Annotated in this window: 54 protein-coding genes, 1 pseudogene and 1 CRISPR repeat array (1 of these 56 running past the window's edge); of the genes and pseudogenes, 24 read left to right on the forward strand and 31 right to left on the reverse strand. The window is 25.2% G+C overall.

Annotated features, from left to right (window positions below; genetic code table 11):
• The coding region (locus Q1K13_RS02370) for a pirin family protein (RefSeq protein WP_300347486.1) at window positions 1–298 on the reverse strand (298 nt) is incomplete at its 3' end.
• A 40-nt stretch (window positions 299–338) separates the two neighbouring features.
• Window positions 339–782 (reverse strand): MarR family winged helix-turn-helix transcriptional regulator, encoded by a 444-nt coding sequence (locus Q1K13_RS02375; protein WP_300347488.1) that lies wholly within the window; start codon window positions 780–782, stop codon window positions 339–341.
• Window positions 783–1,080: 298 nt separating this feature from the next.
• Between Q1K13_RS02375 and Q1K13_RS02380 the strand changes: the two genes are divergently transcribed.
• Window positions 1,081–1,599, forward strand: coding sequence for a hypothetical protein (locus tag Q1K13_RS02380; protein WP_300347489.1), 519 nt, complete (start codon window positions 1,081–1,083; stop codon window positions 1,597–1,599).
• 217 nt (window positions 1,600–1,816) lie between these two features.
• Here the strand turns inward: Q1K13_RS02380 and mprF are convergent, their stop codons facing one another.
• Together mprF and Q1K13_RS02390 are read right to left on the reverse strand one after the other, a co-directional pair.
• Window positions 1,817–4,372, reverse strand: a complete 2,556-nt coding sequence (gene mprF / locus Q1K13_RS02385) for a bifunctional lysylphosphatidylglycerol flippase/synthetase MprF (RefSeq protein WP_300347491.1) — start codon at window positions 4,370–4,372, stop codon at window positions 1,817–1,819.
• A gap of 341 nt (window positions 4,373–4,713) precedes the next feature.
• Window positions 4,714–5,088, reverse strand: coding sequence for a YxeA family protein (locus Q1K13_RS02390; protein ID WP_300347492.1), 375 nt, complete (start codon window positions 5,086–5,088; stop codon window positions 4,714–4,716).
• 388 nt (window positions 5,089–5,476) lie between these two features.
• Between Q1K13_RS02390 and Q1K13_RS02395 the strand changes: the two genes are divergently transcribed.
• Window positions 5,477–6,544 carry a hypothetical protein gene (locus Q1K13_RS02395; protein ID WP_300347493.1) on the forward strand — a complete coding sequence of 356 codons (1,068 nt, stop codon included), beginning with the start codon at window positions 5,477–5,479 and terminating at the stop codon, window positions 6,542–6,544.
• Window positions 6,545–6,827: 283 nt separating this feature from the next.
• Here the strand turns inward: Q1K13_RS02395 and Q1K13_RS02400 are convergent, their stop codons facing one another.
• On the reverse strand, window positions 6,828–7,535 hold the full coding sequence (locus tag Q1K13_RS02400) for a Crp/Fnr family transcriptional regulator (RefSeq protein ID WP_300347494.1): 708 nt from the start codon (window positions 7,533–7,535) through the stop codon (window positions 6,828–6,830).
• Between the two features lie 165 nt (window positions 7,536–7,700).
• Window positions 7,701–8,447 (reverse strand): tRNA pseudouridine(38-40) synthase TruA, encoded by a 747-nt coding sequence (gene truA / locus Q1K13_RS02405; protein WP_300347495.1) that lies wholly within the window; start codon window positions 8,445–8,447, stop codon window positions 7,701–7,703.
• A gap of 624 nt (window positions 8,448–9,071) precedes the next feature.
• Between truA and Q1K13_RS02410 the strand changes: the two genes are divergently transcribed.
• On the forward strand, window positions 9,072–9,797 hold the full coding sequence (locus tag Q1K13_RS02410; RefSeq protein ID WP_366522607.1) for a tRNA 2-thiocytidine biosynthesis TtcA family protein: 726 nt from the start codon (window positions 9,072–9,074) through the stop codon (window positions 9,795–9,797).
• Window positions 9,798–10,157: 360 nt separating this feature from the next.
• Here Q1K13_RS02410 and Q1K13_RS02415 read toward each other — a convergent pair whose 3' ends face one another.
• Entirely contained in the window at window positions 10,158–10,697 is a 540-nt protein-coding gene (locus tag Q1K13_RS02415; protein WP_366522608.1) for a sensor histidine kinase, read from the reverse strand.
• Window positions 10,691–11,812 (reverse strand): histidine kinase dimerization/phospho-acceptor domain-containing protein, encoded by a 1,122-nt coding sequence (locus tag Q1K13_RS02420; protein ID WP_300347497.1) that lies wholly within the window; start codon window positions 11,810–11,812, stop codon window positions 10,691–10,693. The genes Q1K13_RS02415 and Q1K13_RS02420 overlap by 7 nt, the downstream gene beginning before the upstream one ends.
• Window positions 11,813–12,159: 347 nt before the next feature.
• Here Q1K13_RS02420 and Q1K13_RS02425 point away from each other — a divergent pair, with 347 nt between their 5' ends.
• The gene (locus Q1K13_RS02425; RefSeq protein WP_300347498.1) at window positions 12,160–13,668 is read left to right on the forward strand and encodes a YfcC family protein; all 1,509 of its coding nucleotides are present in this window, start codon (window positions 12,160–12,162) and stop codon (window positions 13,666–13,668) included.
• Between the two features lie 90 nt (window positions 13,669–13,758).
• On the opposite strand, the gene Q1K13_RS02430 is transcribed toward Q1K13_RS02425, so the two are convergent.
• Both Q1K13_RS02430 and Q1K13_RS02435 read right to left on the reverse strand, forming a co-directional pair.
• On the reverse strand, window positions 13,759–14,226 hold the full coding sequence (locus Q1K13_RS02430) for a DUF8426 domain-containing protein (RefSeq protein ID WP_300347499.1): 468 nt from the start codon (window positions 14,224–14,226) through the stop codon (window positions 13,759–13,761).
• A 239-nt stretch (window positions 14,227–14,465) separates the two neighbouring features.
• Entirely contained in the window at window positions 14,466–16,301 is a 1,836-nt protein-coding gene (locus Q1K13_RS02435; RefSeq protein ID WP_300347500.1) for a beta-N-acetylhexosaminidase, read from the reverse strand.
• Between the two features lie 156 nt (window positions 16,302–16,457).
• On the opposite strand from Q1K13_RS02435, the gene Q1K13_RS02440 reads away from it, so the two are divergent.
• From Q1K13_RS02440 to Q1K13_RS02450, 3 genes are all read left to right on the forward strand, one after another.
• Window positions 16,458–17,273 carry an AraC family transcriptional regulator gene (locus tag Q1K13_RS02440; RefSeq protein WP_300347501.1) on the forward strand — a complete coding sequence of 272 codons (816 nt, stop codon included), beginning with the start codon at window positions 16,458–16,460 and terminating at the stop codon, window positions 17,271–17,273.
• A gap of 169 nt (window positions 17,274–17,442) precedes the next feature.
• Window positions 17,443–17,955, forward strand: coding sequence for a ferritin (locus Q1K13_RS02445; RefSeq protein ID WP_300347502.1), 513 nt, complete (start codon window positions 17,443–17,445; stop codon window positions 17,953–17,955).
• Window positions 17,956–18,259: 304 nt separating this feature from the next.
• Window positions 18,260–20,257 (forward strand): KUP/HAK/KT family potassium transporter, encoded by a 1,998-nt coding sequence (locus Q1K13_RS02450; RefSeq protein WP_300347503.1) that lies wholly within the window; start codon window positions 18,260–18,262, stop codon window positions 20,255–20,257.
• Between the two features lie 37 nt (window positions 20,258–20,294).
• On the opposite strand, the gene Q1K13_RS02455 is transcribed toward Q1K13_RS02450, so the two are convergent.
• Together Q1K13_RS02455 and Q1K13_RS02460 are read right to left on the reverse strand one after the other, a co-directional pair.
• The gene (locus Q1K13_RS02455; RefSeq protein ID WP_300347505.1) at window positions 20,295–20,651 is read right to left on the reverse strand and encodes a hypothetical protein; all 357 of its coding nucleotides are present in this window, start codon (window positions 20,649–20,651) and stop codon (window positions 20,295–20,297) included.
• 126 nt (window positions 20,652–20,777) lie between these two features.
• A complete protein-coding gene (locus tag Q1K13_RS02460; protein WP_300347506.1) occupies window positions 20,778–22,727 on the reverse strand; it encodes a GTP-binding protein in 1,950 nt (649 codons plus the stop codon).
• Window positions 22,728–22,909: 182 nt separating this feature from the next.
• Here Q1K13_RS02460 and Q1K13_RS02465 point away from each other — a divergent pair, with 182 nt between their 5' ends.
• Window positions 22,910–23,932, forward strand: a complete 1,023-nt coding sequence (locus Q1K13_RS02465) for a lactonase family protein (RefSeq protein WP_300347507.1) — start codon at window positions 22,910–22,912, stop codon at window positions 23,930–23,932.
• A 293-nt stretch (window positions 23,933–24,225) separates the two neighbouring features.
• On the opposite strand, the gene Q1K13_RS02470 is transcribed toward Q1K13_RS02465, so the two are convergent.
• Entirely contained in the window at window positions 24,226–25,017 is a 792-nt protein-coding gene (locus tag Q1K13_RS02470; protein WP_300347509.1) for a histidinol-phosphatase, read from the reverse strand.
• 238 nt (window positions 25,018–25,255) lie between these two features.
• Between Q1K13_RS02470 and Q1K13_RS02475 the strand changes: the two genes are divergently transcribed.
• On the forward strand, window positions 25,256–25,876 hold the full coding sequence (locus Q1K13_RS02475; RefSeq protein WP_300347510.1) for a methyltransferase: 621 nt from the start codon (window positions 25,256–25,258) through the stop codon (window positions 25,874–25,876).
• Between the two features lie 28 nt (window positions 25,877–25,904).
• A complete protein-coding gene (locus Q1K13_RS02480; protein WP_300347511.1) occupies window positions 25,905–27,359 on the forward strand; it encodes a cation:proton antiporter in 1,455 nt (484 codons plus the stop codon).
• Between the two features lie 42 nt (window positions 27,360–27,401).
• Here Q1K13_RS02480 and Q1K13_RS02485 read toward each other — a convergent pair whose 3' ends face one another.
• On the reverse strand, window positions 27,402–29,315 hold the full coding sequence (locus Q1K13_RS02485) for an FUSC family protein (protein ID WP_300347513.1): 1,914 nt from the start codon (window positions 29,313–29,315) through the stop codon (window positions 27,402–27,404).
• A gap of 74 nt (window positions 29,316–29,389) precedes the next feature.
• On the reverse strand, window positions 29,390–30,202 hold the full coding sequence (locus Q1K13_RS02490; protein ID WP_300347514.1) for a MerR family transcriptional regulator: 813 nt from the start codon (window positions 30,200–30,202) through the stop codon (window positions 29,390–29,392).
• Window positions 30,203–30,347: 145 nt separating this feature from the next.
• Here Q1K13_RS02490 and Q1K13_RS02495 point away from each other — a divergent pair, with 145 nt between their 5' ends.
• Window positions 30,348–30,854: a flavin reductase gene (locus Q1K13_RS02495; RefSeq protein WP_300347515.1), complete on the forward strand. Its 507-nt coding sequence runs from the start codon at window positions 30,348–30,350 to the stop codon at window positions 30,852–30,854.
• A gap of 201 nt (window positions 30,855–31,055) precedes the next feature.
• On the opposite strand, the gene Q1K13_RS02500 is transcribed toward Q1K13_RS02495, so the two are convergent.
• Window positions 31,056–32,084 carry a hypothetical protein gene (locus Q1K13_RS02500; protein WP_300347517.1) on the reverse strand — a complete coding sequence of 343 codons (1,029 nt, stop codon included), beginning with the start codon at window positions 32,082–32,084 and terminating at the stop codon, window positions 31,056–31,058.
• 250 nt (window positions 32,085–32,334) lie between these two features.
• On the opposite strand from Q1K13_RS02500, the gene Q1K13_RS02505 reads away from it, so the two are divergent.
• From Q1K13_RS02505 to yjeM, 3 genes are all read left to right on the forward strand, one after another.
• Complete coding sequence (locus tag Q1K13_RS02505) at window positions 32,335–33,213, forward strand: vanadium-dependent haloperoxidase (RefSeq protein WP_300347518.1); 879 nt, start codon at window positions 32,335–32,337, stop codon at window positions 33,211–33,213.
• Window positions 33,214–33,477: 264 nt separating this feature from the next.
• Window positions 33,478–35,133: a diguanylate cyclase gene (locus Q1K13_RS02510; RefSeq protein WP_300347519.1), complete on the forward strand. Its 1,656-nt coding sequence runs from the start codon at window positions 33,478–33,480 to the stop codon at window positions 35,131–35,133.
• Window positions 35,134–35,440: 307 nt separating this feature from the next.
• Window positions 35,441–37,066, forward strand: coding sequence for a glutamate/gamma-aminobutyrate family transporter YjeM (gene yjeM / locus Q1K13_RS02515; protein WP_300347521.1), 1,626 nt, complete (start codon window positions 35,441–35,443; stop codon window positions 37,064–37,066).
• A gap of 50 nt (window positions 37,067–37,116) precedes the next feature.
• Here yjeM and Q1K13_RS02520 read toward each other — a convergent pair whose 3' ends face one another.
• From Q1K13_RS02520 to Q1K13_RS02545, 6 genes are all read right to left on the reverse strand, one after another.
• Window positions 37,117–38,097 carry a hypothetical protein gene (locus Q1K13_RS02520; protein WP_300347522.1) on the reverse strand — a complete coding sequence of 327 codons (981 nt, stop codon included), beginning with the start codon at window positions 38,095–38,097 and terminating at the stop codon, window positions 37,117–37,119.
• Between the two features lie 110 nt (window positions 38,098–38,207).
• Window positions 38,208–38,639, reverse strand: coding sequence for a MarR family winged helix-turn-helix transcriptional regulator (locus tag Q1K13_RS02525; RefSeq protein ID WP_300347524.1), 432 nt, complete (start codon window positions 38,637–38,639; stop codon window positions 38,208–38,210).
• A 696-nt stretch (window positions 38,640–39,335) separates the two neighbouring features.
• The gene (locus Q1K13_RS02530; RefSeq protein WP_300347525.1) at window positions 39,336–40,115 is read right to left on the reverse strand and encodes a YdcF family protein; all 780 of its coding nucleotides are present in this window, start codon (window positions 40,113–40,115) and stop codon (window positions 39,336–39,338) included.
• Window positions 40,116–40,238: 123 nt separating this feature from the next.
• The gene (locus tag Q1K13_RS02535; protein WP_300347526.1) at window positions 40,239–40,361 is read right to left on the reverse strand and encodes a hypothetical protein; all 123 of its coding nucleotides are present in this window, start codon (window positions 40,359–40,361) and stop codon (window positions 40,239–40,241) included.
• A gap of 35 nt (window positions 40,362–40,396) precedes the next feature.
• Entirely contained in the window at window positions 40,397–40,696 is a 300-nt protein-coding gene (locus tag Q1K13_RS02540) for a hypothetical protein (RefSeq protein ID WP_300347528.1), read from the reverse strand.
• A gap of 293 nt (window positions 40,697–40,989) precedes the next feature.
• A complete protein-coding gene (locus tag Q1K13_RS02545; RefSeq protein ID WP_300347529.1) occupies window positions 40,990–41,199 on the reverse strand; it encodes a hypothetical protein in 210 nt (69 codons plus the stop codon).
• Window positions 41,200–41,628: 429 nt separating this feature from the next.
• Between Q1K13_RS02545 and Q1K13_RS02550 the strand changes: the two genes are divergently transcribed.
• Entirely contained in the window at window positions 41,629–42,225 is a 597-nt protein-coding gene (locus Q1K13_RS02550; RefSeq protein ID WP_300347531.1) for a metal-dependent hydrolase, read from the forward strand.
• Between the two features lie 139 nt (window positions 42,226–42,364).
• A complete protein-coding gene (locus Q1K13_RS02555) occupies window positions 42,365–43,264 on the forward strand; it encodes a collagen-like domain-containing protein (RefSeq protein ID WP_300347532.1) in 900 nt (299 codons plus the stop codon).
• 85 nt (window positions 43,265–43,349) lie between these two features.
• On the opposite strand, the gene Q1K13_RS02560 is transcribed toward Q1K13_RS02555, so the two are convergent.
• Both Q1K13_RS02560 and Q1K13_RS02565 read right to left on the reverse strand, forming a co-directional pair.
• Window positions 43,350–43,886, reverse strand: coding sequence for a glutathione peroxidase (locus Q1K13_RS02560; RefSeq protein WP_300347534.1), 537 nt, complete (start codon window positions 43,884–43,886; stop codon window positions 43,350–43,352).
• A 342-nt stretch (window positions 43,887–44,228) separates the two neighbouring features.
• Window positions 44,229–45,440, reverse strand: a complete 1,212-nt coding sequence (locus Q1K13_RS02565; protein WP_300347535.1) for a BaiN/RdsA family NAD(P)/FAD-dependent oxidoreductase — start codon at window positions 45,438–45,440, stop codon at window positions 44,229–44,231.
• Window positions 45,441–45,623: 183 nt separating this feature from the next.
• On the opposite strand from Q1K13_RS02565, the gene Q1K13_RS02570 reads away from it, so the two are divergent.
• Window positions 45,624–45,851 (forward strand): single-stranded DNA-binding protein, encoded by a 228-nt coding sequence (locus Q1K13_RS02570; protein ID WP_300347537.1) that lies wholly within the window; start codon window positions 45,624–45,626, stop codon window positions 45,849–45,851.
• A gap of 245 nt (window positions 45,852–46,096) precedes the next feature.
• On the opposite strand, the gene Q1K13_RS02575 is transcribed toward Q1K13_RS02570, so the two are convergent.
• Window positions 46,097–46,825: a YwaF family protein gene (locus Q1K13_RS02575; RefSeq protein ID WP_300347538.1), complete on the reverse strand. Its 729-nt coding sequence runs from the start codon at window positions 46,823–46,825 to the stop codon at window positions 46,097–46,099.
• Between the two features lie 227 nt (window positions 46,826–47,052).
• The gene (locus Q1K13_RS02580; protein WP_300347539.1) at window positions 47,053–47,208 is read right to left on the reverse strand and encodes a zinc-ribbon domain-containing protein; all 156 of its coding nucleotides are present in this window, start codon (window positions 47,206–47,208) and stop codon (window positions 47,053–47,055) included.
• A 599-nt stretch (window positions 47,209–47,807) separates the two neighbouring features.
• Here Q1K13_RS02580 and Q1K13_RS02585 point away from each other — a divergent pair.
• The gene (locus Q1K13_RS02585) at window positions 47,808–48,464 is read left to right on the forward strand and encodes a pentapeptide repeat-containing protein (protein WP_300347541.1); all 657 of its coding nucleotides are present in this window, start codon (window positions 47,808–47,810) and stop codon (window positions 48,462–48,464) included.
• A 267-nt stretch (window positions 48,465–48,731) separates the two neighbouring features.
• On the opposite strand, the gene Q1K13_RS02590 is transcribed toward Q1K13_RS02585, so the two are convergent.
• Both Q1K13_RS02590 and Q1K13_RS02595 read right to left on the reverse strand, forming a co-directional pair.
• Window positions 48,732–49,049, reverse strand: a complete 318-nt coding sequence (locus tag Q1K13_RS02590) for a hypothetical protein (protein ID WP_300347542.1) — start codon at window positions 49,047–49,049, stop codon at window positions 48,732–48,734.
• A gap of 123 nt (window positions 49,050–49,172) precedes the next feature.
• Entirely contained in the window at window positions 49,173–49,841 is a 669-nt protein-coding gene (locus tag Q1K13_RS02595; RefSeq protein ID WP_300347543.1) for a hypothetical protein, read from the reverse strand.
• 350 nt (window positions 49,842–50,191) lie between these two features.
• On the opposite strand from Q1K13_RS02595, the pseudogene Q1K13_RS02600 reads away from it, so the two are divergent.
• The 6 genes and pseudogenes from Q1K13_RS02600 (at window position 50,192) to Q1K13_RS02625 (ending at window position 53,048) form a co-directional block, all read left to right on the forward strand.
• Window positions 50,192–50,622: pseudogene (locus Q1K13_RS02600) on the forward strand (CPBP family intramembrane glutamic endopeptidase).
• A gap of 26 nt (window positions 50,623–50,648) precedes the next feature.
• Window positions 50,649–50,996 carry a DUF1622 domain-containing protein gene (locus Q1K13_RS02605; RefSeq protein ID WP_300347544.1) on the forward strand — a complete coding sequence of 116 codons (348 nt, stop codon included), beginning with the start codon at window positions 50,649–50,651 and terminating at the stop codon, window positions 50,994–50,996.
• A 27-nt stretch (window positions 50,997–51,023) separates the two neighbouring features.
• The gene (locus Q1K13_RS02610; RefSeq protein WP_300347546.1) at window positions 51,024–51,362 is read left to right on the forward strand and encodes a DUF1622 domain-containing protein; all 339 of its coding nucleotides are present in this window, start codon (window positions 51,024–51,026) and stop codon (window positions 51,360–51,362) included.
• 675 nt (window positions 51,363–52,037) lie between these two features.
• Window positions 52,038–52,364, forward strand: a complete 327-nt coding sequence (locus tag Q1K13_RS02615; RefSeq protein WP_300347547.1) for a hypothetical protein — start codon at window positions 52,038–52,040, stop codon at window positions 52,362–52,364.
• Window positions 52,365–52,473: 109 nt separating this feature from the next.
• Window positions 52,474–52,635 (forward strand): hypothetical protein, encoded by a 162-nt coding sequence (locus Q1K13_RS02620; RefSeq protein ID WP_300347548.1) that lies wholly within the window; start codon window positions 52,474–52,476, stop codon window positions 52,633–52,635.
• Window positions 52,635–53,048 (forward strand): helix-turn-helix domain-containing protein, encoded by a 414-nt coding sequence (locus Q1K13_RS02625; RefSeq protein ID WP_300347549.1) that lies wholly within the window; start codon window positions 52,635–52,637, stop codon window positions 53,046–53,048. Before Q1K13_RS02620 ends, Q1K13_RS02625 begins: the two co-directional genes overlap by 1 nt.
• 119 nt (window positions 53,049–53,167) lie before the next feature.
• A CRISPR array of direct repeats spans window positions 53,168–54,575; the repeat unit is 29 nt; unit sequence ATTCACATCATATATAGTTAATCTTTAAC.
• A gap of 318 nt (window positions 54,576–54,893) precedes the next feature.
• On the opposite strand, the gene Q1K13_RS02630 is transcribed toward Q1K13_RS02625, so the two are convergent.
• The 3 genes from Q1K13_RS02630 to Q1K13_RS02640 form a co-directional block, all read right to left on the reverse strand.
• Window positions 54,894–56,150: an RNA-guided endonuclease InsQ/TnpB family protein gene (locus tag Q1K13_RS02630; RefSeq protein ID WP_300347551.1), complete on the reverse strand. Its 1,257-nt coding sequence runs from the start codon at window positions 56,148–56,150 to the stop codon at window positions 54,894–54,896.
• 134 nt (window positions 56,151–56,284) lie between these two features.
• Complete coding sequence (locus tag Q1K13_RS02635; protein WP_300347553.1) at window positions 56,285–57,367, reverse strand: GH25 family lysozyme; 1,083 nt, start codon at window positions 57,365–57,367, stop codon at window positions 56,285–56,287.
• Between the two features lie 82 nt (window positions 57,368–57,449).
• A protein-coding gene (locus Q1K13_RS02640; RefSeq protein WP_300347554.1) for a cobalt ABC transporter permease crosses the window boundary here: on the reverse strand, window positions 57,450–57,671 show its 3' portion. It continues 279 nt past the right edge of the window; the window shows 222 of its 501 coding nt (coding positions 280–501); the start codon falls outside the window, past its right edge — the gene reads right to left on this strand; the stop codon is at window positions 57,450–57,452.

Here is a 57,671-nt window from a genome sequence, read left to right on the forward strand (position 1 = left end):
AAACCCCTGTTCCTGCACTCATATATTGAACATTTCCTCTTGTAAGACTTCTTTTATTCCCCATACTATCTCCATGAGTTATTTCTCCTGAGACAACATAAGAAATTATTTCCATATTTTGATGTGGGTGTGTGTCAAAGCCAGTGCCTGGTTTTATTAAATCATCATTTAACACTCTAAGTTTTCCAAATGAAATATTATGTGGATTATAGTATTCTGCAAAGGAAAAATGGAATGAACTCTGAAGCCATCCTAAATCACTTTTCCCCATATTAGCATTACTTATTTTTTTTAACATAAAATTCACTCCTTTAAATTTTATTAATTTATATAAACACTTATTTTTTATTTGTTAGTTTTTTTGCAATTTTTATTAACATCTTTTTTTCTTCATCTGATAAAACTGAAAATATTTCATTGATGTTCTCAACATGTTCTGGAAACATATCTTCAATAATATTCTTTCCCTTTTCTGTTATACTTATATAAACAGCCCTTTTATCTTCTGGATCAATACATTTTTTTATAAGTTCATCTTTTTGTAAATTTTTTATTACAACAGTAATATTCCCAGATGTTCCAAGAACTTTTTCTATAATATCGCAAATTTTAAGATCGCCTTTATGATAAAGAACTTCTAAAACAGCAAATTGTGATACAGTTAATCCACTCTCCTTTATTGTCTTATATTCTCTTTTATGAACTTGTTGTCCAGCTCTACTTAAAGCTATTAATGCTTTCAAATTTAAATTATCTTTTATACTCTCAAATTTATTTTCCATGTCTTAATATTATCACTAACTAGTGATAATTTCAAGTTATTTTTATAAAAAAATAAAAGCTTTTTCATTTTAATCAAAGTTTTCCTTATGGTAAAAAACTAAATAAATTTCCTTATTTAACTTTTAAAAAGTGGCATTAGCTTCTTCAAATTCCTAATATAAATGAAAACTACAAAATGTCTATTTTTTAATAAATACTAAAATAAATTTTGTAAAAAGTGGATTTTAAATCTAATTTATTTTAAAATAAATTATAAAGAATAAGATTAAATATTTTAATATAGAAAGGATATTACAAATGAAAATAAAAAAAATAAACATTATAATTTTATCTATATTAGCTATAAGTAATGTTATAGGATGTATTGCTTATAAAATGCATATGGAAAGTTCAAAACAACAAAATTTAGAAATTCAACATATAAAAGAAAATGCACATAAATCACAACAAACTAAACTTCAACAAGTAAATAAAGGAAATACTGAGCGTAACCGTAGTGATAATATGGCTAAAAAAATAGAAAGTATAGAGGAAAATAAAACAAATCAGGTAAAAAAAGAAAAGGAAAATACTAAGATAAACAACTTAAAAAAGAAAACTATAAAAGAAAGATCAGAGTATTATTATAAAAAAATTAAAGATGCTAAGAATAAGCAAACTGAATATGTTAATTCATTTAATAATCCTGAGGAAAAACAATCTTTGCAAACACCTCAGTCAGCAGCAATTGGAGAGGCAACTTTATTAGAAATGAACCATACAGAAGATACTAATATTATTGAGGAAAGCTTAAAAAAAGTACTTGATGGAAAGTAATAATAACTAATATTCATTAAGATTTATCTTAATGAATATTAGTTATTATTATGAAGTAAAAAAACTGTATTTTTATGAGGTGCACCCCGTTAAGTAAATTTTAAAAAGTCTTATATAGTGTCTACTTAACTTTGTACACCTCAAAAATCATGTGTTTTATTTTTAGCTATATATAAATAGAACTCTTAGGATAAAATCTATGTTAAAATATAACTTTTTATTTAATTAAGCTTTTTAAGTTTCTTAAAACTATACTTTCATCTATATTTCTGTTTCTTGAACAAACTACAGCAGCTTGTATTACTGTTATTAATATGGATGTATTTCTTCTGTAAGCAATATATTTATATTCCCAATTATGACTAAACTTCTCTTTAAATCTTCTTAATCCCTTAAATGAGTAAAGTGCTTGTCCATTTTCATAGAATTGAAGGGCTAATTTTTCATTCCAGAAAGCATATTTCGATAATCCAACATTAGCTAAAGGAGCCATTCCCATGTTGAATATTTCATATCCCTTTTCTTTTCCATACTCAATTAAATTTATGAACATAAAATCCATAACTCCCCTTGGAGTATTTTTGCTAAATCTCATTAAATCAACTGAGAAGCTCTCATCATCATACATATACATTATATTAGTAAAGGCTTTTATTTCTCCATCTCTATCCTTTAAAATAGCTATAGGCGCTTTGTTTAAATAATTTTCATCAAAGAATCCAACTGAAAATCCTTTTTCTTTTCTTCCATCTAACCACTCATCTGATATTTCTCTTAATGAATCTAAAAATTCCTTTGAAAAAGGTGGTTCAACCATGTGGAAAGTATAACCTTCCTTAGTAACCTTGCTTCTTGAAGTTTTTAAACTCTTCATTTTATTTCCTACAACTTTAAATTCTTTTACATAAACCTTAGCTTCTTCTCCAATTTTCATAAAATCATATCCATTAGAGTGAAGGTAATTTATCATTTCATCATTAACCTGATAAAAAACTGGTGTATAACCATAATTATCAGCATACTCACAAAACTTTTCTATTTCTCTAAATAAATTCTCATTATTTCCTACAGGGTTTCCTAAAACAAAAAGTTTATCTCCATAAACTTCATATTGAATAAAAAGATCTTTATCTTCATTTAAATAAATATACTTGTCCTTTAAAAATACTAAATGTGTTAAGGAATCACCCTTGTATTCTTCTATTATATTTTCTACATATTCTTTACATTCATCAAAGGTCTTAACTGGAATTTTTCTTCTTATATTTAAAAAGTAAATAGCTACATAGATTACAGTTACTACAGCAAAGGCCATAAACCCAAATTTTATACCCTCTTGGTAAGGATGTTTATGAATTATTCCTACATATTTAAGATGTGTTCCAAAGGTAATTAAAATAAAGAAATAAATTGAAAAAGATGCAATTAATATACCTGAATCTATTAATGTATTTTTACAACTTACAACAAAGCTATCTCTGTAGAACATTCTCTTACTTAAATATAAAAGGTAAGCTACAATAACTAAAAATACTAATTCATAAGGATTAACCCCCTTTGTTAAGGATAATATTATTCCTAATATAAATAAAACCATACTTGCTTTGTAAATACTTTTAGCCCTATATTTTAGCATAAGAGCCGTAAGCATTATTAAAAATCCTAATACTATGCTCATTCCAATTGATAAACCTAATATCTGTTTTCCTAAAATTTCTTTTAATAATTTTATTTTTAATAAATATTGAGGTGCTATATTTGATAAAACTATAATAGCTCCTGATATAAATACTAAAGTCACTAATATCTTATAAGCAACTTTAGATATTATTTCATAAGGCAATCCATTAAACTTTTTATTTATTTTCCCACCGAAATCATGAACAAAAAGTAATACACCTATAAGAGCTGGCACTATGTAATAGCTTATTCTGTAAAGTATTATAACTAATAAGCTTTGTTCTATAGGAATTCTTAAGGCCTCTAATCCTGTCATAAAAGTTAAATCAAAGGTACCAATTCCACCTGGAATCATACTAATCATTCCAACAACTGCTGCTTCAATATATATTGGTAAAAAAGTTAAAACACTTATTGATGCCCCTGTTATTCTTAAAGTAGCATAAATTAAAACTATTGTTGTAAGCCATTCTAAAAATGATATGAATATAATACCTAAAGTGCTGAAAAACTCTAACTTATCTCTTGTTTTTTTATATTTATAAGCAGAGTAAATTATAAATCCTGGTGCATATAAAGATATTATTCCTATGGCATATTTTATTATATACAAGTTGTTCCATGAATTTATTTGAATCCCCATATATGTGCAACAAACTATTGATAATCCTGTTAAATTTAAGGCTACTATTTTACCAATTTCTTTTAATAATTTCTTCTTATCTTCTACATAGTCGCCATAAAAATACTGTTTAAAAGCTAATGATGTAGCTCCTCCAAATCCAAGTAAACTTGCAATTGAACTTGCTATCCAAGAATACTTGTATAATTTCCTATTTTTTAATCTTATTCCAACTTTTCTTTTTAAAATAAAATCATAAAAAGATAAAGGAATATAAGAAATTATACCTAAAGCTGCAATTATTAACAGGTTTAAAAAATCCAGTTTATTTTTATACATAAAGAAATATTCTGAATTGAAATTTTTAAATACTGAAGTAAACTCCCTAACTATAAATAATATTACTACAGAAACGAATGCTATCTTAAAAAATAATTTTAATTTTTCACTTATCTTTATATTCAACCTCATCTTTTGTCCTCCCAATGTTTAAAATATAAGTTTATTATACACTCTACCTTTCTTAATAATCCTTTAATTAATATTTCATTTACATTACAAAAATGTAATAATTATTTTCTTCATATAATTTTACTTGTTAAATATTAATTTAATGTTTCACTTTTCTTATTTTTACCTTAAATATAAATATGAAGTTCATCATTTAAGTAGATACTCTATAGTTTATATTTTTCTTAAAAAGTGGTTTTATTTGGTAAATTATATCTTGCAAATTTATTTAAAAAATAAAAATAACCATACACTAATCATATTAATATGTGTATGGTTATAAATCAATTTGTTTTTACTTGCTACTTTGATTTGTTTTTTTCAAGTTTTTCAAGTGCTTTTTTAGGTATTTCGTCCTTTTTTACTTCCTTATATTTCACTACAGAATTTTTTTCATTATTATATGTAACAACTAAATATGCATCTTTTCTTAAAGGACGCTCTCTAAAACTTGAAAAACTTATTGTTTTTTCATTGCCTTCATCATTATACCCCTTTTCTTTATAGTCACAAGATACTACTCCCTCTTTTCTGTTTTCTTTGCATGATACTGGTTCATTAATTAATTGAACGTAATAATTTTCACCTGTTTTTTCTTTTAAAAATTTATATGCAACTACTGAACTTGCTATTATCACTAATAAAAGAACTATTACCCCAAGTTTTTTAAAATTCATACCATATACCTCCTTTAAATTCAAGAACTATTTTAATAAAGCTTCATAAAGTTATGATGAATGTTTTTTGTTTTATGATGCTTTCTTTAATAAAATTTTATCCTCCTTATATTTATTTCTCTTGATGTTATTTTATAAAATAAAAAAAAATTAACATATTTATTTTTCTTTCATATACATTTCAAATTTGTAAGATTTCTAAACAAATTTATAAAACTAAATTATTATTAGAAACATTTTTTAATTAAGATATTTAAATTTTCTTTTCTATTATTTCTTACAAAAGTGTAAGGGATTTAAAGAAATTTGTATGCTATACTAAATTTGAAAAAAGAAAATTTAAGCTTATAAATCGATTTAAACTTAAAAAAAATTAAAGGAGAAGCATATGAAAGTAAAAAAGAAACATAATTTTTTAAAATCTATTATTTTATTAGTATTTTTATTACTAGCAACATATTTAGGAGCTTTAGCTTTAAACCAATTTAATAGTAATTATGAAGATTTATCATCAGTTGATAAACAAGTTTTAAAAGAATTTGAAGAGTTATCTCAATCTGAAAAAGCAAAAGGTGATCTTTGGAAAAATTATGATTTATGTGATAAACCTTTACTTTTTGTAAATAAGAAATTTAATGGATATTCATATATTGTAAATCCTAAAAAACCTATATCAAAACTTTTTGCAAAAGAAATAAAGATGCCTAAAGAATATTCAACAACAAAAATATATAGAGTAAGTGGATTTATGCCTAGTATAATTAAAATAAAACTAATTCCAGGCAATTTTAACACTATAGGTAGTAAGACTTCTTTCTTAGGTTCTGATGTATACTATTTAAAATATAATAAAGAGAATGTTTTCAAAAAATATTCATCAGATCATTTTTCACCTTTTTTAGCACATGAAGCTTTCCACTATTATATGCAAAATAACTGGGCAAATGGGGACAGATTTGCTAATACATTATCTGAAAATGATATTAATTTGTTAGCAAATGAATATAATGTGTTAACAAAAATATCAGAAGAACTTAAAAAGAGTAAACCAAAAAACTTAAAATTACTAACTAAGGAATATGTATCATCTGTAGAGCAGAGAATCAAAGCTAATCCAGAATATATGAAAAAGGAATTATCCGTAGAAACTGCAGAAGGAACTGCTACTTACGTTGGCATAAAAGCCGCCAAAATAACAAATTATGATTTTGGCATTATGTATTTTGAAAATGCTAAAAATATTCCTTTTAGTGACATAATACCAACTTACAAAAAAGGTAAACTGGATAAATCATTATTTGTTACAAGATTTCCATATGATACAGGAGCTTTATTATGCTTCTTATGTGACAAATTATCAATACCAAATTGGCAAGAAAGACTAAATAAGCAAACTTTAGAAAAACCTTTAAATTTATATGATATATTAAAAGAATGGACTGAAAAAAATAAGTAATTCATTATAATTACCTTATATTATTTAAATAAAAAATAGCTTAACAAAAAAGTTAAGCTATTTTTTTCATCACTATCAAATCTATCTAGATTTATTAGAACCTCAAATTCCAGAAAAAGATGAATATGAGAGATTATTAGATTTAAAGTAAATAACAGCACACCAGTTGAATAGATGTACGGTTTATAAATTAATAACTTTTTAAATAATATGTCTTTAATTTAATCCTGTTAAGTTTAAGCTCATCTTTAATTTTATGTAAATTAAAAATATTATCCTTTTATTAAATTATTTTTAATATTTCTTCCATATCCTTTATTATCAAAGTTTTATTTCCTCTAAGTTCTATTAATCCTTCATGTTCAAATTTAGATAGCTTTCTACTCATAGTTTCTCTAGTTATGCCACAATAATTAGCCATCTCTTCTCTATTCATAGGAAAATCTATGTAAATTTCTCCTGATTCATTTTTCCCATACTTTTCTTTAAAATCTTTAAGCATATGAGCTATTCTAACTTTCACATCATTTGTTGCTAATATATGAGCAAACTCCTCTGTTTCGCTTAATCTTTTGGTTAAGGATTTTAAAACTATTAAAGCAACATTAGGATTTTCATTTAATATTTTATCCACTTGGAATTTGTCTATGGCACAGACAATCACATCGTTTAAAGCAATTGCATTAAATGATAATCCTCTCTCATTAGTAAAGATGCTTGTCTCTCCAAAATAATCACCCTTAGAAAAAATATGTATTATTTGTTCTTTTCCACTTTTAGTAATCTTACATATCTTAACACTACCTTTGCTTATTAAAAATAATTTCGAAATTTTTTCTCCTTCATAGCATATGTATTCTCCCTTTTTAACATGAAAACATGCCATTCCAGTAGCTAATTTATTAAATTCCTCCCTAGTTAAATCCTTAAATATGGTTAACTCTTTGCTACATATACATTGGTTATAGCCCTTGCAATCACATTCTTTCATAAACTTTTCTCCTAACTTTATTCTTTTAGCACAAGCCCACTATTATTTTAATTATAATATATTCTTGATATTTATTCATAAATTTTTAACTGTAATCCAAGCGATACACCATACTTCATAAGTCAAGCAATTATATATAAAGTCAATAAAAAGTATTTTATTTAATTAATAATTAAGTTCTAATAAACATAAACCATGAGCTGGTGCTTTTTCTTTTGCCTTAGCTCTCTCATTAGCCTCTAATATATTTTTAACTTCCTCAGCCTTTATTTCTCCAAGTCCAACTGAAACCAATGTTCCTGTTATTATTCTCACCATATTAAGAAGAAATCCGTTACCATTTATTTTTAATCTTATAATATTATTTTTCTCCTCTATGTCTATAAAGTTAACAGTTCTTAAAGTTGATTTATTTTTAGCTTTTAAACTTGTAAAACTTTTAAAATCATGAGTTCCTATTAAATATTCACTGGCTTTTCTCATTTTTTCTAAATTAAGCTCTTTATCTATATGCCAAGCATATTTTCTTAAGAAAACATCACTAAATCTATTGTTGTCTATTGTATATAGGTATGTTTTTGACTTAACATTATATCTAGCATGAAATCTACAACTCGCATCTTTCATATCTCTAACTCTTATATCCTCTGGTAAATACTCATTTACATAGTCAAGCATTTCATCTATTGTCATAAGTGAATTTGTTTTAAAACTAGCAATATAATTTCTAGCGTGCACTCCACTATCTGTTCTTCCACATCCTATAACTTGAATTTCTTCCCCAGTCATTTTATTTAATACATTCTCTATTTTATCTTGTATGGTTGAAACTTTATTTCCCTTTTGATTTTGTTTTTGCCATCCCTTATATTTACTTCCATCATAATCTAAGCACATTTTTATGTTTCTCATGTTTTTTCCTTCCAATCTATATTATAAAACTCAAACTAAAGTCATATTCTAAGTAAGTGTTAATTTGCCTGCAATTAAGAACTACTTAACTTTCCTCTAAAAATTAACATTCCTTTAAAACATAACCTAAATAAAAAGACTTTTACTAATCTAAAAACCATTTTTATTTCTTCTTTGTAATTTTATCATAAAACTTAATAACTTAATATTCACATTAATTATATATTCTAAGCTATATTCTTACAAATCCAAATAAATTTTATTTAAAAGTTTTACTTTTCACTTAAAATTAAGTAAATCTTATGGGCTAGCTAAAATAAACACTTTATTAAAATAAAACCTAAAAAATAAATAACCACTCTATAAATTAATTTTACTTAATTAAATAGAGAAGTTATTTTGCAAACAATAGATTAGCATAATTTTTATTATTTTAACCAATAAAGTTAATATTATTCTCTTTAATTCTAATATTCCAAAAATTTCACTTTATATTTGTAGGATTTTATTATACTATAATTAAGTTACTTTTAATTAACATTTAGAATTCTTCCACTTTTGTAGGTGGATAGTAGTTCCCATAAGTAAACTAATATATATTTAAGAGGTGATTTTATGAAAACTATGCAAAAATTACTTAGTAAAACTAGACAAGCTATACAAGAATATAATCTTATTGAAGATGGAGATAAAATAGCTGTTGGATTATCTGGTGGAAAAGATAGTCTAACTCTTTTACATATATTAAAAAATTATCAAAGATTCTCTCCTGAGAAATTTGAACTTATAGCAATAACTCTTAACCCAGGTGGAGTTGACAACTCTCCTCTTCATGAACTTTGTAAAAATATTGATGTTCCTTTTTATGAAATTCAAACTAATATAAAAGAAATTGTCTTTGATATTAGAAATGAGAAAAATCCTTGTTCTCTCTGTGCAAATCTTAGAAGAGGTGCTTTAAATGATAATGCTGAAAAATTAGGATGCAACAAGGTTGCCTTAGGTCATCACAAAGATGATGCCTTAGAGACCCTAATGCTTTCAATTAGTTATGAAGGCAGAATAAACTGTTTCTCTCCCAAAAGTTACATGCATAAAAACAATCTAACTCTTATAAGGCCTATGGTGTTTATTGAAGAAAGTCAAATAAGAAAAGCTGCCTTAGAGTATGATTATCCTATAATAAAAAATCCATGTCCTGCTGACGGAAAAACTAAAAGAGAGGATATGAAAACACTTATAAGAAATCTAGATAAAAAAATGCCTGGCTTTAAAAGGAATTTATTTAAATCTCTTAGAAATACTGATCAAATGTTTGTTTGGGACAAAGATACAGTTAGAAATATGTAATTTTTTAAACAGTCTATTTACTAAGTTTTTAACCATTTATAAAGTTAATTTTCATTATTAAACAGAATAAAATTAAAGCCTATTTTAAAATATTGTTGATTTTATATTTATTTCCACACAACTCAAAGTTAAACTTGCTTGCCATAAGTCTGTTTTAAATCAGTGTTGCTTTTATATAAGAGTTTATTACTCTATTAATTGATAGTTAAAATCAACCTTCTGTTAAAACATAACCTAAAATTAAAGAATTAAAAAAGAAGTAAGAAATCCTCTCTCCTTGCTCCTTTTTTAATTCAAACATTCTCTTTAAAATCATGTTGAAATTCCATATTTAAACTTATATAAGAAAAATATTACCCCTTAAATTGTGTAAATATCTGATAATTCTATTTTAAATCTATCTTTTTTATTGTTATAATAAGTTACTGCAATTTCCTCGTAAAAATCTTCTTCTATTTTTGTTAAAGGAAGACTTACTATAAACTCTGTTCCCTCTCCAAGATCACTTTTAACAGTTATTTTGCCTTTATGGATGTCAACTAATTCCTTAACAATAAAAAGACCAATTCCACTTCCTTCATTCACCTTAGTAAATCTATTATTTATTATCTTAAATCTATCAAAAAGAGTTTCTATTTCATCCTTAGGAATTCCTATTCCTGTATCTTTAATACTTATATTCACATATTCATTATCTGAACTTATACATACAAATATATTTCCATCTACCTTATTAAATTTAATACTATTAGAGAGAAGATTTAAAATTACTCTTTCTATTTGCTCTAAATCAAAGGCTATTATTTTCTCTTCCTCTTCTGTATCAAATATAATATTAACTTTGTTTTCCTTAGCAAAATCACAAAGAGATAAGGTAACCTCTTCAACACAACTTATAATATTATGATTTTAATATTGCAACCAAAAAATCTAGCTTCTAACTTTATGCTATCAATCAGATTATTTATAAGCTTTAATAACCTAAATATATTTTGCTTACCAGTATCTATATACTGCTTATAGTCATTTTCATAAGAATTTAAATTTTTCTTAAGTTTAAATTCAAGCATTTGAAAAACGCTAAATATTAGATTAACAGGTGTTTTAAACTCATGAGATATATTTGCAAAGAATCCCATTCTAAGCTTTTCCATTTCATTTTCTTCTTTTAAGTTGTCTGTTATATCATTAATAATGATAATTCTTCTTATTACATTTTCAGTCTCATCTTTTATGGAATTCGATCTAAACCAAACAGTTCTTATTTCATTATCCCTTCTTATTATTCTAGCTTTTGCAGAAAAGAAATTTTTGAAATCAATATTTTCAAATTTAAACCTATCATCAGGATGAATCATATCAGCCTTAACTAACATACTTTTTTCTTTATAAAGTTCTTTGCAATTAATACCATATAATTTTTCAAAAGCATCGTTTACATATATAGTTTTTTCTTTTTCTTTTATAACAACAACATCATCAAGATAATTTAAAACCTCAAAAAACACAGCATCATTTTTTTCAACTATTTTTTTACTAGCTTTTTTATAAAAGGTATTTCTTTTTATTCTAGCTTTATGATTTTTCTCGTAATTTTCATAATCATAGGTAGTTAAACTATGTCTTGTTATTACTTTCCCCTTAACATCATTACTCTTATAAAAATATAAGTCTTTAAATGTTTCATAAAAAAAATCTTCACATGAAATATCTTCAAAATTCTTATTAAACCAAAAAACTATGTAATCATATTTTCTTTTAATCTTTAAATTTTCTCCTAAGTAAGTTCCCAAATTTAAAGCATTACCAATACATTTTAAATAAAATTCTTTAAGTTCATAATTATTTATATAAATCTTATTAATCACATCATGAATATATTTTCCAACTAAAAATTTCAAATTAGAATCTTCTATTAATATTATCTCTCGTCCCTCTTTAGTTTTTTTAACCTTTCCATATATATAATTCATAGGACATGATTCTAGCATTTCCTTATATTCAAATTTTTCCATTTATAACTCCCCTTTAAGTTATTAAATAATAATTTTACAAATTAAAACAAAATACCCTATATTTTATTATATTTACAATATTAAACCAATTCAATATATTAAAAATATTTTATAGCTAGTAAAATAATAAATCCTTTTAAAGTCAAATAAGGAATAACTTCAAAATCTACGAAAAAAACATGTATTTATCTTTATTTACTCCTAAATCTTTCAATTAATATTTTTTTCACATTTTACCACTTAATTTCACCATAGTATAATTAAATATAAAATACTATTTTAAACATATTAGTATTTTCTAAACAAATTATCTAATACTATAAAAAAACATAAGAGGAGGAGAAAAAATGAGCAAAAAGAAAAAGTTTACATTCCCCACAGCTTTTACAGTATTATTCATAGTACTGATACTATCTGCAATATTAACTTATTTAATTCCAGCTGGGGCATACTCAAAGTTATCATATAATCAAGACGAAAAAGTTTTTGTGATAACTAATCCAAAAGGTGATACTTCAAAAGAGCCAGCAACCCAAGAAAATTTAGATAAGCTTGGTATTAAGATTGGAATAGACAACTTCTTAAATGGAAGTATTAATAAACCGATTGCAATTCCAAACACTTATGAAAAGGTTTCTCAAAATCCACAAAATCTTAAAGATATAATAGAAGCTCCTATTAAAGGAACATATGATACCATTGATATAATAATGTTTGTTCTTATAATAGGTGGAGTTATAGGTGTTTTAAATTCAACTGGAGCCTTTAATGCAGGTATAGCTAGTCTATCTAGAATAACAAAAGGAAAAGAATACATACTTATAATATTACTAAACATACTAATAGCTTTAGGTGGAACAACCTTTGGCTTAGCAGAGGAAACCATAGCCTTGTATCCAATACTTCTACCTATATTTTTAGCTGCAGGATATGACGCTATTGTTTGCATAGCAACAATTTATATGGGTTCTTCCATAGGAACAATGTTTTCAACTGTAAACCCATTTTCTTCAGTAATAGCTTCAAATGCAGCTGGTATAAATTTTACTGAAGGACTTATATTTAGGTTAATAGGTTTAATTATAGCAGTTGTTATTACATTAACTTACATAATTAAATATGCAAATAAAGTAAAAAATGATCCTTCAAAATCACTTATATTTGACCAAAAGGATGAAATTGAAAACAAATTCTTACATGAATCCTCTAAAGATGTTCCAAAATTCACATTAAGACTAAAGCTTATGCTTTTAATCTTTGCAGCTGCTTTTGGAATAATGATATATGGAGTTTCTGTTTTAGATTGGTGGTTTACAGAGATGACAGCCTTATTCCTTGTAGTTGGAATAATTTTAGGATTTTTATCAGGTCTTGGTGAAAAGAAATTTGTTAGTGAGTTTATAAATGGTGCAGCCGACTTAGTTGGAGTTGCTTTAGTAATCGGAGTTGCAAGATCTATAAACTTAATCCTAGAAAATGGTAAGATTTCAGATAGTTTATTGTACTTTTTTTCAAACGCAATACAAGGAATGGATAAAAATATCTTTATAATATTAATGCTTGTTGTATTTGTAATATTAGGCTTCTTTATTCCATCTTCATCAGGTCTTGCAGTATTATCAATTCCAATTATGGCACCACTTGCAGATACTGTTGGTTTACCAAGAGATGTAATCATAAGTTCTTACCAATTTGGTCAAGGATTAATTTCCTTTATAACACCAACAGGACTTATACTTGCAACCCTTGCCATGGTTGATGTAACTTATAATAAATGGTTAAAATTCATAATGCCTCTTATGGCTTATATAACAATATTTGCTATAGGATTATTACTTGTTCAAGTACATCTTTAATCATTAAAGTAAAATACAAAAAACTTACAAACATTATTTTAATAACAAGATTTAAAATATGTTTGTAAGTTTTCTTTTAACTTAAAATATTTATTCTTCTCCATGTAATTCATTAATTATTTTTTCTGCTTTTATCATTAAAGAACTATTTTTTTTTATCTTTTGCAGTCCACTTTCAAAGCCTTCTTTTTCTATAACTAGTCCATCTGTTGGAATATACCATTTTACTCTTCTACAATGTTGCATAGGAAGTCCATCTATTCCAACCTTATTAAATATTGGTTCAAATCTATAAGGACTTAAAACCTTTCCTACTCCAACTATATTAAACTCTCCATCACTAGACACTCTTTCTTTAAGTATAAGTATATCTCCTACCTTGACCTCTTCTGCAAATTTTTGAATTAAGGTACTTTCCCCTTCTAGAAGCTCATATTCTTCTTTGTTATCAAAGTAGTCACCCTTATTTCCAGGACCAACCAAAGCAACTCCAATATCAAAGAATATGTCTGTCAAATTTGTGTTACCTATCTCTGCTGATATTTGCCAATAATTCATATCCATTCCTTCTTTCATTCTTTCTAATATAAATAATACTTTATCAACAAAGCAAATATGTTTTACTAATATTATACTCTTTTAACATTAATTTGTTTAGCAAAACTTTTTATTATACATTATTTATTTTAACTAAATAATATTTCTAATATATAATATTTTTTATAAAACAAAAGAACTCTACCCTTTAAAATTAAGCCTGTAGAGTCCTTTTAAATTTAATATAAACTTCAAAAAAATTATTTATTATCTCTTAGGAAATTACATACATATACTATTACTTCTCTTATTCTACGTAATTCGCTTTCTTTATTTTTCTTTCTCCAAAGATTTGAATAATCATAAAACCAAAGTTCAAATTCTTCAGCAAGTTTAAAATTGTCTATTTCTATTGGTATTTCCTTATTAAAATCAATCTTTGATACAACTAATAATACCTTATTTATAATTTCCCAACCCTTAGCTGATACTATAAAACTTTGTAGACTTTCCTTATCAGAAACTTTATTTAAAAGTCTTAAGAAATCTTTTCTACATTCAATAGAAACTTCATATCCTCTAATTAACTTATTTACATCTATTTTTTCAAAATTTCTTCTAAACCCATCATCTTCTAATTTTTCTTTCCACCAAATAAGCTCTCCCCATCCAGCAACTTGATTTTTAGAAAGCTTATCCATTATACCAACTAAGGACATTGATTCATCACCAAATTCCATAAGTGATATTGATTTAAATAACTCTTCAAAATCCCCCTTATTAGGATTCCATGAAATTGAAGCTCCATATATCATTGATGGTATGGAGTTAGCTAGTAAATTTATATTTCCAAAATCTCCCCAGTTAGTATTTAATACACCAATTGCCCCATATTTTTTACCATGATCAACCATTCTACTTATATTACTAAATGATCCTTCTATAAGATTCATCATCATATTCCATCCACTAACACCTGGACAAACATATTGTAATTTATCATACTCAGATGTCATTTTTACAGAATATCCACTAGCTTCTGAAGAATAATTCCAAGTTAAGCATATTAAATCTTCTGGAATATCTTTTAAAAGGTCTGGATATCCAACTATTATATCTCCCCAGAACATAACTTTTTTATTATGCTTTTTAACTATTTTATAAATCTTGTTTAAGAAATCAGCATATAATCTTCCAACACCTACTTTTTCAGCCTCTTGTCTACTCTTTCCTTTTCCTAAATCAAAAGTTTCATCACAACATATATTAAATTTATCTGAAGTAAATAAAGGAATATATTGCTCTAGCATATCTTCAACAAATTTTATACTTCTCTCATCAGTAACATTTAATGTATGATGGGCCATTCTATCTATAAGAGAATATTCAAAGTCAACTTCTTCTAATTCACAAAGCTCTCTAAAAGATTTAGTTCTTAAAGCTTCATATAAATGTCCAAAAGTTGAAAGTGAAGGAACCAATTCAACACATCTATCTTTACAATATTTATCTAAAATTAAAATTTCCTCAGCTGTTAAAGGATCTTTATCTAACCATAATTCACTCATTCCTTTAAATGCAAAAGTATGTTCAATATAAAGTTGAAGTTGGTTTAATTTATAAAATGACGCCTTATCAACTAACTTCTTTAATGTATCTAAGGTTTGGACCTTACCTCTAGTTATATCATGATAAAATCCTCTAAACTGAAAGAAAGGCTTATCCTCTATTTCAACAGCTTTAATAATAGCACCATATTCTCTAACTAATCCTTCTAATGTTTTAGTTCCATAGAAAATACCCTCTCTTTTTCCTTCTATAACAATATTGTCTTCTGTAACATTTAACTTATACTCTTCTTTATTTTCAAAATCCCCATATTTTAAAATTATTGAATTTTTATATTCTTTTCCTAATAATACTTTATTTATATTAAGCTTAAATCCTAAAGTTTTCTCTATGCTTTCTTGTAATATTAAGGCTGTTTTTAAATCATCAAAGCTTACATTTCCGCTTAATATTATCTCAGTATCTCTTTCAATTATAAATTCACCATTTTTCTCAATTATACTACTTGGTCTAGGTATTAAATGCATAAATATATCCCCCTTTAATCTTTAAATATTTATTAATTTTTATAACAAACTAAAATTTTATGATAATGTTTACTATAATTATATTATTAGTTTCTATTAATATTAAGTATTAATTTTGCTTTATATTAACACAATATTGCTTTAAAGGAGTTTTAAATGAGTAATTACATATATGAATATCATATTCATGTTGATCCTAATTTCCCAATAATATTTCACAAAGATATTCTAGATGAATATAGACCTAGCATTTACATGCATTATCATGAAAATTTAGAAATACTCTATTTTTTAGAAGGAAAGGCAAATATAAACTGTGACCATAAAGTTTTTGAAGCTAAAAAAGGGGATATTATTATTCTAAATTCAAATGAACTTCATTCTATTGACTCAATTAATTCTAGCTGTATTTATTATTGCTTAATACTAAATAAAAAATTAATATTTCCTAATGAACTTTTAAAAGAAATTAGGTTTAATTCTAAGATAAATGACTCTTTTATAGAGTCAAAATTTAAATTCATAGAATCAGAAATGAAAATGAATAAAGATTTTTTTAAAGAATTTATAAAAAGTGATATTATTCAAATTTTAATACATCTTTATAGAAATTATATATCCGAAGAAAACATAAAATTAAATCCTAAAACAAATAATAAAATATCTCTAGTAAAAGAAATTTTATCTTATCTTAAGGATAATTATAAGGAACAAATTTCAATAAAAGATGTATGTAATCATGTTTCCTTTAGTAAATATTATGTATGTCATGTATTTAAAGAGATAACAGGCAAAACTCTTTTGGACTATATTAATTTTTTAAGATGCTTAAATGCTAGGAATTTAATGCTTTACAATGGAGAAAGTTTATCAGAAAGTGCTTATAAAAGTGGATTTAATAATCTCTCTTATTTTTCTAAGACATATAAAAAGCATTTAGGCATTCTTCCTTCAAAGGAAAAAATCCCATAAATATATAAATATTCTAAAATTATATGTATACTCTAGAATTTAAGAGATAAATAGACTTTTATTATTATAAAAGTAATAATTTTAAATAATAAACTTTGTTATTTAGTTTGATAAAATAATTTATAAGTAATAAAATAAACTCATAAAATAAAAAAGAAGGTGTACATATATGTTAAGTAAAAATTTGTTAAATAAACTTAATGATCAAGTTAATTTTGAATTCTATTCATCATATACTTACCTAGCAATGGCTGCATATGCTGAATCAGTTGATTTAAGTGGTTTTGCAAACTTCTTCAGAGTTCAAGCTCAAGAAGAATTATTCCACGCTATGAAATTTTATGATTACATATTCCAAAAAGGTGGAGTTGTTAAATTAGAAGCTGTTGAAGGACCAAATATTGAGTTTGAAAACATAATAGATGCATTCCAAAGAGGATTTGAACATGAACAATTAGTAACTAAAAGAATTTATAGTCTTGCAGATGTTGCTTTTGAAGAGAAAGAACATGCTACAATGAGCCTACTTAACTGGTTTATCGATGAACAGGTTGAAGAGGAAAATAACTTTAGTTCATTATTAAAGAAAGTAAGAAGAAGTGAAGGAAATCCTGCCGCTCTTTATATGATGGATGATGAATTAGCTACAAGAGTCTTTACACCACCTACAACTACAAAGTAAAATTTAATCAAAATAAAAATAGCCACAGAATTTTTCTATGGCTATTTTTATTTTTTATTGGAATTTATTTGAAATTAAACTTCATTTTTGTTAATTTTTCATGTTTTTTTTTATCAATTTTTCCTTTGTAAATGTTTTTATAAAACCTATTTCATTTCTTTTCCATAATTACTTTACACTTCTTTCTAATGGTGTTAGTATAAATTCTATCGAATTTAAATATTTTGTGTACACAATCAACATTTTATTAACATTTATTTAATTTAAGTATAATTATAATATTTTAAAATAGAGGAATAAAACAATGAGTACTAATAAAAATTCTATTGAAAAAATAACATTGGGAGGATTTCTAATAGCATTAGGTGTGGTTTACGGAGATATAGGTACTTCTCCACTTTATGTTATGAAATCAATAATTAATGGAAATGGTGGTTTAAAGAGTATTACCCCTGATTTTATATTAGGTGTCTTGTCTCTTATTTTTTGGACAATGACCTTGTTAACAACAATAAAGTATGTATTAATTACTTTAAAAGCTGATAATAAAGGAGAAGGAGGAATATTTTCACTTTATACCTTAGTTCGTAAAAGAGCTAAATGGCTTATAATACCTGCTATGATAGGTGGATCGGCTCTACTTGCTGATGGTATGTTAACACCGGCAGTTACAGTAACATCATCAATAGAAGGATTAAAAGTTCTTCCTAGCTTCAACTCAATGTTTGGTAATAATCAGGATATAATAATAACCATAGTAATTGTTATTATTAGTGTATTATTTTTTATACAACATTTCGGGACAGAGATAGTTGGAAAGATATTTGGACCTGTTATGTTTATTTGGTTTGCATTCTTAGCTATTATAGGAATTGTTAATCTTTCAGGAAATCTTTATCTTTTAAAAGCACTTTCTCCTCACTATGCAATAAAAATTCTATTTAGTAGTCAGAATCATTTAGGATTCTTTATTTTAGGAGGAGTTTTCTTATCAACAACAGGTGCAGAAGCCCTTTATTCTGACCTTGGACATGTTGGTAGAAAAAATATTTATTTAACTTGGCCATTAGTTAAGATTTGCTTGCTTTTAAACTATTTTGGACAAGCAGCTTGGATACTTTCAGTTACTGAGGACACTAGTCTTCATAAAGTTAAAAGTTTAAATCCATTCTTCCAAATGATGCCTCATTGGTTATTATTATTTGGAGTAATAATAGCTACTTTAGCCGCTATTATAGCTTCTCAAGCCTTAATATCAGGTTCATACACACTAGTTTCAGAGGCTATAAAATTAAATCTATTTCCAAGACTTCAATGTCTATACCCTTCAAATTCTAAGGGTCAAATTTATATGCCATCTATAAATAGAATCTTATGGATTGCATGTATAGGAATAGTTTTATATTTTAGAAGTTCAGATAACATGGAAGCTGCATATGGTCTTTCAATTACAGTTACAATGCTTATGACATCAATATTGTTATTTAACTACTTATTAAAAATGAAAACTCCAAAACCACTTGCTTTACTTGTGTTAATATTCTTTGGAACTTTAGAAACTTCATTTTTAATATCAAGTGCTGTTAAATTTGAAAAAGGTGGTTTTGTATCTGTTTTAATAGCCTTAGTTATATTAAGTATAATGTTTATATGGATTAAAGGTCATTATATTAAAATGGGATTATTAGATTATGTACCTATTGAAAATTATAAAGATCAGTTAAAAGTTCTTAAAGATGATACAGATAGACCTAAATATTCAACAAATTTAGTTTATCTAACATGCTCAGAAAATTCAAAAAGAATTGAAAGAAAAATAATGTATTCAATACTAGACAAAAGACCTAAGAGAGCTGATGTTTATTGGTTTGTAAATGTTGTTGTAACAGATGAGCCTTATACTGCTGAATACTCAGTAAATACTTTTGGTACAGATTATATGGTTAAGGTTCAGCTTAAACTTGGATTTAGAGTTAACCAAAAACTTAATGTTTTCCTTCGTCAAATAGTTGGAGAACTTATGGAAAATGGTGATATTAAGATTCAAAACAAAAAATATTCAACAATCCCTAATAGACATGTTGGTGATTTCAGATTTACTCTTATAAATGAATGTTTATCAGCCGAAAGCCACATAAAAACTTTAGATTCAATTGTTATTAGAGCTAAACTTTTCATTAAGAAATTTACTGTTTCACCTGCTAAATGGTTTGGTTTAGAATCTAGTGAAATTGAAATTGAAAATGTTCCTTTAATTATAGGATATACAGAACATACTCAGTTAACACGTGTTTCAAAATAAATAAAAAGTGATATATCTAAAAAGATATATCACTTTTCTATTTAAATTTTTTCATCATTTCATCTCTATTTCTTTTATTTACATAGTTTGTAAATCTCATCTTAAACCTTTCTATTTCCTTAAGTTTATAGAAGTTATTTAAATCAAAAGTTAAAAATAATGTATCCATTATTAAGTAACTTAAGTCTTTTAGGTTATTTTTATTTTCTTCATCTACTTCTATATTATCAACTTTTAATTTTAAATCTCCAATTGTATTTTGAAAGTTTTCTAAGTTACTAATTACAAAATCTTCACTAAATCCTTCAAAATTTTTACTTACTAGCTCCTCTATAAAATCAACATAGTTTTTGTTTGTTTCTAAGTATTCTTCATATATACTTACTAATTCCATATTATATTCACCTCATATTTTTTGTCATTTCTCTAAACTAAATTATAACTAAGAGTTTTTTAGTTGTCTAATAATAAAAGTTATCTCCTTATGTGAAGTGCTTAAACCTTATATACCTCTCTCAAATTAAGTTAAACAGTGCATATATTTTTTAGCTTCTTCTCCTTTTACTAAATACGACTGCCCCTTTGAACAAAATATTGATGTAGAAGTATAGTCTATATCTTTATTTCTATCATATCCCTTCTCTTCAATAACCTCATCTTCATTATGACAAACTTCATATCCATGGAATTTTAAGCTTAAGCCTCCCTTTCCCTTTGTGAAACTTTGAAATTCCATACCATAGTTTATGAAAGTAGCTACTGGACCCACGCCTTTTATAATGGCTCTATCCCCTTCTATAATTGGTTCAGAGAACTCTCCGCTCATCTTCTGAATATCAGTCATAACTCTTCCTATAAAATTAATATCAACATCTATTTTAAAGCTATAATAAGGTTCTAACAAAATATTTTTCCCACTTTCTAACCCTTGTCTTAAAGCTCTTTTAGTAGCTTCTCTAAAATCTCCTCCACTTGTATGCTTATTATGGGCTCTTCCTGTTAAAAGTGTAATCTTAATATCTGTAATTGGAGACCCTGTAAGTATTCCTCTATGCTCACATTCAAATATATGAGTTCTTACTAAATTTTGATTTCCAACTGTTAAGTCATCTGTATGACATTTATTTTCAAAAATTATTCCTGAATTTCTTTCTAAAGGCTCAATTTTTAAATGCAACTCACTATAATGGCCAAGAGGTTCAAAATGACCATAACCTATTACAGATCCCCCTAAAGTTTCTTTATATAAAATTTCTGGTGTTCCAAATTCAACATTTTCATTAAATCTGTTTTTAATACTTTCTTTAAGAACTTCCAATTGAACCTTTCCCATAATATTTACCTGTATCTCTTTAAGACTTTTATCAAAGGTAACTTTTAAACTTCTATCTTCACTTTCTAGTATTTTAAATAAACGAAGCATTTCCTTTGAATTTACTTCCTCTCTATATATAACTTTAGACTTTAATGTTGGAATCATATTGTAATCTTCTAAGGAATCTATACCTATCCCATCACCTGATTCCAACCCTTTAATTCCTACTACTCCAAAAACATCTCCAGCCTTAATTTCATGAACTAACTCATATTTATTTCCATTATAAATTCTAAGTTCATTTACTTTTTCACTTACTTCCTCTTCACCCTGTAAATAAGTTAAATATTCCTTAGTTTTAAGTTTTCCACTTAGTGCTTTTATAAAAGTTATTCTACTTCCTTTTTCATCATATCTTACCTTAAAAACTCTCCCTGTAAATTGTGAATTTTCATCATAATTAGTTAAGCTTAATTCATCAAACCAATCTATAAACTGAACTACGCCTTCATCTAACAAAGCTGACCCTGAAAATGAAAATGTTGTTTCTAAATTTTTAATCAGTTCTTTCATCTTTCTAAATAAAATCTCTTTGGTAAGTTTTCCATCAAAATAAGAACTTAAAAGCTCATCATCCTTTTCTGCAATTTCTTCTAAAGATTCTTCACTAAACTCCTCATTAATTGAAGTATTAATATAAACAATATTTTCACACAACTTACTTTTTAACTCTTCATTAACCTTAGATACACAAGCTCCCTCTCTATCAACCTTATTAATAAATATAAATGTTGGAATTTTATATTTTCTTAAAATCTCCCAAATAGTTTCAGTGTGCCCTTGTACCCCCTCTACTGCGCTCACAATTAATATTGCATAATCTAAAACACTAATTGCCCTCTCCATCTCTGGCGAAAAATCTATATGTCCTGGAGTATCAATTAAAAAATATTCATTTTCTCCCTTATTAAACTTTGCAATTTCTGAATAAATTGTTATTCCTCTCTCTTTTTCTATTTCATTATTATCTAAATAAGAATTTTTATGATCTACTCTTCCTCTATTTCTAATACTATTTGTATGATATAATAACTGCTCTGAAAATGTGGTTTTCCCTCCATCAACATGGGCAAGTATTCCAATTGTCTTCTTCATATTTATTTCCTTTCATGTAAACCAACTTAACAATCTTTCATAATATTTTATAACTTTACTATTTTATCTTTATATGGTATAAAAAATATTATTTAGAATTTTTGTTAACATATATTTTATATAATACAATATAGAATATAAAATTAACAATACAATTAAATCAAAGGGGGCTTAAAAAAAAAATGAAAAACTCTATTGCATACATAGGTACCTACACTAATGGGGATAGTGAAGGAATCTATAGGTTATCATTAGATTTAACTAATGGAAATGTAAATGATATTTCCTTAGTTGCTAGATTTGGTAACCCTACTTACTTATGTATAAATAAAAATAAATTATATACTGTTGGAAATCCATTTTCAGTAGATACTTTAGGAGGGGTTGCTTCCTTTAACATAGAAGATGATTACTCTCTTAAATTAACAGGAGCTAGTTTAACTCAAGGAAAGGCACCTTGCCACATAAATATTATAGAACATGAGATACCTTTAATAGTTTCAAGTAATTTTCATGAAAAATCCATAAATACTTATTCACTAAATGAAACAATGGATATAGATAGAAGCTTAAGTTCTTTTATACATAATGATAATTCAAAAATACACTTTGCATCATTGACACCAGATAGAAAATTTTTATGTGCAATAAATATTGGTATGGATAGAATTGAGCTTTTTAAAATAAATTCTAACAACTCATTAACTTATTTAAAAAAATTAGCTTTTCAATGTGATAAAGGATGTGGACCTAGGCATATAGAATTTTCAAAGGATGGAAAAAATGCATATGTAATATGTGAAAATAGTTCAGAAGTAATAATTCTAAGATACTTAGGAGAAAATGGCTTCCATCTAGTTCAATATAATCATATTCTTCCAAATGGTTTTAATGGACAAAATTATGGGTCTACAATTAAAATAAGCTCCTGTAACAAATTTTTATATGTTTCAAATAGAGGATTTAATGGAATTAGTGCCTTTAAAATCGACCAAAAAACTGGTACTTTAAAACTTATAAATCACTATAGTTCATATGGAGACTTTCCAAGAGACTTTACTCTTACCCCCTGCGAAAACTACTTAATAGTAGCTAATGAAAAATCTAATAATATAACTATATATAAAAGAAATGAAGACGGAACACTAAAATTAATAAATAAAGATATATCTGTTCCTTCTCCAACTTGTATAAAATTCATATAAAAACAAAAAAAATAAATTTCAATAAACAATATAAAGCTAATTAAATGACTACATCAAAATATAATAATAAAACTTACAAATAATTTGAAAAGAATATCTAGATGTGCTTTAGAATTTAAATTATTACGTAGAAAATATCGCCTTAAAAAGCTTAGACTGCTTAAAGCGTAGCAAGTTTATAAGCTTTAGTGATATTTTCGAAGTAATGATTATAAATTCTTAGCAAAATCTAGTAATTCTTGAAATATATTTGTAAGTTTTATAAAAAACTATTTTTATGTCAGCCCTTAATCTTACTTAGTTTTATTTAATTCTAAACTTTCTATTACTTCAAGTCCATTTTCTTTAGCAAAGTTAAGTCCAATATAAAGATCATGCATTTCACATGGATTATGTGCATCTATCCCAACTATTCTTCTAACATTGTATTCTTTTGAAAGATTCCAAAATTCCTTTATTGGATATTGATATCTTTCTCCATTATTATAAAGTATTTTTTCTTTTCTCATACCATTTATATTTATTTCAATAGGAATATTCATTTCCTCAGCTGCTTTTAAAATTCTTTTTGAAGCCTCTTTAGAATGTTCATCCCAATTCTTATAAGTCATTCCAAAAAGGTCTGGATGTGCTAAATATGAAAAATACCCACTTTTTATTGCTTCTACAACAAAATCAGCGTAAATCATAAGTGATTCAGGGGTTAAATCAATAGCTCCAATATAAACCCATTCTCCTTTGTAAGGGAAAAAATGTACTCCCAAGGCTAAATAATCAACCTTATATTTTTCTTTCAACTCCTCATAAAGCCAATGAAAATCTTTAAAGTATTCACATTCTATTGATTTTTTTATAGAAATTTCTTTTCCATATTTATTTTGAGCTTCTTCTATTTTTTCAAAATAATCTTTTAAATCTTCATAAGCCATTCTATGATAATTATCTATATTTTTTCCTGGATGAGGTAAATGATCTGAAATCCCAATCTCATCTATTTTAGCATCTATAGCCGCTTTTACATAATCTTCTATTTCTCCTGTTGCGTGATTACATCTATATGTATGTGTATGATAATTGCTTCTCATTTTATTTCCTCCTCTGTTTATTACTTATTTCATTTATTATTTTATCTAATACTAAAACTTTAACCAAGTTCAAATTTTAATTCTATTAATAGCTTAAGTTATATGTGGTTAAATTTACTTCCTCTAATTGCCCTTAACTTAAAATGTCTAATTTTAAATTAGGCTTGCCTTATTTAAACTAAAATACTATACTGTTATGAGACAATTTAATAATAACTTTATGAGAAAGAGGATTAAAATGAATGAACAGTATTATGAAAAATTGCTTAATATAAAAACATCAGGTGAACAAAAAATCTTTAATGAATCTCTTCATTACAATAGATATGAACCTACTTCTTATGCTGTTTTAAAGGCACTTTGTGATAACTTAGAATTTAATGAAGAAGACTCTTTAGTTGATTTTGGATGTGGAAAAGGCAGACTTAATTTTTATTTAAACAACTTATACAATATAAATGTTACAGGAATAGAAATGAACAACTTCTTTTTTGAAGAATGTTTAAACAACAAAAAATCATATTTATCAAATTTCAAAAATAAAGAAGATAAAATTCAATTCTTAAATTGTTTTGCTGAAAAATATAAGGTTCAAAAAAACGATAATAAATTTTATTTTTTCAACCCATTTTCAGAGCAGATTTTTATAAAAGTTGTTGGTAATATTTTAGATTCTTTACTTGAACATGAAAGACAGGTTAATATAATACTATATTATCCAGCTGAAGATTATCTTTATTATTTAGATAACTATACTATATTTTCCCTTAAGAAAGAAATTAAAATACCAAATAGATATGATAAAGACCCTAGAGAAAAAATTGTTATTTATGAATTAAGCTATATAAATTTAACATAAAACTTAGAAGAAAAGAGATGATTTTATTATGAGTACAACTATAAATTATGATTCATTGTTAATTTTATCTGTTGTGGCATTCTTTACTCCATTTTTAGTATCAAAGCTAAAAAGAATAAAAATACCCTATCAAGTGGGAGAAATATTCATAGGTATTTTGCTTGGTAAAAGTTTTTTAAATTTATTAAAACCAGATATATGGATTTTATTTTTATCAAACCTTGGATTAGCATACTTAATGTTTTTAAGTGGTCTTGCCATAGATTTTGATGAACTAAAACTTAACGAAGGAGAATCTTTATATGATTCAAAATTATTTACAAGTGTAAAAATGTTTATTGTATCAATATTAACAGCATTTATACTTTCTTATACCTTAAAATTTGTTGGTATCTCAAAAGGAATGTTATTCTTTACCCTATTATTTACAGCAGCAGCCCCCGGACTTTTGGTTCCAATATTAAAGGCTAAACACATAATAAATAGTAGCTATGGTCAAACATTACTTGTTTTTGGAATAATAACTCAATTAGTCAGCTTAATAGGAGTTACTTTTGTTTCTTCAATAGCAGTTAATGGTGTTACATTAAAAAGTTTTACATTCTTAATAATATTTGTGGTAGCTATAATAGTCTACTTCTTAGCTAAAATAATATTTAAAGTGAATGATTTTTCAGCAATGGCTTTTAAAAATCTCCACCTTAGTGTTAGAGGGGCCTTTGTACTTGTATTAGTATTAGTAGTTGTGGCTCAAAAGGTTGATTCTGAAATTATACTTGGTTCATTCTTATCAGGTATGGTATTTTCTTTAATCGTTGGTAAGGCTAAAGAAGAAATTTCTCATCAGTTAGACGTTGTAGGATACGGTTTCTTAATACCAATATTCTTTATAATGGTCGGTGTTAACGTTGATTTAAGAGCAATAGTTGAAAATCCAGGTTCAATTGCTAAAATACCATTTTTTGTTCTTATATTCTTCTTAGTAAAATTTATTCCATCTCTATTACTAAAAAAGAAATATGGAATGAAAAATTCATTAGCAGCCTCAATGATTTTAACCGCCCAACTTAGCTTAGTAATTGTAGGTGCTCAAATGGCTTTAAATTTAGGATACATAACTAATGCCGATTATTCTGCATTTATAGTTACAACAGTTGTAACTTGTATTCTTTTCCCTATATTATTTGAAAAATTTATAGTAACTGATGATCATACTACTGAAATTATAGATGATGATGAAAAAATAATAATACGTGAATTTGTTATAGGAAGCCACTACTATATAGGTAAACCACTTAAAGAATGTAAACTTCCATCAGGATGTAGAATATTCTCAATAATAAGAGATACACATGAATTTATGCCTAATGCAGACACTGTATTAGAAGCAAATGATTTAATAATACTTGCTGGAGTTAAGCATGATGTAATTAGTACTATAGACATGTTGTCAACTTGTAACTTAACATTACCTGAAGAATAAAATACAGAGGATATGCAAATTAAAGCATATCCTCTGTATTTTTTAATTGCTACATACCAAATTGCTTATTCTATTCATTTCTACTAATTCATTAAATAATTTATAAGTTAATATTATAATTAACTTATGCTCTTCATCTTTTGCTTTATTAAGTTCTTCTATTGCTAATTCTTTCAATTTTTCACTACTTACACAACTCTTAAATTTATGGAATTTATTTTTAAATAACTCCTTATTTCTTTTTAGAATTTCATCTTTCATAAAGAAATCTAAATCTACTATAAAATCATTTTGCATTAAAAGTAATTCTTGAATAAATTTTGATTTTAATTCTTTATTGTTAAAATTTATTTTTTTCCACATATAATTGCTAATAAAAGTTAATAAATAGAAGTTCTCTTTTTTATTCTCTTCACTATTTATTAAATCACTAACTATTTTTTTATTTATATCTATGTACTTTTCTATTGATTTATTTGTTTGCTCCTTTATTTTATAAGGAAATATAAAATTCATAACAAATGCTACTAATATTGAAGCTACTACTATAAAGAAAACCCTATATTCACTTAAGACATAATAAGGAGTATGCATAGGATCCATTAGTCCAGCCATAAGTAATGCATTTAATGTTATAAATATACATCTTATTTTATATTGTATTATAGCTATACTTAAGTACATACAAACTACTATGAATGCAATTACTAATATAATATTAGATTGTATAAAATAAAATACTATATTAAATAAAACTGCTCCAACTATAGTACCCACTACTCTATCCTTAGCCTTTTTGGTACTTTGCTCAGCATAAGGTAGAAGCAATAAAGATATTGTATAAAGAGCCCATTGTCCATCGTAAATCTTGAAATAATTCACTATAAATACTGAAAAAGATAAGGTAATAGCCCCCTTAATAGCTAAATTAAACCTTAAAGATGTCATCTTTAAACTTTTTCTTAAACTCTCTTTATTAAATTTTGCTGATTTTATTAAGTTAATTCTATTAATTATGTATTTTTTAACATCATCTTCATCAACTTCAATCTCTTTTAATAACTCTTTTGTATTTAGCTTTATATTATAGTAATAATAACTATCTATATTTAGAGATAAATCTAAATTTTCTAAATCATGGAGATATGCATTTAATGCCTTATTTAACTCATTTAAGTCATTACTCACTATATATTTTTTTATCGAATCTAATAATTCATTAGTTCTTTCAATAATGTGCTTATTTGATTCCTTAAGCTTTAATTCTAAAACTGTATAATTTAATCTCTTTAAATATATTACAATTAGGTTTTTTAAATAGACAGAATATACTTTATCCCTATCAAGCTCTAGTCTTTCATGTACTCTTATTTCTAAGTCTTTTATCATAGTACCGACTTTTTTTCTATTTTCTTTATTTGTCTCTCCATCTTTTAATATTAAGTTTATATTATAAGAAAGTAAATCTATACATCCTTTAATAGATTTATTAAATATAGTTTCAAAATTATATCTAGCCAATATGTAATATAAAATCATTATAACTATTCCACCAAATATCAAAGCAATAACTCTAATAAAAAGTTGTGAACTTTGTATTGGTTGATATAGCAAAAACAAATAAAGTTCTATAAAACCAATTGCTTTAGCTGGTTTTGTATCATAACTAAAACCAAAATATATAACAAACGAAACTATAAGCGTTATTATAACACCCAGTATTATATTTAAGCTTGCTAAATATGCACTAAGACCAACAAAAAGTTCCACTCCTATAAAATATAAAGTGTTGCGTATAGGATTAATTGTATAATCTTCTCCAAACATAGTAGCTACAGTAATTACAGCTGCAAAGGCTATAAAAAGATTATCTTTTCCAAAACATACTGTAAATAAAGCAATAGAAACTAAAGACACTAAAAATACTTTTAAATACATAAGTTGTTTTTTTAGCATAATTTCACCTTCTCTTTAGTTTTTCTTATTTAATAATAAAGTCTAGAGTTACTCTAGTGTCAAGTGCTAACTTATTATTTAAAAAATATTATTATATTAAAATAATATTTTGCTTTGTCTTTACTTAATAAATAGCTTCTTTCATTTACAAATATTAAGCTATCTTTTCCATTAATCCATATTTTAGGTAAGTTTTTTATATAATTTTTAACCTCTTTTATTGTACCTAAAAAGGCTAATTCTACAAAATTTCCTTCTAATATAAATTCATTATTACCTTCAGAGTTTTCTTTAATTATTTCAAACAATTCATTATTTTCATCATTTTTTAAGATACAAAAACTATCTAATGGAAATACCATTTCATTACCATTAAAACTCCCCTTATAATAATATTCTGAATTTATACCATCAATTTCAATTGAGTTCATAAATCTTTTAAACTCATGGTTTTCTAATATCAAATCACTTTTTACAAATAGTATATTTCTTTTTTCATAAACTATATTTAAAGATTTGATATCATATATATTTTCATGAAATTTTATATTGTTAATTCTCTCCTTGCTACTTTTTACTCGCTTTTTCAAATGTTTTAAGTTTAATATTTTTTCATCTATTAATTTTTCTTGGTCATTTAAAAGAGAATAATATCTATTTATATCTCCAGATTCAAAAATTTCTTTAATATCTTCTATATGAATCCCTAAATATCTAGATCCTAAAATTATAGAAAGCTGATGAATATGCTTTGGCTCATAATATCTATACCTATTTTTTTCATTTATGATAGGTTTTAATAATCCTATTTTATCGTAATATCTTAAAGTATGTATGCTTACTTTAAACATATTACTAACTTCTCCAATACTAAATCTATTTTTCAAAATTATTCCTCCATTTAATTTAACTAATAAAAAATATAATTTTTAACTTTAACCAATTATTATTATAAACAAAAGTTTTTTTAAAATCACATATTTGATATAATTTTAGAAGATACTTATATAATTATTTGGAGGATATAATACTATGAATAAGTTCCACGAAATTAAAACAGAAGAGCTAAATGAAAGTCCATTTAAATTAATAGGAAAAGACTGGATGCTTATAACTGCTGAAAAAGAGGGAAAAGTTAATACTATGACTGCTTCATGGGGTGGTCTTGGAGTAATGTGGGGAAAAGATGTTGCATATGTTGTTATAAGACCTCAACGCTACACTAAAGAGTTTGTAGAAAATTCAGATACATTCTCTCTTACTTTCTTTGATGATGAATACAAAAAAATATTAGGTTATCTTGGTAAAGTTTCTGGAAGAGATGAAGATAAAATAACAAATTCTAACCTAACAATCTCTCATTCTAATAATACACCTTACTTTGAAGAAGGAAAAGTGGTTATAGTTTGTAAAAAACTATATAATCAAAAGTTAGATCCTAAATGCTTCTTAGAAGATGGTATAGATGAAAGATGGTATAAAGAAAAAGACTACCATATTTTATACATTGCAGAAATAAAAAAAATACTTGTAAAATAAATAAAATTATAATTAAACTATATTATATATAGTTTAAAATCACAAAAATAAACAGCAATAATCAATAAATTATTGCTGTTTATTCAAAGTGATAACCACTTATCCTTAATTAATTTTTTAAATAATACTTTTTTCAAATCTTTCAACTACAATTTTAGTATAATTACCTAATATCTCTTACTTATACCTTTTAAACTCTTATTACTCATTATCTTCACTATTACTAAAACATTCTTTACTTTGAAATATAACACCCTCATAAAAAGTTTTTATCAATTCATTATTAGGATTAGTATTATTACTTAAAAAGTCTATTATACCCTCATCTGGATTTCTCCATTGTTCACTTGTATTAAAAAATATAACATTCTCTAACTCTTTAAATTCATCTATAAGTGGAAGTAAGCACCAAAATCCCTCTCTTATGCAATTAAACATTTTAATATTTGTGATTTCTTTATTTTTGTTAAAATTTAATATAAGTCTTGTTAAATCATCTATTATACATGTTATCTTTGATAAAACTTTCTTTGCAAATTTTATTAAATCTATAAAATTTTTATCAATATATTGATAAGCATCAACACTTAAAATAATAGCTCTATCTATGTCCTCAATCACTTCTAAAACTTCATTTATAAATGATTTTGTTAATTGTCTAGTCATATCAGAAAATAGTTTTACAGCTCTAGCTATGCTTTCATTTAACTTACTTTCAACACCCTCTCTATTCTTACTTCTTCTATAGTTTTCTATTTCTCTATTAGCAAAATTAAAAATTTCACTTCTCCAAAGCTCATAATTAGAATCATTACAATTCATAATCTCGTAAATTTCTATATAATTTGTTATTCCATTATAATTTAAAGCCCCTGAAGACACATAGCAAAACTTATCTGTTAAAACACAATTGGATTCATTTGTAGAATTTAAAATAGTTCCAATATTCCCATCATTAATAAGAGAATTAATTATTTTAACATCATTTACTGCATTTTTCTGATTTCTGTATCTATAGTCAAATGGAAGTATTATTAACTTAGGACAATTAGCATTTTTTAGATCATTCCATAAATCATCACTTAATAAAAAATTTCTAGTTGATAGTATAATGAATTCAGGGTCACACTTTATCACAGACTTCAAAGCATTTTTCAAGTTTTGATTTAAAGTCTTTATACCTAAAGCTGCAACCATACTATTACTTGAATCCTTAACTCTTTTTCGCATAAATATTTATCAAGTAAACTAAAAAACTTGATAAGTACCTCCTTTCGAAATATTCCATATCCCTTCAAATGCCTTTCACATAATTTCTACTGTATAAAATCAATATTAAGTCAAACAAAAATTATTATCCTATACTATTTATATTATCTTTTTTTTGATTATTTGTGATTTATTGTATTTCATTTGTCATGTAGCAAAATATATAAAAAATAATATAATAATTGTGTATAAATATCTTAGGAGAGTTTAAATGATAAATAAATATACATTTAATGGTTTAAATGCTACTTGTAAAAAAGAAGCTGATAAAGTCAGTTATAGATGCTGTAGAAATGAAAGACCTGTAATGAATAATTGGTGGTATATTCCTTATGGAAATTCTGAATTTACAACAATTGGAGAAACCCCTTCTGGAAAAGATTGGCCACTAGTTTATTTTGATAGAAATATTGATGGAACTTTTAAATATAAAAATACTGGAGAAAAAGTAGCTTTTGATATACTGCCACCTGATTTTTTATTTGATTTTGAAGGTGAGGAATTAGATAAAGTAAAAAGAGTTGCTGAAAATTTAACTTCTGAACAAAAAATGCTTGCAGTTTTTTGGGGAAAAGGTGCAGCACACAATCAATTCTTCCCAATTTTTTTTAATCTTATAAATGAATATGGTATAGAAATAATTCCAGCTAGTAGAATGTTCTCTGTATTATCTAATGCTTTAAATGATGCAATGATTATTTGCTGGTATTATAAATATAAATTTCAAATTCCAAGGCCTGTTCAATATGATCCTGATTTCAAAGCCTATATATCAACACCTCATCATCCAACATACCCAGCAGGACATTCAGTATTTGCTGGTTGCTTTGCTAAAATAGCTTCATACTATTTCCCAACTGAAAAAGAAAAGATATATGCATTATCTCAAGAATGTAGCATTTCAAGAATTTATGGCGGTGTTCACTTTATGCCTGATTTAGATAATGGATTTGCTTTAGGATTAGACATAGGAAATAAAATAATTAATATAATAAAAAATGATAGCGATTTAAATTCATGTAACATAAATTGGATTACAAAGGATTTTTTAGATGTAGATATAGATCCAAAACCTAATAAAAATTCTTAATATATATTATTAAATTTTCCATTTAATATATTTTTACTATAGTAGAAAGCGTACTAAACTGTACGCTTTTATTATAGATTCTTTTTATTTTCTACTTCATATAAGAATAAAAACTATTATCCCATATCCCTATAATATTAAACTATTATATTTTTTGGTATATTTCTGTCTAAATATGTCCATTTTTTGAATAATTATGGTATACTTTTAAATTGTATGGCATTAAATTGAAGTTTATTTAAACTTATTAATTTAGGGGGACTTATGAAAACTTTAAAGAAACAATATTTGCTAATAATATTATTTATTTTAGTTTCATTTTCACTAGTGTGCACTAAATATTATGTTAATAAAAAAAATGAAATCGATAAATATTGTAAAAAAGCAGATATTATATTCTCAAATATTAAACTTGAAATACATAATAGGGAGTTTGACTTAGCACAAAAAAAACTTTATTCAATAACTGAAAATGAAAAAATGTTTAAATCACTCCCAAAAAAATACAAATTTGATATTTATAATTATTTAGGTGTTTTAAATCTTGAACAAGAAAAATTTCTTAATGCTGTAATAAATTATAAAGAAGCTTACAAATATGCAAATAATGATTCAAAACTAGTTATTAAACTAAATATGTCGTTAGCTTATAGATATATGGGAGCTTATGTAACAAGTGCAAATATACTTTACAATACACTTAATTCAAATACATACTTTACAAAAAATAATTCTTATTTAAAAGAATATGCTCTCTTAAACTTAGCTGAAATCTATTGGTCAGTTAATGATAATGCAGATTTTACTAATACCTTAGAAAAATCTAGTAAATATCTAAATGCGCTTCCTAAAAATGATTCAGATGATTTAAATATTATGTATTTATCCTATATGATATTAAAAGCAATAAATGATAAAAAACTTGATTTAGTTCCTAAATACATATCACAAATTAAAAAGCTAGAATTAACTAATGATGATATTAAATATTCAGAATTAGAAATGATAAAAACTCGTTCCTATGCTCTTTACTATAAAAGTATAGGTGACTATAAAACTTCTATAGAATATTTTAATAAATTAGAAACACTTGCTGATAATGAGGGAGCAACTTGTGTTTCTTTATTTTCAATTAATCAAAGAGTTTCTATATATAAGTCTTTAAAAAATATTGAAGATGCAAATATATTAATAAATAAATATTATGAAAAGGAAACTAAAATTAAAACTATAAATGAAAAACAATTTAAAAGTTATATAGATAACAAAATAATAAAAACTAATGATATTTCTTATTTTAAAGAAATCCTAGGTGTTCTATTTTTGGTTTTATTAATATTATTAATAGCGGTTATCTTTTTTATAAAAAAAGCTAGAAAATCAAAATTAGATTCTATGCAAGATGGACTTTGTAATATTTATAATAGGCGTTTTTTAGATAATTATATAAAAAATATAAAAGCCAAAGATTTACCAATATCATTTTTAATGGTAGATGTAGATTATTTTAAACTTTATAATGATAATTACGGCCATCAAGAAGGTGATTTAGTTTTAAAACGTATTGCTTCAATATTAAAACAGAACTGTCGTAAAGAAGATATAGTTGCTCGTTATGGTGGTGAAGAATTTTGTGTATTATTAAAAGGCGCTAATAAACTTACTGCCATGAACTTTGCAAAAAGAGCAAAAGAAAATTTAGATACCCTTAATATAAAACATCGCTATTCTAAGGTTTCAGACCATTTAACTTTTAGTATTGGTGTATTTACCCTATATAATATTAAGAACTTAAAATCTGCAATTAAATATTCTGATAGAGCATTATATATATCAAAAAGAAAAGGTAGAAATAAAGCAACTCATTTAGAAGATTTTGTGGATAGTGATGTTTTTAATAACCCAATAGAATATGATTAATTTTAATCATATTCTATTTTATACATAATTATATTACTTTACCTTTTTCCTTCTTATATTTTATTAATTTCCTTTGAATAATTTAAGTTAAATTTATTTAATGTTAATATTATTTTTATGATTTTGTCACAAATTTATGCATTTTTTTATTTTTTAAATAATTGATACATTAATTTGTAACCATTTTCATTGATAAATACTTAACAACAAGTGAATTTATTAACAGAATGTACTTTACTTCAAAACTTTTATTTGTATAATTAATAAAAATAGGGTTTTATAGTAAAAATTTATAAGAGGTGATTTTATGAAATCAAAAGAAAAAAACAAATTAACCCTTACAGCTTTAATACTTATGATTTTCACATCAGTTTATGGCTTTACTAATATGCCAAGAACTTTCTACTTAATGGGTTATAATGGTATTATATGGTACATAATTTCAGCTATACTATTTTTTATTCCTTACGCATTTATGATGGCTGAGTATGGTGCTGCTTTTAGAAAAGAAAAAGGTGGTATATATTCTTGGATGGCAAAATCCGTTAATCCAAAGTTTGCATTCATAGTAACTTTCATGTGGTTTTCATCAAACTTAATATGGATGGTTTCAGTATCTTCTTCAATATGGATTCCATTATCAAATGTATTTACTGGAAAAGATACCACATCTAGTTGGAAGTTATTTGGTCTTTCAGGCCCTCAAACCTTAGCTTTATTAGGAATATTATTGCTTGTTATAATAACATATGTTTCATCTAAAGGTTTAAATAATATTTCAAAAATCACTTCTATAGGTGGTACAGTAGTGGCTTTAGCAAACGTTATATTAATATTAGGTGGCCTTATAGTTTTAGCAAGTAATGGTTTTCACACAGCTCAAGGATTTAATATCCATCAATTTTTACATTCTCCTAACCCATCATATCAATCACCTTTAGGTGTTTTAGGTTTTGTTGTTTTTGCAATCTTTGCTTATGGTGGTTTAGAAGCTATAGGTGGATTAGTTGACCAAACTGAAAATCCAAAGAAAACATTTCCAAAAGGAATAAAAATTTCTGCATTTGTAATAGTTATAGGATATGCTATTGGTATATTATCAATAGGTTTCTTTGTTAACTGGAATAGAGATTTAATGAGTCCTGATGTAAATATGGCTAATATAGCTTACATAGTTATAAATTATTTAGGATTCTATATTGGACAAGCATTTGGATTAAGTCATTCAGCCTGTGTAATACTTGGAAACTTCCTATCAAGATTCATAGGACTATCAATGTTTTTAGCTCTTATAGGTGCTTATTTTACATTATCATATTCACCAATAAAACAATTAATAGAAGGTACTCCAAATGATATTTGGCCTAATAAATGGACAAGATTAAACAAAGAAAATATGCCAGTAACAGCTATGTGGATACAAGCTATAATCGTTATATTATTTATATTAGCGTGTTCCTTAGGTGGAGATGATTCATCTAAATTTTTTGATCACCTAATACTTATGGGTAATGTTGCAACAACAATTCCATATATGTTTTTATCATTTGCATTTCCATTTTTTAAAAAGAAAAAAGAGATTGAAAAACCATTTGAAGTTTTTAAAACTTATAATGGCTCTTTAATAGCATCTATAGTAGTAACCTCAACAGTTGGATTTGCAAACATATTTACTATTATAAAACCTCTAACAGGAGACCAAAAAGACTATGTTTCTGTAATATTCCAAATATCTGGTCCCTTAATATTTGTATTCTTAGCATGGCTAATTTACAAAAGATATGAAAGAAAAGTATTAAATAACAAAGTAAACAATACTCTAGATAGAATAGAGAAAGTTGTATTATCTGAAGAAGAAATTACTATGGATAAAATAGGAATGGTTGAAGAAGAAGTGACTATTACTTCAAATTTTGAAAAAGATAATAAGTAAAAGAATATAAAAATAAAGGTTAGTAATTATAATTTTACTAACCTTTATTTTTATACTCTTAAAGATGTCTTATGGCATCCCTCTTCATTACAAATTTTAATGCTCTTTTCAGTAAATAAAAACGTAGCTATTAAAATAAAAATTGCACATCCTATAGCAACCTGTAATGGATAAAATAAAATTTGATTATTTTTCAAGAGCATAGGTAGTATTGAAATTGCTGCAACTGGCGGAAAGTACATATTGAATTTTTCAAAGCATATAAATATACTAACCACTGTTCCTAATGTAGAAATCCATAATGGAAGTCCCAACATCTCATTTAATCCTAACCTAAATCCAGTACCTATTAAAGAAGCAATTATAAAAAGCAATAATAATTTTTTTGATTTTTTTCTAAACTTACATTTTTCATTAGTAAGCTCAATAAATGCCACAATTAAAGGTGGGGCTATTAATAAAGTTTCTTTTAATTTAACTGATAAAAAAGTTAGAGAGCCTACTATAATAAAAATCTTACCCATTTTAATAAGTTCTTTTTTTCTATATTGAGTATCTTTTTCCATTAATTTAAATTCTTCTTTAGCTTCTTCTTTAATATCTTTTATTTTATCCTTATTGATGAAATATTGAACTGAAACAATCATTAAAGTTAATACAAATACAGATATTGGGTAAACAATAGTTTCTGTTCTAAGTAAAATAGGTAATATACAAGCTGAAACGATTGGGACTAAGGTTGTTTTTGTAAGTTTTAAAGTACACCCTGCAAAGATTAAACCAATTAAAACTTGAAATGTTAATTGAAAATGAACATATCTAACAATAACAACCCCAACTATAGAGCATAAAGTCATAAGAGTAACTAACTCTATCTTACTTACTTTCCATGGTTGCTTTTCAACTATCCAAGCCCCTACTACCAAAGCACCAACCTCTGGAAATATAACTTCCATTTCACCTGTATACTCTGCAAAAGCTACCATTAACATTAACAATATTAATGATATTAGATGTCTTTTGTATTTCATTTTAATCATCCTTTGTAATATAATAAATTTCAAATATATTTTACCATATTAAAAAAGTAAAAATAAAAAATCTCATTTTTATTTTTTAAAACTTTACTATCCCGTATTTTCTATTTAAGAACTTCTAATAAATCATCTAAATTTTTTCTTAACTTTATAACGTCCTCTTTTTCTAGTCCAAGAGAACAAAATGCTTTTTTAGGAACATCTACAATTTTTTCTTTTAATTCTTTTCCTTCTTCAGTTAATTCAACTATTACTACTCTATCATCATCTGCTGATCTATATTTCATAACTAAATTCATTTTTTCTAATTTTTTTATAAGAGGGGTTAGTGTACCAGAATCAAGATGTAATTTTTGTCCTATTCCTTTAACAGTAACTTTTTCCTCTTCCCATAATACTAACATAGTTAAATACTGAGTATATGTTAAGTTATATTCATCTAATATAGGTTTATACTTCTTTATAACCTCTCTTGATGAAGCATATAATCTAAAACAAAGTTGATTTTCTAGTTTTAAGCTATCATATTTATCCATAATTTCTCCTTCAATTTAATGTATATATAAATTTAATTTTACTCAACTAATATATACTAAAGATATTACTTTTTTTATATATTGTCAACCTTAGTTTTTAATCATATTTTAAAAGTACATTTTCAATAATAAATTCGTCTTTAGTTTATTCTATAACTATATGCATCTATATTTGTGCAATTCCTCACCTTATTGCTTTATTTAAAGTAAAAAAAATAACTAGCTTCCTAAAAAATAATAATCCTATTATAAAATCTATGCAAACAATTTAGGAGGATTGTACTATGCCGATTCTTGTTAATTTAGATATTATGATGGCTAAAAGAAAAATAAATTCTAATACCAACTTAAAATTTATGGTTATTTAATTTCTATTTATAAGCTTTATTGAGTTTTAAATAAAATCTATTTTATTACTATTCCTAAAAATCTAATTAAATCTAAATCTTGATATGATGAAAATATTCCACCCTCTAAATCTTCCATATTTAAATCTATATATTAGTTATATCGCATTCTCTAAAATCAATTCCTTTTAAATCTGTTCCTCTAAATACACTCTATTCAAAATTAACCTTATTAAAACTTATGTTTTGTATTCTACTTTCTTGGAATATAGTTCCTCTTAAATCACACTCTAAAAACTCACAATCCTTTATTCTTGAAATTTTAATCTATTAAATAAAAAGTTCTCATTTATCTTGTTTTTTTACCTAGTATATTACTTAATTTAAAGTAACTCTCTTCTATTTCATTTGGAATTTCTATATGTTCTATGAAATTATATCCTCTTGGGCCATATCCATTTTCATCATCTCTTAATCTAGGTATTTCTCCAATTATTAAATCCTCATATCTATCCATAGTCCATATTCCATTAATACCTTTGTTTTCAAACTCTCCCTCTATATTTACCTTTGGAATAAATGGAGAATAATTTATAATTGTAATGTTTTCTTTTTCTTTAGTATATTTTAAAAAGGCTGCATAAGTCCTAAGTTGCATAGTTGGATCTTGAATAAGCATAATTGAATTGTATTTTAACTTTAAATCATCTAAAAGTTCCACTGCCTTTCTAGCATTATCTCCGCAATTAGTTGATTTATTTTCTATAATAATATCATCTTCATTAAGATTAAAATATTTTTTAATTATTTCAGCTATTATATCGGCTTCCGCTTTATTATCAAACTTTATATCCTTATATCTTTCATCATTTCTAACTGTTTCTCTTAAAAATTCTGTTGAATGCCCTATACCACCACATATTAGTAATTTATTGCAAAGCCCCTTTTTATAAGCCTCTATAGCAACCTCTATATTATAAGTTATTGCACTTCCTAACAATACTAATACATCTACCTTTTTTATACCAAAACATTTTTCTAGTTCTTCTTCACTTAAATTATTTAAATCTCTTGCTCCTAAAAAATAACCTATTTTATTTAAAGCTTCTACTCTTTCCTTATTCACCATACTCTTCCTCTTTTTTATAATTTATAAACTTAAGTTCATCAAAATTAATTTCATGGTTCCTAATATACTCTTCTACTAATTCATAATTATTAGTAAAATCAAACAAATATCCAATTATGTTACCTAAACATAAACCACTCCATATCTTTTTTCGCTTTCTCCATAATCATCTATCACACACACTAATATATACCTATAATTTTTTAATTTTCTTACATACATTTGTTTTATAAGTTCTAGTATCATAAAAAATTAATCACCTATTTTTTATTATATAAGTCTTAATATAATTTACAATATAATAAGAATTCTTGCCAAGTGGTAGCCCTTATTGCTCCTGCCTTCTCAAAGATTTCATCATGTAAGGAATCATCTGTCCCCTCATTTTCTGAAACAGTGTGTGCAAAAACTGCTTTAACTCCTATTTTAGAACCACCACTCTTAATTGCTACTACTGGTTTCTTAGGTACAACATCCCTGCAAGCTTCAATAAATGCCTCTCTACAATCTAATCCTTCAATATATACAGAAATACATTTTGTATTTTCAACTACATAATCACGAACTTTATCAATCTTCATATTAAACTTACTCCTTATTCTCTTTTATTGTTCTATTTTGAAGGAAGTCATCTGTGAAAACACATTCTTCCCAATATCCATTTTCTTCATCTAGTCTATAAACCCAACGTCTAAACTGCTTACCAATATTAGCTTCTTTAATTTCTTCTATTTCTCCATAATTATTTAAAACTTTTCTTATTTTATCTATATCTGTTATCTCATTATAAGCAGTAATACAAATATACTAGAAAGAATCACTAAACTCAAAAATATTATTAAGCTTCTGATATTTTTGAAAGTTCCTCTACCATTTATGCTTTTCTATAACAAGGTATTATTTGGAATAGTCTTATAATAAACATCTTCATAGTTAATCCAAGCTTTTTATAATTTAAATAAAGTATAGGAACTATTATCCTTTTATCATTTACTATTTCTTCAAAATCCACCTTCATTGTTTTTGAATCTAACCCAGATATATTTGATAAAACATCATAATCAATAATACCTAAAATGAACAAATAAATTCATTATATTATTTGTAAAAATTATATAACTTGACCACTTTCGCATAAAATTTGACCAGTTTTACAAACTCTATTCATTATCAATATAAAAGTTGATATAATACATATGTAATATGTTTTGTACAAAATTGTAAAATAAATAGCCTTAATACATCATTTTAAAATATATTACTTTAATTTGGTAATAAACCTTACATAAAATTACCACCATAACTATCAAACCTAGGAATAGAACCGTCCATTCTTTCCTAGGTATTTTTATTTTACACACAATTAGAATCTAAACCTTAGATTAAATCTATAATCTGAAATATAAACTCATATAATTTACTTAATCACAGTATTTAAAATCTTTATATTACTTTGATAATATGATAATATTTTTACTATAAAACAAATGACAATTTTTCAAAAGGAGATTATATGACAAAAGAAACACACTCAACAGGTGGAGTATGCATAGCTTTAATAATGCTTAATTACTTCATCACAGAATATTTAATACCTTATAACTTAGCTTATAAAGTATTTCTTATAGCTTTATTTTTTCATTTTTCTTACATAGGTTCACTTTTCCCAGATATAGATCAAAGAAAATCTTCCATAAGTCAAATGTATCCTTTTTTATCAAAACATTTTGGAAGTAAATGTAGACATAGAGGATTTACTCATAGCTTTTTATTTTTAGCTTTAGTTTATGCTATTTTCTATACAATACTTTATATAAGTAACTTTAATATAATATTACTTTCCATATTTTTCGGATTTCTTTGTGGATATTTATCTCATTTAGTTTTAGATATTATAACATCAGAAGGAATTGAATTACTTTTTCCTTGGAAAGCTAACATAAAAATAGCTAAAATTAAAACTGGTTCAAAACTAGAAAAATTAGTTAATAAACTTATAAAATTTATTAACTTACTCTTACTTGTATATAATATTTATTTAATATCTTACTCAGTTTTTGGAATAAAATTTTTCAAAGATTTTGTTCAAAGTATAATACCTTTGATATAATTAAAGGCCGTTTATTTATATGTTATAAATAAATGGCCTATTATATTAACTGCAATTTTATATTTTTAGCACAACATAATAATATAATCATAAACTAATATTGAGAATTTATTTCTTAATCTTTAAGAAGGAGTTTCATATGGTAAGAAGAGATTATAATCCAAATCAATATTATGATTATTACAATGATGATCAATATGATTGTTACTATAGGTGCTATAATAATTGTTGCAGACCAAATTGTTGTAGATGCTGCTGTAAACCTGGTCTTCCTGGGCCTCAAGGTCCAGAGGGACCTGTTGGACCTCAAGGGCCTGTAGGACCAATTGGGCCTCAAGGGCCAAAAGGAGACACCGGATCTCAAGGCCCTATAGGGCCAGTTGGGCCTCAAGGGCCAAAAGGAGATACTGGTTCTCAAGGTCCTATAGGGCCTCAAGGCGAAACTGGCCCTCAAGGACCTATTGGCCCTCAAGGACCTCAAGGATCCATTGGACCTCAAGGACCTACTGGTCCCCAAGGTCCTCAAGGTGAACAAGGTATTCCTGGAAATAATTTTAATGATACCCTATTAGTAAGCTTATCTACGCAAAATAGTTTACTTGTTAATTCTAATGAAAATTTCACTTATAATACTCAAAATAATAACGGATCAACTTTTACCACTATAATTGCTAATATTACTAATGGTACTTTCACAATTAATGCTGCAGGTAGATATTTATTCATTTGGTCATTTAATTTAGAAAATACTAATGCTAACATTGCAAATACAATTGTTTCATTATTTAAGAATGGTTCTAGAGTATTCTTATCTGGAGTACCTAAAGTTTCACCATCTTCTATAGGTGTTGTAAATGGTAGTATAGCTATTGATGCTAATATTGGAGATGTATTCACTTTGGTTAATGAATCCACTGTTAACTTAATTCCAAACCCAATTCCTACTTCAATAACTGTTACTCCTGCTATTTTAGGAGAAACAACCCAATTGAATTCTGGTATAGGCTGCTTTGTACAAATTGTTAGAATTTCTGATTAACTAATAAATTAACTTAATTTAAATATAAATTTATCATAAAATAAGACCATACTATAATAAGTATGGTCTTATTTTATGATAATTCTTATTCTGCTAATAACTCTTCTATTAATTCACCTAATTTTTCTGGTTCAAATGTAGGTGCAAATCTTGCTATAACATCACCATTTTTATCTACTAAGAATTTAGTGAAATTCCACTTAATCTCTGATCCATCTGCTGTAAATCCTAATCCTTTTAATTTTTCATAAAGTCCTAATGATGCCTCATCTTCTTTTGCCATTGGAGCTTCTTTCTTTAAGAATTTATATAATTCATGGGCATTTTCTCCATTTACATCAATCTTAGCAAATGTTTTAAACTCTGTTCCAAAATTCAACTTACAGAAACTTACTATTTCTTCATTTGTGCCTGGAGCTTGCTCAAAAAATTGGTTACAAGGGAAATCTAATATTTCAAAACCTTTATCTCTATATTTAGCATATAATTTTTCTAATCCTTCATATTGAGGAGTAAATCCACAACCTGTTGCTGTATTAACAATTAAAAGAACCTTTCCTTTGTAATCTCCTAAAGAAACTTCATTTCCTTCTATGTCTTTAACTTTAAAATCATATAACATATAACTCTCTCCTTACTTCAATTTATTCTGTATTTAATTTATCCTATTTAAAAAATTTTAACCTGAGTATAATAAATTTTATTTTATAATTTTTTGTTTTTCTAAATTTTAAAATAACTTTCCATCTCATTATGGAAAACTAATTTTAATTCATAAAAGACTATTTTGTAGATTACTAAGTGCGAAAATTTCACACTATGAATTTAATAATTTTGAATTTTTAAAAATTATATTTTATAAAACAAATTATAACTCTCTAAAAAACCAAAGTCAATAATAAAAGCAAAAAGATACTAACAAATAATTTTTATTCATTAGCATCTCTTTGTAAATGTATATTTTTTAAAAATCACTTCCAGCTAGATATCCTGTTGAAAAAGCCATTTGAAGATTATATCCTCCAGTTTCAGCATCTATATCTATAACTTCTCCTGCAAAATAAAGATTTTTTATAAGCTTTGATTCCATTGTTGATGCATTTATTTCTTTAACCTTTATCCCACCTGAAGTTACTTGGGCTGCCTTTATTGTAAGCGTCTCTCTAACAGTAAGCTTCATTTCTTTAATATAACTTATTATTTTATTTTCATCCTCTTTTTTTAAATCACTAGCCTTAACCTCTGTTAAATCTAACATTTCAAATATTTGCTTTAAGAAATTTTGAGGAAGTATTCCTTTTAAATTGTTTAAAACAGTTCTATTTTTATTACCTCTTATTATTTGAGATAACTCCTCTTTTGTTTTATCATTTAAGAAATCTAAAGTTAACTCAACTTCTCCATTTCCTAAGGCCTTTGTTATATAAGAAGAAAGCTTTAAAATAGCTGGACCTGACACTCCAAAATGAGTAAATATCATATCCCCTGTCTTTTCATATTTTTTCTTTTTAATCTTAGCTGATACAACCACATCTTTCATTGCTACTCCTTGAAGATTTTTAACAAAGTCTTCTTTTGTAACAAGAGGTATTAAGGCTGCATGAATAGGAGTTATTGTATGTCCATACTTTTCTAATATTCCATACATCTCTCCATCTGATCCTGTATTAGGAAAGCTCTTTCCACCAGTGGTTATTATGACTTTATCACCTAATATTTTCTTTCCACTTTCAGTAACTACTCCTTTTATTTCTCCATCTTCTATTATGAAATCAGAAACCTTGGTATTATACATTTCTTTTACTTTACATTCTTCTAACTCTCTTTTTAATATTCCAATTACCTCTTCTGCTGTATCACTCTTAGTATAAACCTTTTGATCTAATTCAACTTTATATTCTAATCCTTTTTTACTTAGGAAATCTAGTAGTTGATAATTTGAAAATGTATATAATGCACTATACATAAATTTATTATTTGTAACTATCTTTTCAAAAAATTCTTCTATATCTCTATTATTTGTTATATTACATCTTCCCCCACCAGTAAGTCTTAACTTCTTACCAATCTCATTATTTCTCTCTATTAATATAACTTCATTATTAACTGATGAAGTTATTGATGCCATTATACCAGCTGGTCCTCCACCAACTACTATTACTTTTTTCTTATTCATTTGTTTCCTCCAAATTTACCTTAATTATAATTAACTTTATTTTAAATAAATATTTACTTAAAATATATCATTATTTTCAAACTTCATAAACCTAATAATTAATTTATATATTATTCTTATTCCTCATTTTAAAACATATATTATAGTTAGTAGTATTTGCAAATTTTAAAAGGAGGTTTTCTTATGAATGCATTATTACCTCAAGCAGTACACCTTTTAAGTTATGTTAATTCTGGTGAAAGCTTTATAATACAGGACCTATTCCCTGGTGTCATTTGGAAAAAGCTATCCCAAACTGAAAAGAGAACCTTAGAATCAGCTTTTTCAAAGCATATAAGTAAAAATATTGATTTAGGAATTAAAACATTAGATGAAATTCAATATGGTCAGCAAGTTTATGTACGTATTTAGAATAAAAAATCTAAATTTTAAAAATATCTAAATAAATTATTATTTTTAAAACTTTATTATAAATATGATAAATATTTTAAAAGCTCTAAAAAAACAGACAAGTTTTAATTCTTGTCTGTTTTAAATTCAATAGTAAATCATTATAAATTTCTATATATATTTAATTTAAAAACTATTTTTTAAGTCAATATTATTCTTGTAGTAAAAAATCATTATATTTTTTAACCTAATAAAAAGATAACTCTCTAAGCTTCAAGCTCTCTATCTAATTTATAATTAAAAATATTCCCCCTATTATTTAACAAATATTCTATTGTAAGCACCAAATTGAAAATAATTATAACAATAAAACCATAAATTATGTTGTCCGATCCTTTAAATAAACCTATAGGAGAAGAGGCCATATATCCATAGTTTCCATGTACTAATTTATCTACAAAGTACATTAAAATATGATAAGTTGTTGTAAATACAATCATATTCTTGTAATCAATTTTACTCATACCTATTTTTTTAACAACTAGAACATAAAAGGCTCCCCATAACAAAGCAACATGTCCTATAAAATATGAAAATTGAGTTATATGAGGAAAAGCAAATGAATCCATATTAATAAATATAAGGGCTGCAATTGATCCAAATATTCCCCAATAAGCCCCAATTTTTATTAAGAAATCTTTTTTAAATAACAATCCTAAAGCTAATGTTAGTATGGCTATTCTACAATGGTATAATGGTAGGCCATCAGATAGAACCTTATAATTCATAATAAAATACCAAGCATATAAGCTAATCTGTTGAAATAACAATACTAATCCTATTGCTATTTCTAATAAGCGACTTTCTTTCTTTTTATTAAATATAAAAATACATCCAATTAAAGCTATTCCTAATAAAATTAAATGTATTTCACCAAAAGGTTTAAATCTGTTAATTCCTTCTGTTTTTCTAAAAAAATATAGTATTTCTGCCATAACCTCTCCTTAAATAGTCCTCCGTTATTATTATATAGACTCTTTTAACTCATTTTATCATAACATTTTTAAAATTTATTAACAATTATTTTAAAAAATTCTTACTTATAACTTTATTTATATATTAATAAAACTTTGATAATAGCTATTTTTTCAACTGAAATACTTTGTTTTAAAAAATAAAAAAGAGCTATAGTAAACTATAGCTCTTAAAATTCTAAATTGAATTATCTAGCGTTATTTTGTTGTTTTCTAGCTCTTCTGCAAGCTAAACATCTTTTTGGCTCGTTATCGAATCCTTTTTCTTTGTAGAACTCTTGCTCTCCAACTGTAAATACGAATTCTGCTCCACAATCTACACATGTTAATGTCTTATCTGTCATAATTAATTCCTCCTAAATTAAAAGATTCTAATTTGACAATAATCTCTAATTTGAAGAAACTATTTACTAAATTAAAACTTTTCATTATAAATTTTCAGTAGCTTGTTGCTACTTTTTTAGTATATCATTTTTTTAATAAACTATCAAGTATTTTCTTTTATTTTTTTAATTTTATTATATAAAGTTTTTTATTGACAATGTATTTAATTAATGATACTATAAATGAGCAGTTGGTACTAATACAGTGCTAATTTTTGTAGAGCTTGGTTTGTCCTTCGCCGGATGCCAAGCTCTACTTTTTTTATTTTAATCTTTTAAAAGTTAATAAAGACTAAATATTAATTTATTCTTTATTTCTTATTTTCAAATCATTAAACAACATAATATTCCATATCAAAAATATTATAAGTACTATTATTGATATTATAAAAATAATAACTATTTATAATAATATGTGATAAAATGTAATAACGTAAACATAGAAGTAAAACTTTATTAATATTTAAAGCATATTAATAATTTCTATAAAAGGACTATTCTAATAGGAAAGGTGGTGTATATGATAGTGGGAATATAATAAAAAACCATTATCAATACTTATGGCTACAAATAAAAAAAACACTCCAATTTTTAAATACAATAAGGCTGAAAAGAGAAATAAAAACTTCATGTATATGGATTTTAGAAGAGCTAATTGCTATAACTGTGATTTCTCAAATTCAAACTTTAATTATGCAAGTTTCAGAGGAGCTCACTTTAAATCATGTGATTTCTTTGAAGGTAAATTTGAAGGAACTGAATTCATAGGAAGTAACTTAAAGAAAAGTAAATTTAAAAAAGCTAAATTCAAAGATGTAATATTTGAAGGAGTAAATTTAGATGGAGTTGACTTTACAGGCGCTACTTTTGAAAATGTTATATTAGTAGATACTGATATAGAAAAAACAGTAGGAATGATGTTTGACTTAGATGAGGTGCATACATTTGATAAAATGCCAGAGCTTGAAATAAGTGAAAATCTAAAAGAAGCTGTTTTAATTGCAATGGAAAATCAATTCATAAAAAAATCAAGAGTTTTAGATACTAAAGAAGGAACAATAAATCCAATAAGTTTAATGAGACTTTCAACTTGGTTTAAAGAAGATCTTCTTATTAAAGGACTTAAATTATGTAAGGAAAAAATAGATAGAGATTTCTGTACTTTAAGTTATATAGAAAAAGCCATTGAAAAATATATAAAAGAGGGCTTAATATAAAAAATTCTTAGTCTCATCTTAAGATGTACTTTTAAAATAAATGTTATTTAAAATCGGCACAATAATAGCAATAGCTTTAGTTGCTATTTGGTACATTTTAAACAAGTGTTATTTAAAATCTAATTTATTAATAATATTATTTAAAAATAAAGTCCTGTTTTAGGTAAGTGTTGATTTTAGCTCGTCCTTTAAGATTTATTTAATAAACAATCTAAAGTTCTACCTAAAATCAACACTAGTTTAAAACAGAACTAAAAATATACTTATTTATTCTTCTATAACTTGGTATTTTTTATAAAATTGTTTTCTAGAAAGTAGTTTCTGATTAGTAGCATCTATAAAATCTCCAATATCTCCAACAGGATACATTGCATAACCACAAAATCCTCCCCCAACAGTTCCAATGGCTCCTACTTTTAAATTTTCCTTAGTAGATGGATTTAAAGCACAAATTAAAATACGAAGTCTGTTATCTAACCAATAAAGATAATTTTCAGCAAAAGCTTTTTTTACCCAATCAGGTTGAACATTTGTTTTACTAATTTCCCAAACATCAACTGGCTTTCCATTTAATAAAACCTTCATAAAAATCACCAATCCTTATTTTAAAATTTATTTAATTTTATTTTGAATTAAAAATCATAAAAATACAATACTTATAAAAATATAAAATTAATGATAAAATATTATTTTCAAACACTTTTATACTTATTCTTTTCTCCTCTTTTTTGGAAATATTATTGGTTCCATAAAAATATATATTATTATTATTGTTATTAAATCACCTACTATTAAATGTCCTGTCACTTTAAGATTTCCCTTTGTAATGACTAAACTTATTATTGCACTTATTATTAATAATTGTAATAATACCTTATTTATAGTTATTTTGCCATAATTCAATGCATTGGTATTTTTAGGGAAGAAAGTAAAGTTAGAGAATATTTTTCTTGTAATATCCTCTGGTAATTTATTAATTTTATTTTTAAATATACTAGAACAATCTACTTTTGTATTTAATATTTGTTTTTCAACTTCTAAAGCATTTAATTCTTTTAAATATACAAAATGTTTGCGTGTAAACATTTTAAATAGACTAATGAAAAAACTAAAAATATTATCTTTAGTTCCATTTTTGTTTCCAGTTACAATATATTTTGTTTTTTCTGCCTCTATATCTATATTTATGGTTTCACTAGTTGAAAATGAAATTCCTGTTTTAATAGTATGTTTACCAGGAGTTAATTGGACCAAATAAGCTTCTCCCATTGGTAATCTAGTTAAAAGCTTGTTATCAATGTAAATTTCAAAACTTCTTTGAGTTGCCATTACTCCAAATTCTCTAAAAATAATTATGTAACCCTTAGTTTTATTCATATAATCATCTCCACTTTTAAATCTTTTTAATTGGCATAAATTAAACTTTCCACTAATTGAATCTTACTTTTTATTAATTAAAGCAATTTATATATTGAATCTCTCACATATTGGTAAAGTATATTCCTCTTTTTTTATTTTTTCAAATCACAAAAAAAATAAATATTAATAAAATTAAAGGTAATAATTATAAATATGTTAATATTTAAAACTACTAATATAGAATTTTATAACATTTATACATACAATTGTAAAAAATATTTTTTAATAAAATTAACATTTTAAAGTTTTGATAGTAAATTTTTAAAAGTATATTAAGTATAATTATAGCTGAAACTTTTGGTGGCTTTTTGAACAATTATTCAAGTGTTACAAATAAACTAAATCCATCTATTACTATATTAGGATTTTTAATTAACATAATAATTGTTCCTATTTTTGAAGAAATATTTTTTAGAGGAATAGTATTTGGATATCTAAAAAAGAATTATAATATTAAATTAAGTATTTTGTACAAGCTTTGGTATTTTCTCTTATGCACCTTAATTTAACTCAAGGTATATATACATTTATTTCTGGAATAATACTAGCATTAATATATATTAAAAGTAAAACAATTTTAGCATCAATTATTGTTCATATGGAATGTAATTTATTTGGTATCTTAATATGGAAAGCCTTGTTTAATTGGTGTAAAGAAGCAAGTATATTATATTTGCTTTTAGGTCTTCTATCATTGGTTATGGGTATTTTAAGATTAAAAAATTCATTTAAAAAATAGATTAAATTTTTAGGAGGGGATATTTTTTGTTTAAGCATATTTTAGAGGGAGCTATTTGGTTTATAGACTTTGTATCAATATTAGTCCTATTATGGGGTGTTTTTTTAACCCTTAAAGATTTCATAAAAGCTGAAATAAAAGCTAAGAATAGGCTTGAAGCTATTGAAAAAATAACAGTGGTAAAAAATTGCTTAGGAACTTATATACTTTTAAGTTTAGAAATTTTAATATGTGCAGATATTATAGAATCAATTCTAAACCCAACATTCCAAGATATAATAATTTTAGCATCTATTGTTGTAATCAGAACTGTAATATCATATTTCCTAAATAAAGAAATTGAATCTATTAATGAACATAAACAAGATAACTAAAACTAAAACTTAAGAGGACGTGATAACTTGATAGGTAAGATTTTGCAATTTTTAATAGTTATTTTACAATTTATATCTGTGGCTATAATCTTGTATGGGATTGTACTTACAATAATAAAATTTCTTAAAGTTGAATTTTCAAAAGAAAATAAAATTACAACAGTAAAAAAGTTAAATATGGCAAAAAACTTCTTAGGAAGTTATATTCTTTTAGGATTAGAGGTTTTAGTTTGTTCTGGTATAATTCTTTCAATATTGAGACCAACACTATATGATATACTTTTACTAGGGTCTACAGTTTTATTACGAACAATAATTTCTTTTTTCTTAAAAAAAGAGTTAAAATTCTCAAAGAGAGAACCCTAAAAGATTCTCTCTTTTTCTATATTCTTATAACATTTTAAAAGATATTCTAATATCTATATAAGTAGATAGTATTTTTGAGGTTTTATTAAAATGGATTTAAATTTTATTTTTCTACTTTTTATAAATTATTGTAAAAACTTATTATCTCCTTATGTCAGCAAAATATTAATTTCTTTAATAATCTCTAAATGTGTTTTAGTTATAACTGAACCTAAGAAAAATGAACATATACCTAAGTTAAATATAAATTATTACAACACCCCAAAAACCAAACTAAAATTTTACAAAAAAGATAATTCAAAATATTTATTATCAAAAGAATATTCTAATCTGTTAAATAGACTAAATTCTATTGATTGTTGCGAAAAATACTGTAAATATTGCTCTGAAAAACCTCTGGAAATCGTATGTTCTTTAAAACATCTAAAAAACTCAACCCATTTAAAAAAAGATTCTTTTCCTCTTAAACTACAACTAAAAATATCTGAATCAAAAAACATTGACTCACTTCCACCTAAAACTCCCATTTTACTAAGTAATTTAAATATATTTGATATATTTAAAGGAAATATTTGTTTTTCAAAAAATATAACTTCCATAAAAGAAATTAAAAATAAATTTATTTTAACTTCTAGTAATTTAATTATTGATAAAGATAATAAAAAATGTGGAATTTTGTTTTTAGAAGGATATTTAGAAAGTGATATAACTTATTATTTGCCAGAATGTTATAAACTTCCTCTTATATCACAAAAAGAAAATTGTGTAATAAAAACACCCTTTAATGACGGCATATTTTTAATGTTTGATTATGAAATAGATGAATATGCTAACTACTTTAATTCTCTTAATATTTCTTTAAAAGAATATAAATTCACATTAGATGTTAAGTTACTAGATAAATATCCCCTTGATGACTCTATCTATCTATATAACAACTTAAAACTTTCAATAATAGTTGAATCTACCTTAGAATTGTATGCTTTCAATAACAAAATTTAGCTTTTTTATAATTTAAAATAAATTTCTTTTTATAGAACATTATTTCTTTTAAAAGAATACTATATAACATAAGTTATAATAAATAAACTTTATGTTATGAGGTGATAAAATGAGTTCATGTGAAAAAAACTTTCCTGTATGTGCTGGTGATATAGATGTAACAGTTACTAATTTCAATGCAACTTTAAAAGAAAATGGCTATGGATCTCAAAATGGTGATTCTATGGAATATGTGGAAGCTAAAGTTCTTACTAAAGTTGGTAAAGCATAGTGAACCAAAATGCGATTAAATTTTCAGAATATAGATATAAAGATTTAAAAGAAAATACCTTTGGACAAAGATTAAAGAAAGCTAGACTTATTGCAGGATATAGTCAAAATGAACTCTCTAAATTAGTAGGATTATCAAAATCATATATAAATGATTTAGAAGCCGGAACTCAAACTCATATTTCAAAAGATAATATACTTAAACTACATGAGTTTTTAGATAAAGAGTTAGTTATGAATGATTATATATACTTTATACTTAATCAAAAAGCTATTTTAAAAGAAATATTAAAAAAACATCCACTTCATGAACTAGCTAATCTTTTATCAGTTCATGAATCAACTATACAAAAATGGTATTATGAAAAGGTTCAAATATCAACTTATAACTTTAATAAATTAAAAAATATATAATAAAAGGCTGATATCATATCAGCCTTTATACTTTAAATCGTTAATATTCTTCAATAGAAATAATACTATCATTCCTTATAATATTTAGTTAACCTAAAACATACCTGTTAAGAACTTAGATTCACATCATATATAGTTAATCTTTAACTAAGTGTCATAATATCTTTTAACTCCCACCCATTACAATTCACATCATATATAGTTAATCTTTAACTGTCAAATAAAAGTTTGACTAAAAGATACTTTCTATAATTCACATCATATATAGTTAATCTTTAACAGAAATAAGCATTAATGTTGACTCTTACAATAACGAATTCACATCATATATAGTTAATCTTTGACTAACCTTATTCTTAGCATTTTCAGTTACCCTATCGTAATTCACATCATATATAGTTAATCTTTAACCCTTTTGTAACTCCTGTAAGATAATCTAAAATCATAATTCACATCATATATAGTTAATCTTTAACTGTCTAGCACTTCCACAAAGCTAGGCATTAACTTAAATTCACATCATATATAGTTAATCTTTAACTCTATTGCCTTATTTTCTATTTTTATTTATTTTCTACATTCACATCATATATAGTTAATCTTTAACTATAACTTTAATACATTTAAGTTCGGACAATGGAGAATTCACATCATATATAGTTAATCTTTAACTATTAGACACTTTTAGGCAAACCACTATAGAATAATAATTCACATCATATATAGTTAATCTTTAACTATTTAGCTCCAATTGCTGAAGATTCTTCATCGTAAACATTCACATCATATATAGTTAATCTTTAACTCAAAACTTTATTTCTGGTCAAGTTGCTTCAACAGAAATTCACATCATATATAGTTAATCTTTAACTATGTCTATAGTAATAAACAAAGATACTGGAGCTATTATTCACATCATATATAGTTAATCTTTAACTATTATTTTAAAAAGTTTAAAACTACATAACTTCAAATTCACATCATATATAGTTAATCTTTAACCATTCTAATATAGTAATACTCTAGTTGTTAATTTTGATTCACATCATATATAGTTAATCTTTAACCTGTTTTAGACGATTCAGAGATATTAAAGAAATTACATTCACATCATATATAGTTAATCTTTAACCTACATAAAAAGTTTTAGTTAGCATCTTACCTTCTTCATTCACATCATATATAGTTAATCTTTAACACAGATTGGCTAGATAAGAAAAAGATACCTTATAAAGATTCACATCATATATAGTTAATCTTTAACGAACTAGAACTACAAGAATATAATGAAACTTTAATAACATTCACATCATATATAGTTAATCTTTAACGAAAATAAGAAACACATAACCGTAACGGGTTTAGCTATTCACATCATATATAGTTAATCTTTAACTAAAATATTAGACCCAATTTTAGGAGCAATAGCATTATTCACATCATATATAGTTAATCTTTAACTTACTGGTGGAAAATGTACAACTAAATTTACAACGCCATTCACATCATATATAGTTAATCTTTAACCCCAATATAGAATATAGTTAAACAGCCACTTTTCAAGGCTTAAATTAGTATATTTTGCAGTAAACCTACAATAATGTTTTATTAAATTTTAAAAATATCACTTAAAACTCTTTTTACAAGCCATTTTCAAGAGTTTTATATAAAAATAGATTTACTGCAAAATATATTTTAAAATTATATGATGACAGATGGTAATATTATCTGAATTAACCCTTAGCGAGTGAATAATCTTAACTTTTGGTCTAAACCTAGTTAAATAATTAATTATTCCTCACCCTTCGGCATTTGAATATACCGTAATATATTTTGCAATTTAAATTATTTTATAAATTCAACACTTCTTGAAATATTTACACTTGCATTCCAATCTGCATTACATTTTAATCCACATTCATTACACTCAAACTTTTCTTGTGATTTTCTATTTTCCTTATCAATATTACCACAATTACTACAAGTTTGAGATGTATATGCAGCTTTCACTTTTCTAACTTTTATACCTACCAATTTAGATTTATAAGCTATTTGTTCTTGTAGCTGGTAATATCCCCATTCTCCTAATAATTTATCATCTAAATTAATACTATTTATATCTTCTATATTTATATATTCGCATTTATTTTTTAATGCAAAATCAACAATTTTTTTTGATATAGAATGATTATATGTTTTAGCAAACATCTTTTCTTTTTCTTTTAAAAATTCCATACTATGGAGCTTTTTGTTTCTTCCTTTTCCACCTTTAGCAAGAGCTAATTGCTTCTGTAATCTTGTTCTTCTTGCTTTAAATTGTTTTCTTACCTTATTAAACTCTTCATAACTTCCAAGTCCTTTTCTTACATGTGGCATATCTGATACACTAATATATGCTGGTATAGCAACCCCTAAATCAACGCCTAATGTTCTATCTTTAATAAATTCACTTGAACTTTCTTTTATACTTAACCCTAGATTTAGTATCAATTCATTTCTTTTATTAAAAGCTAAAGAGCTTTCATTAACTTTATATTCTTTATTTATAATTTTATGAAGAGTATGTTGTAACTCCAAAGAATTTTTATGTTTACCTAAATCACATCTAAACCTTATTTTATTTACCCAATCTATAACTACATCAATTTCATTATCTGAATAACTAAACTTTAAGTCTCTGCCTCTAGTCATTAAAGGGAATGTTCTTTTATAATTAGTTACACTTCTCTCCCCTTTAGCAAGACCATTTTTTAATGCAGTACTAAAATCAGATTTAACTTTCTGAGTTATCATACTTTTTGAATCTATTCCAATTCCAAAGTTTATATCATCAAAAATATATAAACTATTAGTTAAAGCATTTCTATGATTTTTAAATTCATCAGATGATATATTCATAAGATTTGAATAATATCCAGCCATTAAATATCCCATTGCTCTATTTAATCCTAAATATTGATTATACTGAGAATCTCTAATAAATCTATATTGGCTATTTCTTATTTCTTTCTTTTCTTCTTCAGTTATATTTTTATATTTAGATTTACTCAATTCTTTTTCATTATCTATAATAATTAATTTAATTTTTTTAACAATATTCATAGAAACCTCCTACCAACATTTTACTATTTAAAACAACATTTGTAAACATATATAAAGTTATTAATATAATCACCAAATATTTCAAATTAATAAAAAGCCTAGCTAGGATTATTCCTAACTAGGCAATAACCTTCTTAATCTCTAAGTATATATTTATTTGTAAACCAAGCTGTTTTATAACCATCTCCAGCGAAATAAGTAGCTAAAGCATATCCATTTTCAATCTTATGAACATACAATCTTTCATTATTTTTTACATAGCCCATTCTTTGAGAAGTTGATGAAGGGTTATATCTAGCATCAAGTTCAGTTCTTATATTAAATGATTTAGCATTGGTGTCTATTTCTAAATACTTTTGACTAGCATTTACCCAAACTTTACCTGATTCATGATTTAATTCATCTTTCCAATACTTAATTGGTAAGTAGTCATCTCTATCACAAACCTCTGCCAAGACTTGAATTCTTTCATCTGCATAAATTTCACCTAAATCAGTATAATCATTACTTGGATTATCTCTAGGATCTAACGCAACCCTAGCCTTAGCATTTGTTGAATTTATAAAGGATTGCTTTCCACTATTAACATTTAATTGTGCTGTACTTCTATTCAATAGAATTTCTTCTGTAAATTCATTCATATCGCAGTCTCCGCTTACACCTGAAACGCTACCTTTATTTGAATATTGAAAGCCTATCCAAGAACTCCATATAGGATTATTACCTGGTGTATTAATTCCATAATGTGCTATCCATACTGGATAATTACTTAATCTAGTATCTAAATTATTATTAGCAAAGCTTGTATATGTATAAACAACTACATCTTTTCTAGTAAGTCTTTTAACCTCTTCTAAAAATTCTATACACATAGAAGTTAATTCTGATTTTCCTTTTCCCTCTGTAGTTTCTATATCTAAAGCTAGTTTGCAATCATAATTAGTTGCTCCTATTTCATTTAGATAACCAATAAAGAATCTAGCCTGTTCTTTAGCATCTTTATTTGCTCTGAAAAAATGATAAAACCCTACTTTTAATCCATTAGCCTTAGCACCTTCATAGTTTCTTTTAGCATACTTATCTTTATAATAGTTGGCTTCTGTAGCTTTAGCATAAACTATTTCTATTCCAGCATTCTTTACTTTTGAGAAATCAACATTTCCTTTCCAATTTGATATATCAATACCTTTTAAATTATTATTACTTCTACTTTGCATTTTAATTCCTTCTTTCTTTATATAATTAAAGGCAATAAAAAAAGACTATCTCTAGTCCTATCTATCGCCTTATTTTTTATTTTTATTTATTTTCTACTTGTTCTGCAGGTATGTAGTTAGAAATTGCATTTAATTTATTTCTTAATTCTACATTTTCTGCTTTAAGAGCATTACTTTCTTGCACTATTTTAGTAGCTTGTTGTTTTATATCATCTACATTTAATATTTCTTTTCCTTTATTAACTTCTCCAGCTATAGTCTGGCGTAACATCTTTACTTGATCTTCAGTTAGATATGGTATCTT

It is taken from the genome of Clostridium sp. (assembly GCF_029267215.1).
Lineage (GTDB): Bacteria > Bacillota > Clostridia > Clostridiales > Clostridiaceae > Sarcina.

What these genes read in the sequence shown, in the direction of transcription:
- Q1K13_RS02375 (WP_300347488.1), bottom strand. Translation starts at nt 782, where the DNA reads ATGGAAAATAAATTTGAGAGTATAAAAGATAATTTAAATTTGAAAGCA.
- Q1K13_RS02380 (WP_300347489.1), top strand. Translation starts at nt 1,081, where the DNA reads ATGAAAATAAAAAAAATAAACATTATAATTTTATCTATATTAGCTATA.
- mprF (WP_300347491.1), bottom strand. Translation starts at nt 4,372, where the DNA reads ATGAGGTTGAATATAAAGATAAGTGAAAAATTAAAATTATTTTTTAAG.
- Q1K13_RS02390 (WP_300347492.1), bottom strand. Translation starts at nt 5,088, where the DNA reads ATGAATTTTAAAAAACTTGGGGTAATAGTTCTTTTATTAGTGATAATA.
- Q1K13_RS02395 (WP_300347493.1), top strand. Translation starts at nt 5,477, where the DNA reads ATGAAAGTAAAAAAGAAACATAATTTTTTAAAATCTATTATTTTATTA.
- Q1K13_RS02400 (WP_300347494.1), bottom strand. Translation starts at nt 7,535, where the DNA reads ATGAAAGAATGTGATTGCAAGGGCTATAACCAATGTATATGTAGCAAA.
- truA (WP_300347495.1), bottom strand. Translation starts at nt 8,447, where the DNA reads ATGAGAAACATAAAAATGTGCTTAGATTATGATGGAAGTAAATATAAG.
- Q1K13_RS02410 (WP_366522607.1), top strand. Translation starts at nt 9,072, where the DNA reads ATGCAAAAATTACTTAGTAAAACTAGACAAGCTATACAAGAATATAAT.
- Q1K13_RS02420 (WP_300347497.1), bottom strand. Translation starts at nt 11,812, where the DNA reads ATGGAAAAATTTGAATATAAGGAAATGCTAGAATCATGTCCTATGAAT.
- Q1K13_RS02425 (WP_300347498.1), top strand. Translation starts at nt 12,160, where the DNA reads ATGAGCAAAAAGAAAAAGTTTACATTCCCCACAGCTTTTACAGTATTA.
- Q1K13_RS02430 (WP_300347499.1), bottom strand. Translation starts at nt 14,226, where the DNA reads ATGAATTATTGGCAAATATCAGCAGAGATAGGTAACACAAATTTGACA.
- Q1K13_RS02435 (WP_300347500.1), bottom strand. Translation starts at nt 16,301, where the DNA reads ATGCATTTAATACCTAGACCAAGTAGTATAATTGAGAAAAATGGTGAA.
- Q1K13_RS02440 (WP_300347501.1), top strand. Translation starts at nt 16,458, where the DNA reads ATGAGTAATTACATATATGAATATCATATTCATGTTGATCCTAATTTC.
- Q1K13_RS02445 (WP_300347502.1), top strand. Translation starts at nt 17,443, where the DNA reads ATGTTAAGTAAAAATTTGTTAAATAAACTTAATGATCAAGTTAATTTT.
- Q1K13_RS02450 (WP_300347503.1), top strand. Translation starts at nt 18,260, where the DNA reads ATGAGTACTAATAAAAATTCTATTGAAAAAATAACATTGGGAGGATTT.
- Q1K13_RS02455 (WP_300347505.1), bottom strand. Translation starts at nt 20,651, where the DNA reads ATGGAATTAGTAAGTATATATGAAGAATACTTAGAAACAAACAAAAAC.
- Q1K13_RS02460 (WP_300347506.1), bottom strand. Translation starts at nt 22,727, where the DNA reads ATGAAGAAGACAATTGGAATACTTGCCCATGTTGATGGAGGGAAAACC.
- Q1K13_RS02465 (WP_300347507.1), top strand. Translation starts at nt 22,910, where the DNA reads ATGAAAAACTCTATTGCATACATAGGTACCTACACTAATGGGGATAGT.
- Q1K13_RS02470 (WP_300347509.1), bottom strand. Translation starts at nt 25,017, where the DNA reads ATGAGAAGCAATTATCATACACATACATATAGATGTAATCACGCAACA.
- Q1K13_RS02475 (WP_300347510.1), top strand. Translation starts at nt 25,256, where the DNA reads ATGAATGAACAGTATTATGAAAAATTGCTTAATATAAAAACATCAGGT.
- Q1K13_RS02480 (WP_300347511.1), top strand. Translation starts at nt 25,905, where the DNA reads ATGAGTACAACTATAAATTATGATTCATTGTTAATTTTATCTGTTGTG.
- Q1K13_RS02485 (WP_300347513.1), bottom strand. Translation starts at nt 29,315, where the DNA reads ATGCTAAAAAAACAACTTATGTATTTAAAAGTATTTTTAGTGTCTTTA.
- Q1K13_RS02495 (WP_300347515.1), top strand. Translation starts at nt 30,348, where the DNA reads ATGAATAAGTTCCACGAAATTAAAACAGAAGAGCTAAATGAAAGTCCA.
- Q1K13_RS02500 (WP_300347517.1), bottom strand. Translation starts at nt 32,084, where the DNA reads ATGCGAAAAAGAGTTAAGGATTCAAGTAATAGTATGGTTGCAGCTTTA.
- Q1K13_RS02505 (WP_300347518.1), top strand. Translation starts at nt 32,335, where the DNA reads ATGATAAATAAATATACATTTAATGGTTTAAATGCTACTTGTAAAAAA.
- Q1K13_RS02510 (WP_300347519.1), top strand. Translation starts at nt 33,478, where the DNA reads ATGAAAACTTTAAAGAAACAATATTTGCTAATAATATTATTTATTTTA.
- yjeM (WP_300347521.1), top strand. Translation starts at nt 35,441, where the DNA reads ATGAAATCAAAAGAAAAAAACAAATTAACCCTTACAGCTTTAATACTT.
- Q1K13_RS02520 (WP_300347522.1), bottom strand. Translation starts at nt 38,097, where the DNA reads ATGAAATACAAAAGACATCTAATATCATTAATATTGTTAATGTTAATG.
- Q1K13_RS02525 (WP_300347524.1), bottom strand. Translation starts at nt 38,639, where the DNA reads ATGGATAAATATGATAGCTTAAAACTAGAAAATCAACTTTGTTTTAGA.
- Q1K13_RS02530 (WP_300347525.1), bottom strand. Translation starts at nt 40,115, where the DNA reads ATGGTGAATAAGGAAAGAGTAGAAGCTTTAAATAAAATAGGTTATTTT.
- Q1K13_RS02535 (WP_300347526.1), bottom strand. Translation starts at nt 40,361, where the DNA reads ATGATACTAGAACTTATAAAACAAATGTATGTAAGAAAATTAAAAAAT.
- Q1K13_RS02540 (WP_300347528.1), bottom strand. Translation starts at nt 40,696, where the DNA reads ATGAAGATTGATAAAGTTCGTGATTATGTAGTTGAAAATACAAAATGT.
- Q1K13_RS02550 (WP_300347531.1), top strand. Translation starts at nt 41,629, where the DNA reads ATGACAAAAGAAACACACTCAACAGGTGGAGTATGCATAGCTTTAATA.
- Q1K13_RS02555 (WP_300347532.1), top strand. Translation starts at nt 42,365, where the DNA reads ATGGTAAGAAGAGATTATAATCCAAATCAATATTATGATTATTACAAT.
- Q1K13_RS02560 (WP_300347534.1), bottom strand. Translation starts at nt 43,886, where the DNA reads ATGTTATATGATTTTAAAGTTAAAGACATAGAAGGAAATGAAGTTTCT.
- Q1K13_RS02565 (WP_300347535.1), bottom strand. Translation starts at nt 45,440, where the DNA reads ATGAATAAGAAAAAAGTAATAGTAGTTGGTGGAGGACCAGCTGGTATA.
- Q1K13_RS02570 (WP_300347537.1), top strand. Translation starts at nt 45,624, where the DNA reads ATGAATGCATTATTACCTCAAGCAGTACACCTTTTAAGTTATGTTAAT.
- Q1K13_RS02575 (WP_300347538.1), bottom strand. Translation starts at nt 46,825, where the DNA reads ATGGCAGAAATACTATATTTTTTTAGAAAAACAGAAGGAATTAACAGA.
- Q1K13_RS02580 (WP_300347539.1), bottom strand. Translation starts at nt 47,208, where the DNA reads ATGACAGATAAGACATTAACATGTGTAGATTGTGGAGCAGAATTCGTA.
- Q1K13_RS02585 (WP_300347541.1), top strand. Translation starts at nt 47,808, where the DNA reads ATGGCTACAAATAAAAAAAACACTCCAATTTTTAAATACAATAAGGCT.
- Q1K13_RS02590 (WP_300347542.1), bottom strand. Translation starts at nt 49,049, where the DNA reads ATGAAGGTTTTATTAAATGGAAAGCCAGTTGATGTTTGGGAAATTAGT.
- Q1K13_RS02595 (WP_300347543.1), bottom strand. Translation starts at nt 49,841, where the DNA reads ATGAATAAAACTAAGGGTTACATAATTATTTTTAGAGAATTTGGAGTA.
- Q1K13_RS02620 (WP_300347548.1), top strand. Translation starts at nt 52,474, where the DNA reads ATGAGTTCATGTGAAAAAAACTTTCCTGTATGTGCTGGTGATATAGAT.
- Q1K13_RS02630 (WP_300347551.1), bottom strand. Translation starts at nt 56,150, where the DNA reads ATGAATATTGTTAAAAAAATTAAATTAATTATTATAGATAATGAAAAA.
- Q1K13_RS02635 (WP_300347553.1), bottom strand. Translation starts at nt 57,367, where the DNA reads ATGCAAAGTAGAAGTAATAATAATTTAAAAGGTATTGATATATCAAAT.